The organism is Jeotgalibacillus sp. S-D1 (assembly GCF_004358665.1).
In the GTDB taxonomy this organism is placed as follows: domain Bacteria; phylum Bacillota; class Bacilli; order Bacillales; family Jeotgalibacillaceae; genus Jeotgalibacillus.
The window spans coordinates 230,686-288,356 of the sequence record NZ_SMZR01000004.1; the positions used below are offsets into that span (position 1 = coordinate 230,686).

The window sequence follows — 57,671 nt, forward strand, 5'->3', positions numbered from 1 at the left end:
TGTGGAAGATTTATTAGATGACATCAAACAGGCACTAGAAGCAGTAGAAAAACATGTACCGGCCGTTCATGCCTGATATAAAAGCCTGCAAAAGCTGATAAAGCTTTTGCAGGCTTTTTTGCTGGATAGCCGTCGTGTTTAACCTTTTCAATTTAAAGGAAGAGAGGAAGTAATGAAAAATAACGGAGGGATTAGATGGTATATTCAGATCAGGCATTAAAAGATGAACATATCCTAGTAACCGGTGCGACGGGCGGGATAGGGTATGAAACAGCTAAAATAGCCGTTCAATGCGGAGCGGTTGTGACAGTAACAGGGCGAAACGAAGAGAAGCTTGAACGTTTAAAACAAGACGTTGAAACACTGCAGGCAACGGGAAAACTGATTGTCATACCAGCGGATTTAAACGATGCTAAAGACCGGTCCCGCCTGGTAAAAGAAGCCTGTGAAAAGGGTGGAACCCTCACAGGACTGGTTAATTCTGCGGGCATTTCAGGCGGAGATACGCTGGATAAACTAAACGAAGAGGATTTAAGAAACGTGATGGAGCTTAATTATTTCTCAACCGTGCTATTAACACAGGAAGTGTACGAACGAATGCTTTCGGAAAATAAAGGAGCTGTGGTAAATGTCTCCTCCTTATCAGGCTTGAGAGGGACTCACGGAGGCACAGCCTACAGTGCATCAAAATTTGCCATCATCGGTTTTACTCAATCGTTTGCAGTTGAAGCGATCGAACATGGCATACGGGTTAATGCAGTATGTCCGGGCTATGTCGATACCGAAATGGGACGAAGCGCGATTGAGAAAAAAGGCAAATCAGCGGGGCGGTCGTTTGAAGATCAATTGAAAGAGACAGAAAAAGGACTGCCGTCAGGGCGCATTACACAGCCAGATGAAGTAGCCAAAAGCATCATTTTTCTCTTGTCCGATGCTGCAGAAAATATAGTAGGCGAGTCAATGAAATTATCCGGTGGAAGTGTTATGAGATAATGTACAGCCCCGGCTATACCAATCTCCTTTTAGGGGGTTGGTATTTTTTTGTCTTTTTATCTGTGAAATTGGGAATTCTATGTAACAGACGCAGGGTTTAATCTTTCCATTTAATTCTTGTATTAATCATTTAGTATGCTAAAGTAAAATTGTTAAATCGAGTCTTAATACTCTTGTTCGACACCCAATGAAGAATCCGGCGATTGATCGAATCGTTGCCAATAATAAAAACAGCAGGGAGGAAGACCGAATTGAGCAGTGATACCATTATCCGGTTCGACCGCGTTTCACACCAATTTGACGATACGGTTGTATTGGATCAGGTCAGCTTTGAAATAGAAAAAGGGAAATTTTATACGTTGCTGGGACCGTCGGGCTGCGGGAAAACCACAATCCTCAGACTAATAGCAGGTTTTATGCAGCCTGCGAGCGGTTCTGTTTATTTTAATGAAAAGATAATAAATGATGTACCTGCAAATAAAAGACAGGTTAACACGGTCTTTCAGGACTATGCCTTATTTCCTCACCTGAATGTATTCGAGAACGTAGCATTCGGACTGAAAATCAAAAAGGTAAAACAAGCGCAGATTAAACAAAAGGTGAAGGACGCTTTGAAATTTGTTAATCTCGAGGGATATGAGCAGCGTGAAATAGCAGAAATGTCCGGTGGGCAGCGTCAGCGTGTGGCCATTGCCAGAGCGATTGTAAATGAGCCTGAAGTAATATTGCTTGATGAACCGCTGTCAGCACTGGACCTGAAACTGCGAACTGAAATGCAGTATGAACTTCGCGAGCTTCAGCAGCGATTAGGGATTACATTTATCTTTGTCACGCATGACCAGGAAGAGGCACTTGCTATGTCGGATGAAATTTTTGTGTTAAATAAAGGTGTGATTCAGCAAAGCGGGACACCAATGGATATTTACGATGAACCAATTAACCGCTTTGTAGCGGACTTTATTGGCGAATCGAATATTACTTCCGGAATTATGATAGAAGATTTTAAAGTCTCATTCGCCGGCAAGGAGTTCACTTGTGTGGACCGAGATCTGCAGCCAAATGAACCGGTTGAAATCGTTATTCGTCCTGAAGATCTTGCGATTACAAATGAATCAGCCGGCAAGCTGAAGGTGAGAGTGGATTCGCAGCTTTTCCGGGGCGTGCATTTTGAAATCAGCTGCTTTGATGAGTTCGATAATGAATGGCTTGTCCATTCCACGAAACAGGCGGCTGTTGGGGAACGCATTGGTTTAACCTTCGAGCCGGAGGCCATCCATGTGATGCGCTTTAATGAATCGGAGGAAGATTTCGATAAACGGCTGGAAGGTTACGCGGAGACAGATCATGTCAAATAAATCAAAAAATCTCTTTTTGATCCCTTATGTCTTTTGGATTGCCCTTTTTGTGATTGCCCCTCTTGTGCTCGTGCTTTTCTATTCTTTTAGAGGGCTGGATGGCAATTTCACATTAAGCAATTATGCGAATTTTTTTTCCTCTACGTATTTACAGCTGACAGTAAGCTCATTCTGGTACGCGTTTCTGATTACACTATTCGCATTTCTAATTTCTTATCCAACCGCTCTACTGTTAACGAAAACGAGGCATAAGCAGCTATGGCTATTGCTTATTATTGTGCCATCCTGGATTAATATTTTATTAAAGGTGTATGCTTTTTTGGGGATTTTCGGGACGTACGGTCTCGCCAATGCGCTGCTTGAAGTGGTGGGAATCGGATCAAAACAAATTCTGTTTACTGATTTCAGTTTTGTGTTTGTTTCTGTTTATATTTTTATTCCCTTCATGATTCTGCCGATTTATAATTCGCTTGATAAACTAAGTCCAACTCTCGTGGATGCTTCCAGAGACCTCGGCGCTTCTTCATGGAAAACCTTTCGCCATGTGATTTTTCCACTTACCATTGACGGTGTAAAAGCAGGCTGCCAGCTGGTGTTTATTCCTTCTCTGTCGCTCTTTATGATTACGCGACTGATCGCAGGGAATCAGGTCATTACACTGGGTACCGCAATTGAACAGCACTTTTTAGTGACACAGGACTGGGGCATGGGCGCAACAATTGCCGTGTTCTTAATTATCGCGATGATCTTGATTATGTTTTTAACCGGAAACAGAAAGCGGGGGCTGATGAATGGGAAAAAAGCGTAAATGGCCCGCCGTTTATTTGGCAATTGTGTTTGCTGTTTTGTATGCCCCAATTTTTTATTTGATGTTTTATTCATTTAACAGCGGAGGCACAATGTACAGCTTTGAGGGCTTCACACTGGATTGGTACCGCGAAGTATTCCAGGATACAAGATTGCTTATTATTGTATTGAATACTGTCATCATTGCCTTGCTGTCAGCCCTGATCTCAACGATTATCGGCGTATTTGGGGCACTGGCAATTATGTATGTGCGAACGCAGCGGACCAAAAACACACTGCTTTCTTTAAATAATGTATTGATTGTCAGCCCGGACGTTATTATTGGGGCATCCTTTTTAATATTGTTTACGTTTATCGGGATTAAGTTAGGCTTCGTTTCAGTATTGCTGGCTCATATCGCCTTTAGCGTTCCAATTGTTGTCATTATGGTGCTGCCGAAGCTTCAGGAAATGAGTCCGACTTTAATTGACGCTGCAAGAGACCTTGGAGCAAGCCGCCTGGATGTGTTGACAAAAGTTGTTCTTCCTTATATCACACCGGGCATTTTTGCAGGATTTTTTATGGCGTTAACTTATTCATTAGACGATTTTGCTGTTACGTTTTTTGTGACAGGAAATGGTTTCACAACGCTGTCTGTTGAAATTTATTCTTTAGCAAGACAGGGAATTTCCCTTCAAATTAATGCGCTGTCCACTCTGATCTTTCTGGTCACACTTGGTCTGGTGACGGGCTATTACTTTATCAGCAAGCGAAGCGGCGGACTCGCTGGAATGGGGGTTCGAAAATGAAACAGCTGGTGCGCATGTTTATAATTATCCTGTTTGCCGCAGGTGTCCTCTTAGTTCTGGTCAATCGTTTAAACACCTCACAGGGTTTATCAGGAAAAAACACTCTTACTGTTTTTAACTGGGGAGATTATATTGACGAAGAGCTGATCCGGGAGTTTGAAGAAGAGACGGGCATTCGTGTAATTTATGAAACCTTTGATTCAAATGAAGCCATGCTGACAAAAATCGAGCAGGGGGGAACTTCTTATGATGTAGCGGTGCCCTCAGAGTACACGATTGCCAAAATGGTCGAGGAAGAACTGCTGATACCCCTTGATCATCAACAGCTCCCTAATATGAAGCACTTAATCCCTGACTTTATGGATTTGTCATTCGATCCAGGAAATCATTACTCGATTCCTTATTTTTGGGGGACGGTAGGGATTGTCTATAATAAAGAAATGGTGGGAGGCAAAACATTTACGAGCTGGGATGATCTGTGGGACAAAGAGTTTCGAAATGATATCCTTCTGGTAGACGGTGCCCGGGAAATTATGGGAATGAGCTTAAATAGTTTAGGTTATTCGCTAAATACAAGGGATGAAACAGAACTGCAGGAAGCAAAGCATAAGCTTAACGAATTATCCCCTAATATTAAAGCGATTGTCGGTGATGAAATCAAAATGCTTATTGGAACCAACGAGGCGCCAATAGGGGTGGTATGGTCCGGCGAGGCAGCTGAAATTATGTACGAAAATGATGATCTTGATTATGTTGTGCCTGAAGAAGGATCCAATCTGTGGTTTGATAATATGGTCATTCCAAAAACAGCGGATAATGCAGAGGGAGCCCATCAATTCATCAACTTTATGCTGGAACCCGAGCATGCGGCGCAAAATGCTGAATACGTAGGCTATTCCACGCCAAATAAATCAGGCTATGAACTGCTCCCTGAGGATATTTCGGGGGATGACCGCTTTTACCCTGACCCGGAGATTACTGAAAAGCTGGAGGTTTACGATAATTTAGGCAAAGAAATGCTTGCCCGTTATAATGAACTGTTTTTGGAGTTTAAAATTGATTTGAGGTAAGATGCAGGGAAAAGGTGTAAATTTTTTAGAAAGAAGCTGGAAACCCACCATTCACTGAAAATCTAAGGAGTTAATTCAGCAACGGCGGTTTAAACAGCTTTCAAATTATCCGATTATTATATTAAGGAAAATGAACCTGTTTTTTTGCAGAGTCATTTTCCTTATTTTAATAACACCGTAAAATACTAAAACTTAGGTTAATTGTAGCGGAAGGCGGGACTCCTGCGGGATGAAGCGTGACAGGTGAGACCCCGCAGAGCTGGAAGCTCGAGGAGGCTCACCGCACGCCCCGCGGAAAGCCTCGCCTGCAGCGGAAATTAACCGGTCCCTTTTTAAAAGTTTTTGTTCCCGCTTTTTCTTTCATTCACAAATGATAAACGTTTAAGTGAGAGGCTGAATTGGTAAAGAAAACAATCAGCAGGATACCGGTGAAAGGAGTTTTTTCATGGATGCGAATCTGGTTATTTTATTGCTTTTAATCGGCTATGTCGTTTATACGATTGATCGTCATGCCAAGGCTTTCCCGCAGCCTCCAATCCTTGTTTTAATCGGTTTTGGACTTTCGTTTATTCCTTTATTCGGTGAATTGGAGCTGACGGAAAAAACATTATATGAACTGTTTCTTCCCGCATTATTATTTATCTCAGCTTACAAGTATTCACCTTCTGCCCTTAGGAAAAATGCTGGAATTATTGCTCTGTTAAGCACAATTGGCCTGGTTGTAACGATCGCCTTGCTGGGAGCGGCTATTTTTATGATTACCGGTCCGTTTGTCAGTATTTCACTGGTTGGCGCATTTATTATTGCATCTATTCTCGCACCGACCGACCCTGTATCGGTTACGGCTATTTTAAAGCAATCATCAAGTAAAGAAGGAATTGCAGATATTGTAGAAGGCGAGTCTATGATTAACGACGGGACGAGCATTGTGATTTTCACAACGCTTTTTACCATGTTATCAACGGGAAAAAGCATCACGCCTTTATCCGTGCTGGGAGAATTTTTTCTCGTTTCCCTGGGAGGCATTTTGATCGGTTTGTTTTTTGGCTGGCTTGTCAGCAAAGCTGTTCATTACACTCATCATAAAGAATTCCAGGTTATGCTGAGTATCATCATGGCCTACGGACTCTTTTATCTTGCTGAAGGAATTGGTGTCTCAGGGGTTCTTGCTACGGTAGCGGCAGGAATAATGCTTGCCTGGGAATTTAACAATACCAATAAAGAGGATCACTATCTTGAAGCGCTGGATGGCTTTTGGAATATTGTTGAACCAACTCTGCTGTCAGTGGTTTTTTTAATGATCGGGATCATATCAATCAACTATATTTCCATTGATCATTTATTTATTGGAACGATAATCTTCCTTGCATCCCTGTTAATCCGTTATATGGTAACAGCTGTTTCTATGAAATTGGTTCCTTCGACAAGAAAAAAATTCGGCTTAAAAGAGTCTGTCATCATCTCATTTTCAGGTGTAAAAGGGACAATGTCTGTCGTACTGCTGCTCATTTTGGAAAGCGCACAAACCGAACATATCGATGCTTATATCTCCATCTCCTTTATTGCTATTATGCTGTCACTTATTATTCAGAGCTTCGGCATTTTCCCGTTAACAAAAAAGCTGATGAAGGAGTAAATGTTACGATGTCACCTGCAAAATATTGTGGGTGATTTTTTTTGAATAAAAAAATCATTTGTAAATAAAATGAAATAATAGTATACTACATTACAACACTAATGTACTATGTTAGATAGGGGGTGTGGAGATGATCCTCAATACCGATGGAACAAAGCCCATCTATGTCCAAATCGCAGAATGGCTTGAAACAGAAATCTTGCAGGGAAAGTTCAAAAGCGGAGATAAAATTTATTCTCAATATCAGCTAGCCGATTTGCTGAATATTAATCCGGCCACTGCGGCAAAGGGATTGACGATTTTAGCAGACGAACAAATACTTTTTAAAAAGCGGGGGTTAGGAATGTTTGTAGCGGATTCAGCCAAAGACTTGATCAGGCACAGACGAATTAATCAAACGTTAAAAAAACTTGTGGAAGAAATTGTGGAAGAGGCAGCCCATCTGGGTGTGAAAGAAGCAGAATTATTTTCCATGATTACAGAGGCACAAAAAAATAGAAAGGAGGAAGAATAATGAATGTGATTGAAAGCAGTAATCTGGTTAAATCCTTCGGTCAAAAAGCTGTTTTAACTGATCTTTCCTTCAGCATTAAGGAAAATACAATTACAGGCATCATAGGACGGAACGGAGCAGGGAAAACGACACTTCTTAAAATTCTGGCTGGATTTATTCATAAAAATTCGGGGGAAGTGAAGGTGTTTGGCGATCAACCATTTAATAGTCTGCTCGTATCAGCGAACAGTATTTATATCGATGAATACATATTTTATCCACAGTCCATGACCCTTGAAGATATCCTCAAACAAAATAAGCGATTTTATAAAAAATGGGATGATACTTTGGCATACCGTCTATTTAATTATTTTTCCTTTGACCCGAACCAACTTCACAGCAGTCTGTCGAAAGGACAGAAAAACACATTTAATGCCATCGTCGGTCTTTCATCAAGGTGTTCCTTAACCATGTTTGATGAACCTACAACCGGAATGGATGCGTCAGTCCGTAAAGATTTCTATCGCGCTCTGCTAAAGGATTACCTTGCGTATCCCCGCACAATTCTTCTGTCCAGCCATCATCTTGATGAAATTGATGATTTACTTGAAGAAGTTCTGCTTATTAAAGACGGACAAAAACATCTTCAATTGCCGGTTGAGGAGTTAAAGGAATATGCAATGAGTGTACAGGGATTCAAGGAAGAAGTAGAACAATGGACACAGAATCAGCAGCTTATTTTCCGTAAAGAGGTCAGCGGTAATGCAGCTTTTGCTGTTATACGGAATACGTTTACTAAGGCTGACAAAGAGAATGCAAGAAAGCTTGGTTTGCAGTTTAGCAAGGTAAATGCAAGCGACTTATGTGTGTATCTGACAACCCCACAAGAAGGAGGGATTGATGATGTCTTTAAGTAATGTAAGCCTTGGGGAAACGATTAAAAATCAGTATCTATATAAAATAACTTCATATTCAGATGCAGTTAAATCATTAATGATCGTCCAGTTGATCGCGATAATGTTCACCGTTTCGATGGTAACATCTATAGGCAGCATGGGGGATGGGCTCATGCATATCACTATTAATGAATATACCATCGATGCAACGATTGTTTTCATGATCCTGTGGGTTTTTATCACCTCTATTTTGGTGACGACGAAAAGCTATCAATATGAGGATTTTTCTTTTGTCACAAATCGGTTGAGCAGCCAGCTGGCCAATCTTTTGTTTTTGCTGACAGCAGTTACTGCAGGAGTAGTCTCGACCATAATGAGCAGTTATCTGATATATTATATCGTCCTGATCATTTCAGATAAGCAGTTGCTTGGCGGTGTAAACATCTTAGCAAGCGGAAGCGAAATGTCTTTTACTGCAATAGTTATCTTTTTATATATGCTGCTCGCAAGTTCCGCTGGATATGCAGCAGGAGCCCTAACACAAATAAGCAGACTTTTTATCCCGCTCCTGTCTGCCGTTTTGGTTATGGGATCCATTTTCTTTGCTAATTCCACCTTTTTACGAACCTTTTATTCTTTTTATTTTTCAGAGTCATCTCTTTTATTATTTAGCGCAAAATGCCTGGTCACTTCAAGCATACTTTTCGCAGCAGCTGTATTCATCATGCAGAGCAGGGAGGTGCGGAGCTGATGGTAGTTATTTGGCTTTTAATCCTGCTTGTTCTGTTTCTGTTTATAAAAAGCAGACCCGGAATAAGCAAACGACGGATTTCGGGCAATAATATCCTCAAACTGTTTTTAGGGTATATGGCCGTTTTACTTATCGCAACGGTCGCCTTTTACATTTTTCCTTTTGCAGAGGTGCCTGATAACGAAATAGGTGAACAATCTCATGAACCACTTTCTAAGCAGGGTGCAGAGCTGTATAACTTAAGCACTCAAGGCGATTTCGATAAAATCGACCCTGCCTTCTTAAAAAGCACGCAAGAAATTTCGTATAATAAAAATGAAATTACAATAGTTGAAACGTTAACTGAGCAATCGGCCTTTCAAATAGTGGTAGAGAAAAAAGAAAGTGACGACGGGATGATTGAATTACGCTATTACGAATCTCCTTATCGGCTGATGAATGTAAATATATCAGACCAAATTTCTAAAATAAAAACTGAAATCATAGAAGATAATCTGCTGATAAATTCAGATGGGCGACCTGAATTATCGTACTCAACAATTTCGAAGCCGATGATACTCTCACAATTCCAAGGGGACAGAGAGGATAAAATGTTCAACGAAATTAATTATACCGAAGGCACAAGGGTGCTTCATGTAAAGGTGCCTGGAAATGTGGAAGTAACGAATGAAAAAAATGAGTTTATCCATTTCCTTGATTGAGTTTATATCATAAAAATCAAATGAGGGGCAGTATCGTATTTGATAAATGATGAATACGAAATTATCAGAAAAAGGTTGACTTAGGGTTCCGTTGTGAACTATAATCCTCAACAAGAGATTACAAAACAGACAACTTAATATACTCTTATCCAGAGTGGCGGAGGGACTAGGCCCTGCGATGCCCGGCAACCAACGAATGTATCCACGTTCGGAAAGGTGCTAATTCCTACAGATCAAAGCGTGGTCTGAAAGATAAGAGGAGGACAAAACCCTCTTCTTATGAAGGGGGTTTTTCCTGTTTCTTTTCCCTTTTCCGGCTCGCTGACCCATTACCCTTTACTATTAAAGCTAATGAAAAATGTTGGAATGGAGCGATGACAATCATGACAAATCCCGCACATCAATACGGAATTGAAACCTTACTGCTTCATGGCGCTACAAGTGCAGACCCGACAACGGGGTCAAGGGCAGTTCCTATTTATCAAACAACCTCATATGTATTTGACAGCTCGGATCACGCACAAAAGCTTTTTTCCCTTGAGGAGCCCGGGAATATCTATACCCGCCTCGGCAATCCAACCGTTGCTGCATTTGAAGATCGAATTGCTCTTTTAGAAGGAGGGGTAGGGGCTGTCGCCGTATCGTCCGGAATGGCTGCTATTACTCTTGCGATCTTAAACCTGGCAGGAGCGGGGGATGAAATTGTTGCTGCCACTGATCTTTATGGCGGAACCTATAATTTGTTTTCCTCCACGCTGCCCCGCTACGGGATCAATGTAAAATTTGTAGACCCGAAAAACCCGGAAAATTTCCGGGAAGCCATCACCCCGAAAACAAAAGCTGTTTTTGCGGAAGTGATCGGAAATCCAAGCTTGCATGTATTGGATATTGAAAAGGTAGCAGAGGCAGTTCATCAGGAAGGCGTGCCGTTAATTGTTGATAGTACCTTTGCCACGCCATATCTAAACAAGCCAATTGAGCATGGTGCGGATATTGTTGTTCACTCAGCTACTAAATGGATCGGCGGGCATGGCACTACGATTGGCGGGATAGTGGTGGATAGCGGGAAATTTGATTATGGCAATGGGCGTTTTCCAGATTTCACACAGCCGGATCCAAGCTATAATGGCCTGCGTTTTGTGGATTTGGCAGAGGCGGCTTATATTGCAAAATTCCGGGTTCAACTGCTGCGTGACATTGGTGCGTGCCTGAGCCCGCAAAATGCCTTCCTGCTGCTGCAGGGACTTGAAACATTGCATTTGCGAATCGATCGTCATATTGAAAACGCAGGGAAAGTGGCGCAGTTCCTGGAACATCATCCTCAGGTTGAGTGGGTGTCTTATCCTGGTCTTGAAAGTCACCCTTCCCATGAGCTGGCAGCAAAATACCTGCCTAAGGGACCCGGTTCAATTATTGTTTTTGGCATTAAAGGCGGAAGAGAAGCAGGAAGAAAGGTCATTGACAATACTGCTTTATGGTCCCATGTAGCAAATGTTGGCGATGCAAAATCATTGATCATCCATCCCGCCTCGACAACACATGCACAATTATCAGATCGTGACCTGGCTGTTGCAGGTGTAACAGAAGATCAGATCCGATTATCCGTTGGCATTGAATCAGCTGCTGATCTCATCGCTGATTTGGAGCAGGCAATTAACCAATCATCAGATGTAACTGCTTCTTTAAAAAATTAACAACAAAACCTATTTGAAATGAGTTGATTACCCGTGGATGACAAAGGTATAAAGGAAAAAGTCGGGCGGGTGGAAGACACGATCGATATAGGTCCGCTCAAACTGGAATCAGGAAAAGTTCTTGATCATGTTTCACTCCGATATGAAAGAGTGGGTAAAACCAATCTTCCCGTCATATTAATTTGCCACGCCTTAACCGGCAACCACTGTTCAGTAGGAACTGATCAGGATCCGGGATGGTGGAGAGGCTTTATTGGATGCGATTCTCCTGTGGATTTACAGCAGTATCAGGTGATAACTTTCAACGTTCTGGGAGGGTGCAGCGGTTCTACCGGTCCCGCTACTGTGCAATCCGGTCATGGGAAATACCGATTGGACTTTCCTTTTGTCAGCGTGCGGGATATGGTTCACGCACAGCATAAGGCATTGAGCATGCTTGGAATTACACATATACGGGCTGTCATTGGCGGCTCTCTTGGCGGCATGCAGACGCTTGAATGGAGTCTGCTTTATCCTGATTTTATGGATCAGGTTTTCATTTTAGCAGCGACACCTGCGCTCAGCGATTATGGAGTGGCCTTTAACCGCATTGGAATTCACGCGATTGAACAGGATCCACGATGGAAAAATGGCAATTACAAAGACTCAAGCGACGTAAAGGGATTTGAAGTTGCTCGGATGGTGGGGCTTGTTACGTACCGGAGTCCATCTTTATTTACCCAGCGATTTTTACGCGAAGAAAAAGACAGTGATAATGGTGAAAAACCCTATTATCAAGTTGAGTCCTACCTTCGCTATCAGGGTGAAAAAATTGCAAAAAGGTTCGATCCCAACAGCTATCTTTACTTGCTTTATGCAATGAATGGGCATGATATCGGCAGGAACCGGGGCGGAGCCGAAAAAGCTGCTAATCAGATTAAGGCCGAAGTAATCGGGGTTGGCTTTACAGGAGACTTACTGTACCCTCCTAATGAAATAAAATCCTTTATCCAATCAACCGAACGCGGTTATTTTCACGAAGTGGAAACGGCATTCGGACATGATGGATTTCTTGTAGAGTACGAAAAGTGGGGATCAATTATCCGCGGCCATCTTGCTGAAAGATCCACAAGATCAACCGGTTGAGAGTTCATCAATATCGATGCAGACAGATCGGGAGCAGCAAGCCGACAAGCTGAATATACTGCTACATGAACGACAAAACAGGATCTTGCTTAAGGGAAATCGTACCAGTAATGATGAAATCACTTTTTTACGAAAGCTGAGCAAAATAGGATATTTTCCATTTTAATATGGATATTTTCCAATTTTCTATCTTTTATGGACCACTAAATGTAAAAAATCCTTCTCTAATCCCGTTTAATGTGTCGTACAAAAAGGAATAATACCAAAAAAGGGATTATGGAGGGCCAGAGATGTTAATGGAAAGCAAAGATAGCAAGGGAAAGATATCGTGTAATAATGAATATGACCGATTAGAAAGAGTGTTGGTTTGTCCTCCTGCTTTTATGAAAATAGAAGAAGCAATCAATGAGACACAAAAGCACTTTTTAGATGAAAATATAGATCAGGAAAAAGCGATGGAGCAGCATAGGGAATTTATCCAGGCATTACATGAACATGGTTCAGATGTGATTCAGCTGCCGCCAATTAACAAATTCCCCGAACAAGTATTTACACGGGATATCGGATTTACGATTGGAGATACTGTATTTATCTCAACGATGGGAACAAAAATGCGTACAGGCGAAGAAGTCATTCTTCAGGATTGGCTGGAAGAAATGGGAATCAAACATGAAAAAATTGAATCCTTTGCTATAGAAGGCGGCGATGTTGTTGTCGACGGCTCAAAGGTTTGGGTAGGCGTCAGCTCCCGTACAACTGAAAAAGCAATTGAAGAATTGCAGAGCAAGCTTCCTGACTATCAGGTAATGGCTGTGCCGTTTGATTCTCAATTTCTTCATTTAGATTGCCTGTTTAATATCGTATCTCCGACCGAAGCATTGATTTATTCCAAGGCTTTTAGCAAGGAGATGGTGGAACGATTTGCTGCTCATTATACGCTTATTGAAGTAAATGACGGCGAACAATTTACAATGGGGCCAAATGTTTTATCACTGGGTGACCGTACGCTGTTAAGTCTTCCTGTAAACAAAGAAGTGAATAAAGAGCTGGCTCTTTCTGGATATAAGGTTATTGAGCTTGATATATCAGAGATTATTAAATCCGGCGGATCATTCCGCTGCTGCAGCCTGCCAATAAAACGCGCCTGATCCCAGGCGCGTTTTATTTATTAAGGCGAGAACCGGTTGATAAAATTTATTGACCAGTTAAATACTGAGATTAAAACAAAATAGCCGCAAAAATCATCCGATATGGATGATTTCTGCAGCTTACGGCATTCAATTAAAGCCCCAGCAGAGACAAATGTTTAGGTTGCAGGATAGTTAGGTCCGTCGGTTTTTTTGTTTCCTTTCACTGAACCGGTTTTTGATGAGGTGTCAATTTGTGCTCCTCGCTCATCCATTGAGCCCACTTCATACACTTCCTGAATCTGGCGCTGGATTACTTCTTCAGCAAATTCTTCGTCATATTCCGGTTTGTTGCGTGGTTCTTTTTCCATTGATAATCCTCTCCAATCTTCATAGTATGTGTTCTATTTTAGGATTAATCATTCGTCAGAAAATATACTGTGTATTTAAACCCAACTGATAAATAATCCGAAATTTCTGTAAATGATTTGATTAACCCATCAAAAGAAAATAAAATACATGATATATTTAAATTTTCCATTTTGTTATACATGGAAGTTAATTTTTGTATTTAAAGGGGAGGAATTCATATGCATGTACCATTAGTGTTAACCGATTTTTTAGACCGGGCTGTTCAGCTTTATGGCAATAAAACGGCCGTAATAGACGGAAACCGCCAACTTACATATCTGGAGCTTCAGGAAAGGGTTAATAAACTTTCAAGAGGATTGAAAGCGCTTCACATTAATAAGGGTGATAAAGTGGCATATCTGTCTCCAAATTCATTGGAGATGCTTGAAGGGTTTTACGGTGTTTATCAAGTGGGAGCCATCATGACCCCTCTAAATACCCGTCTTCGCCCGGAGGACTATCTTTTTATATTGAACCATAGTGAAAGTGAAGTATTATTTGTGGACGAAGAATTATATCCTCTGATTGAATCAGTGAGAGACCGGTTTGAAACGGTGAAAACAGTGATTATACTTGGGTCAGCAGCTCGCAGCGGCACGTATGTCTATGAACAATGGCTGGAGGAAATTCCGGGGTATCATTTTGAACGGGAGCCGCTTGAAGAAACAGATTACGCTTCACTGCTTTATACCAGCGGAACGACAGGTGATCCCAAAGGTGTTTTGCTAACACACCGGTCAAATTATTTGCATGCATTAACGACCATGCATCATTTGAGGGTGAGTGATCAGGATACGCTGCTCCATGTCCTTCCCATGTTTCATGTTAATGGGTGGGGGTCGCCATTTTATTATACTGCAAATGGTGCGACGCAGGTCATGCAGCGAAAAGTGGACCCTGAACAAATTCTGCAAAATGTCAGAGAGCATAATGTGAGCGTGATGCACATGGCACCCACTGTATTAAATATGATCCTGGAAGAATCGAAAAAAACGAATGCCCGCTTTGATCATGATCTGAGAATTGTCATTGCCGGATCTTCTCCGCCTCCTGCTTTTATAAGAAAAGTGGAAGAAGAACTGGGGTGGGAGTTTATACAGGTATATGGCATGACTGAAATTTCACCACTTGTAACAATTTCGCAAATTCGATCAAATGTTGAAGCAGCCGATAACAGGGAGCGGGCCAGATTAAAAGCAAAAACAGGGTATGAACTGATTGGAACAAAGGTGAGAGTTGTGGATGAATTGGGCGTCGAAGTGGCGCATGATGGAAAATCCATCGGAGAAATCGCTGCACGAACCAATAATGCAATGGAGGGCTATTATAAAAATGAAGAAGCCACCTCCGCAACAATAAGAGACGGGTGGCTTTATACCGGTGATATGGCCACTGTGGATGAAAATGGATTCATTGAAATAGTGGACCGGAAAAAGGATGTCATTATTAGTGGTGGTGAGAACATCTCCTCTATTGAAGTGGAAGCGATGTTCTATGAACACCCGGCAGTATTGGAAGCAGCGGTTGTCGCTGTCCCCCATGAAAAATGGGGAGAGGTTCCACATGCGGTTGTCGTGTTGCGGGAAGGTCATACAGTGACAGAATCAGATCTTATCTCGTATGCAAATGAAAAATTAGCGCGCTTTAAAATTCCAAAAGCGATTACCTTTATTGATCAGCTGCCAAAAACAGCATCAGGAAAAATTCAAAAGGTGGTCCTGCGGAAGCAGTTCTGGAGCGGAGAGGGAAAGATGGTTAATTAACAAAACAAATGCGCATTCCAATAATAGGAATGCGCTTTTTGTTTTATGCTTGCTGTGCTTGAATTTGCAGGTTGATTTTAATGTCTTCTCCTACAAGAACGCCGCCTGTTTCCAGAGCCTGGTTCCATGTCAGGCCATAGTCTTTCCGGTTCAGTTTCCCGTTTACCGAGAACCCGATTTTTTCATTGCCCCAAGGGTCTTTGCCTGAGCCTTCATACTCAACAGTGAACGTTTCCTTTTTGGTTACGTCCTTAATTGTTACGTCACCTATCAGCTCATACTCATCGTCATCCGTTTTCTTAACATCCGTTGATGTAAATGTGATCGCTGGAAATTTCTCAACATCAAAGAAATCTGCCGAGCGAAGGTGGTTATCCCGGTCCTCATTGCGGGTATCAATGGTGTTAACATCTATTCTAAAGCTGATTGATGCGGTTGAAAGGTCCTGTACATCTGCTTCTACTTCAGCTGAAAAATCTTTAAAAGAGCCTTTTACCCGTGAAATCATCATATGCTTAACTGAAAAATCCACACTCGAATGCACTGCGTCTACTGCCCATTTTTTTGTCATAAAATAATCCTCCTCAAAAGTTACAATAAGTAACTTAGTTAGTATTTGTAATTAGTATAGTATGAATTAAAAGTGGTGTCAATCTATTTTTAATAAAAAATTCTCGAATTTGAGATATTAATTTTAGAACCATAAAAACGCATTTAAAGACAATAAAAAAGCCAGCCATCATTGGCCAGCTTTACATGTGTTTAAAAAGACAGTGCTTGATCTACGAGTTAAGCCATTCATCTGCCCATTTTTGTACTTCATCTAATATGGGAGTCAGGGAGTGCCCTTTATCAGTCAGTCGATATTCAATGCGGACAGGTGTTTCTGGATAAACTTCTCGAATGATAATTTCTTGTTCTTCCAGTTCTTTTAAACGTTCGGTCAAAATTTTATTGCTGATCTGAGGGATCGGCTCGGAAATTTCTGAAAAGCGTTTAGGACTGTTCGCAAGCACACGAATGATGACGCCGTTCCAGCGTTTGCCAAGCAATTGAAAGGCTTGTTCAAACTTCGGGCAAAGTGACATCGTGGCCATACGCATTCCCTCCTTATTTGGTGCAGCCTATTTTAATGAAATAAGTTACAAAAAGTTACTTCAATAATATTATACAAGATTCGCTTTTAAATTGCCAACGATCGAATACATCAGCTTAGAGCTGTTTTTCGTATACTTTAACGTTTGTATAAACGGCATCTAAAACAGGAACATTCAACTGATACTGCTTAGCTTTTTCAAGGAGATAGCCCTGCAGATGGTCAACCTCAGTGGAACAGGATTTTTCCATATCTCTTTGCATGGATGATTTCATTGAGTGGCCCATTTCCATCATTTTTTCCAGCTGTATTTGTGGAAGATTATCCTTTATCGGAGCCTCCATTTTTTTCATAACCATGGATATCTCTTTTAAAAGCGTATCGATTGTCCGGTATCCAGCTTCCTGCTCCCTTATTGGCCCTATTGGAGCTCTCATTAATGTAGTCACTCCTGATAAAGCAGAAATAAATGAATATTTATGCCACATATCCTGATTAATATTTTCACTTAATCTAAATGAGGCGCGGGTATCACTAAATGCAGCCTGCAATTTTAAAATGCGCTCGCTCTTATTGCCGCTGCGTTCACCAAAGAGCAGGTCATGGATAGGACTCGACTGGACAATCGTTCCCTCTGAATCCAATGTCGTTTCGATAAAGCAAAGGCCTCCGAGTACTGCTTCATCACCAAATGCCTGAATCAATTCATCAACATGGGCAATACCATTCAGCAAAGGGAGGATCATGGTATGTTCCCCAACAAAGGGCTTAATATCATTAATTGCTCCGTTTAACTGGTATGATTTAGTTGTTAGAAGGACGACATCAAACAATTCGCCAGTCTCCTCGCTGGTCATTAATTTCGGAGTGACAGAAAAATCCCCGTGGATACTTTTTATTTGCAGCCCTGTTTTCAATAGCTGGTTTTTTCTATTTTCACGTACCAAAAAGGTAACGTCTTCTCCTTTTTCTGCCAAACGTCCGCCAAAGTATCCCCCAATGGCTCCTGCACCAACGACTAAAATTTTCATTCTCCATCCCTCATTTCTCTATAGTTAATTAAATAATAAGCTATCTTGAGCGATAATCCCAAAGAAAGCCTTTCCATTAAAATAATTCATCTGTTCCATTGAACAAATCAAGGCACTGAACTGTATAAAAGAATATAGCGCAAAATGCGAATAGATGCAGCCTTAACAAATGCTCAAATTCCAAGAAAAACGAAACCTTTACGAATGCAAATACGTCTTATTAGTCGAGGTATTGATAGTGAAAAAATCCTCCTCAGTGTGTAAAAGGGTATGAAACTGCTGAGAAAAATAAAATGAGAGTTTATAAGAAAAGGAGATTCATATCATGATCAAACGGATTATCATGTTTTCTTTAGCTTTAATTCTGTCACTTAATCTTGGGATAAGCGGTGTTTCAGCCGCTGACGGTCAAAAAAATGAAGATAGCATCAATGAAAAATTCGGTTTGCCTATTGTTGTTTTAGGCGGAACATTATCTGAAAGTCAAAAAGAAGAAGTTCGAAAAATGCTTGGTGTAACCAACCCTGAAATGGTGGAAGAAGTAACGGTTACAGGAGAAGACCTGGTTCGCTACATTGATGGAGAGGACCGAAATGCACGGATGTATTCATCTGCTAAAATCACCCGGCAAGAAGAGGGTGAAGGACTGGTAATTGAACGGGTAAACCCTGAAAATATTACCGAAGTAACGGATACAATGTATGCCAACGCATTGCTTACAGCAGGAATTGAAAATGCAACAGTGGAAGTGGCTTCACCCGTGAAGGTCAGCGGACACTCAGCACTAACCGGTATTTATAAAGCGTATGAAGCAAGCGGAGAAGAGCTTGATACAGCGCGTCTTGAAGTGGCAAATGATGAGTTGAACCTTGCTACTGACCTTGCTGAGGAAGAAGGAATTGAACAGGAGAAAGTAAGTGAGCTTCTTGCTGAAATTAAACAGGCGATTGCCGATCAAAATCCTGCAACCCGTGAGGATGTAGAGAAAATCGTTGAAGAACAGCTGGCTAGTCTTAATATCAACTTGAGCGAAGAGGATCGCCAGCGCCTAATTGATTTATTTGAACAAATGAGAAACTTAAACATCAACTTTGACAATGTTTCAGAGCAGCTTGGAAAGCTTTCTGATACGATTCAGGAAAAGCTTGGCGAGGTCGTAAATAATGAAGGATTCTGGCAAGGCGTCAAAGATTTTTTCCAAAGCTTCATTGATGGCGTTTCGGGATTATTTAACGGTGGCAGTGAAGAAGAGCCAGCCAGTTAATAGCAATTAAAAGCAGGCGGACAAATGAGTCCACCTGCTTTTTTGTTTGCCGTGAAACCTTCAGCTCCGCTGGTTCGTATAGTAAATAAAGGAATAATCAAGGGGAGATGCAGGATGTATAATTCCGGAGACATAATATTTCAAATAATAATGCTGCTTATGCTGGCAGGATTTATCACTGCGGTTGTTTTAATTGTGAAAGGATTTTTTCAGCGCAGTAAACAGCTTGATCGAATAGAAAAATTGCTTGTTGAAATGAAAAATCGGGGAAAAGATTAAAAAAAGAACGGTTCATTTTCGCTCCCAAAAGCGAGCGGTGCTCTCTTCGATGGGGTATCACCGGGGGTTTTGGAGAAAAAATCAAGAGCTGGTTTGAAAAGATTATAGGTAAAAGGACACAACCCGCTGATTAAGTGCACGCAGGCTTCGATAAGAGTGGTAAACCCGCGGATAACGTCCTCGGAGACTTCGAATCAACACCAAAACCTGCGGATAACGAGGCTGAAGCCTTCGATACGGTTTATACATAAAAAAGCCCTGACGAACATGTTCGTCAGGGCAGCTTCTTTTTACAATGTAACTCCTTACAGATCGTCAAATCCATTATCATCAGAGGTTTTCGTATATTGACGTGATTTTTGCTCGAAAAAGTCGGTTTTGCCTTGATCGACCTCCTGGTAGGCGACAATCCATCGTAATGGATTTTTAACAGGTGCATCCGGAAACACATTTCGCCCGTGTCCAAGTTGATTGCAGCGTTTATTGGCCATGTATTGGATATATTGTGTAAGTTCATCCATGGTAATGCCGTCAAATTGATCGCCGATTATTTCACGGCCCCAGGCGATTTCAAGCTCAGCGCCTTCACGAAAAGCGGCAACTGTAAAGTCATGATGAGCTGCCGAGTTGATTTCAGGATGCTCATGCAGCAATTCTTTGTAGATCTTTTCAAATAACCCTACATGAATTTGTTCATCACGGTTAATATAGTTGATCATGGTGGAAGTGGACACCATTTTTTGATTTCTTGCCAGATTGTAAATGAATGCGAATCCGGAGTAAAAGAACAGTCCTTCTAAAATGACGTCATAAACGATGGACTGTGCAAAGTGCTCAACAGAGGGCTCCTCTGCAAATGCCTGATAGCCATTTGTCACAAAATCATTTCTTTTTCGAAGGGTCGGCTCCGTACGCCAGTAATCAAATACTTCCTTTTGCTGCTGCTGGGAAACAAGGCTTGATAGTACATAAGAATAAGAGTGATTATGAATGACCTCCTGCTGCGCAAGCATAATCATTAACGCATTCAGGGATGAATCAGTCAGATAGTCCGCCACTTTCCCGGCGTAATCGGATTGAATGCTGTCGAGCAGCGCTAACAGGCCGATGATTTTAAGAAAAGCGTTTTGTTCTGCCTCGGACAGCTGCTGGAACTGTTTAATATCATTTCCCATATTGATTTCAAAAGGCGTCCAGAAATTTGACAGCATGGTTTTATATTTAGGATAGGCCCATGAATAGCGTACATCATCCCAGTTCAGGACGTTCGAGCTTTTTCCGTTCACAATGCCGGTGGATCGATTGGGTGCATTTCCATCCATGATCGATCGCGGCTTTAGCTGGTTTGCAGTCATTTTATTTCCTCCTTAGCTTGAGCAGCTTTCACAGTCTTCAATTGAATCCACATCTGAAGTGGAACGCACATAATAGGTGGTTTTTAAACCCGATTCCCATGCGTGGAGATGCAAAGCAAGCAGTTCCTTAGCTTTGATGGTGTTTTTTACATATAAGTTAAACGATATAGCCTGATCGATATGGCGCTGCCGTTTTGCGTTTTGGCGAATACTCCAGTGCTGGTCAATGAGATAAACAGATTGATAATACCAGATTGTTTCCGGCCCAAGATCAGGTGCTGTTACAGGTATGCGGTAATCCTTTTTCTCCTCTGAATATTGCTTTCTGAAAATCGGATCGATGCTGGCTGTCGATCCGGCAATAATGGATGTTGACGAATTAGGAGCAACGGCCATCAGGTAGCCGTTTCGAATGCCCTCATTAGAGACATCTTCCTTTAGCTGCTGCCAGCGCGGAGAAGTGTAGTTTCGTTTGGAGAAATAATCCCCGCTGTGCCATTCAGATCCTTCAAACACAGGATACGATTCTTTTTCTCTTGAAAGCTCCATACTGGCCTTGATCGTCAGATAACTGATCTCTTCATATAAATCGTCGCAGAAACGAACCGCTTCCTCACTTTCCCATCGAATGCCCTTACGTGCGAGAAGGTGGTGCCATCCAAACGTGCCGAGTCCGATACTGCGGTACTTTTGGTTTGTAATCTTTGCTTGCGGCACTGGCAGTGTATTTTCCTCAATGACATTATCAAGCATGCGCACCTGTATGGAAACAAGTCTGGGCAGAACATCTGCCAGGTAAGCCCGTGCTAATGAAATGGAAGAAAGATTGCATACCACAAAGTCGCCCGGTGTTTTAACGGTAATAATGGATCCATCCTTAACGTACTCTTCAGTAATTGTAGTCGCACTCATGTTTTGCATAATTTCCGTACAAAGATTGCTGCAGTAGATCATTCCTTTATGCTGGTTGGGATTCAGCCGGTTCACTGTGTCCCGGTAGAACATATAAGGCGTTCCGGTTTCAAGCTGAGAAATCATAATCGATTTCATGATGTCAATTGCCGGTACACTGCGGCGTGAGAGGACAGGGTGATCCACGCATTCCCGGTATTTGTCACGAAAGCTTCCCCGGCCTTCACTTTCATCAAAATAGTCTTCAAGTGAATACCCCATTACATTTCTTACCTCATGGGGATCAAACAGATGCCACTCGCCACGTTGTTCAACAGCCTCCATAAATAAATCCGGGATGGTTACACCTGTAAACAGGTCATGAGTCCGCAATCGTTCATCACCATTATTTAAACGAACATCCAGAAAAGAAAAAATATCCTTATGCCAGACATCTAAATAAACCGCCACAGCCCCTTTACGCTGCCCCAGCTGATCGACACTGACAGCTGTGTTATTCAGCTGCTTCATCCATGGAATGACACCGGAGGAGGTACCTTTAAATCCTTTAATATCACTGCCTCTGGAACGGATTTTGCCAAGGTAGACCCCCAATCCGCCACCATTTTTACTGAGTGTAGCTACATCTGTATTAGAATCATAAATACTGCGCAAATCATCTTCCACTGTGTCAATAAAGCAGCTGGACAGCTGGCCATAGCTTTTGCCTGCGTTCGAGAGTGTAGGAGTCGCTACAGTCATATATAAATTTGAAAGTGCCCAATAGGCTTCTTTGATTAATGATAGTCGTTTTTCTTTATTCTCCTTCATCATAAGTGTCATCGCAATAATCATAAAACGCTCCTGAGGAAGCTCTGCTGTTTCCTTTTTACGTGTTCTTGCAAGATACCGGTCCGCGAGGGTAACCAGACCGATGTAGGTAAAGAGCCGGTCCTTTGTTGGATCGATAAAGGATCCGATCTCCTCAACTTCTTCTCTGCTGTATGCTTCAAGCAGCTTGGGTGAATAAAGTTTTTTATCAGTAAGCAGCCGGACCAGTTCATAAAAAGAGCCATATGGCTGATCGGGTTCATAACTTCTTGTGCGGGCTGCCTGATCATACAGGCGGTCAAGATATAAGTCAGCCGCTAAATAAGTCCAATCAGGCTCTTCAATCGAAATTTGATCAAGTGAAGCCAGAATCATTAGCTGAGTTGCCTGATGTAATGAATACGATTGCTTGTGAGTCAGCTGCTGTTTTATTTTATGAATGACAGAATCTGTTTTTAATAAAGGGAATCGTTCAAATTTTTCTTCATAGTAAGCGGCCAGCTGCTCCGTATTCCATTGATGCAGCTCGTAATAGGCAGGTGTTCTTTCGGTTGTTGTCATAATGCATCCTCCGTCCATTTTTAAGCATAAAAAAATCCACTCGGCTGGGAGCGGAAGGCAGGATGCGAGAAACGGAAGCCGGAAAGGATTCAGTTACTTCCTCATCCTACCTTCTCAATTCCCGAAGAAGATAGCACGTTACTAAATAGACAGGTCTCCTGACTCATGCTTACAGCAGCTCGCAACCCTTCCCGTGATGATTTCACAGTGGATTGTTGCAAACTTAGCATTTACAGTTGCGGGGACAGCTCTGGATTTTCACCAGATTCCCTATTAAGCCTCTAAGGCATCTATTTATATGGAATGTACTATATGTAGTGTTTAATCTAGTTTTGATTACTAAATATGGTGTTTAGTATAATGCATTTTTTGTGATGTGACAATCAAAAAGATAAAGAGAATGCGGGGAAATGATGGTTCATTCGACAAAAAGCACGTAACTGTAAGGGAAATAATGAAAAATAATTCTTAAAACGTTTGACCAAATGTATAATTCAGCATACACTATAATCAAACAATCAAATGAATGTTTGAATGAGGTGAAATTGATGGTAAAAAAAGATAAAGAGACCAGTGAATTGGAATCATGTGAAGTATATATATTTGATGACGTAAAAGTAGACAGGGTCAAACCAAGAGTTAATGAAGTAAATGGGGTGGAGCTGCTTTTTAAAGCGCTGTCGGATGCAACACGGTTAAAAATAGCCTACGCCCTGACAATTGAAGAGGAACTTTGCGTTTGTGACGTTGCAAATATAATTGGCTCCACTACAGCAACTGCGTCACATCATTTACGGCTTCTACGTAATATGGGATTAGCAAAGTATCGAAAAAAGGGGAAAATGGTATTTTATTCATTAGCAGATGAACATGTTCATCAACTGGTTTCGATCGCGCTGATCCATTCAAAAGAGGGGTGATATCGATGCGTCAGCATTATCGTTTAGATGGACTCAGCTGCGCAAATTGTGCAGCCAAGTTTGAAAAAAATGTCCGGGATCTTCCAAATGTAGAGGAAGTTCAGCTTAATTTTGGGGCGGCAAAGCTTATGGTTGTGGGAGAAACAAGTGTAGAAGAATTAGAGAAAGCAGGAGCATTTGATCATATAAAAGTGCGCCGCGAAAACGAAAAAGCGGCTCCGCCTGTGTCTTTTTGGAAAAATAAAGAAGTACAGTCCATGGCAGCTTCACTTCCTTTTCTAATGGGAGGTTGGTTTGTTTTACTGCAGTATGGTGAAGAACACCTGGGGGCTATTATTCTCTTTGCTTTATCTATTGCAATAGGCGGACACCGTCTGATAAAAACCGGTCTGCAAAACCTTGTACGTTTTGAGTTTGATATGAAGACACTTATGACCATCGCTATTATCGGTGCTGCATTTATTGGAGAATGGGGAGAAGGAGCAGTAGTCGTCTTTTTATTTGCGATAAGCGAAGTACTGGAACGCTATTCGATGGATCGGGCACGAAACTCCATTCAGTCACTAATGGAAATTGCTCCCCAGCAGGCAACAATAGTACGGAATGGAACGGAAGAAATTGTTCCTGTTGAACAGACCCGAATTGGAGAAGTAATGCTGATCCGTCCCGGACAGAAAATTCCATTGGACGGAGAAGTAAAAAGCGGATCATCTTATGTAAATCAGGCTGCGATTACCGGGGAATCAGTAGCTGTATTAAAAGCGCAGGGAGATGAAGTGTTCGCCGGAACGCTGAATGAAGAAGGCGCGCTTGAAGTTACGATTACAAAATGGGTGGAGGACACAACCCTATCAAAGATTATTCACCTGGTTGAGGAAGCACAGGCAGAAAAAGCACCGTCTCAAGCCTTTGTAGACCGATTTGCCAAATATTACACACCTGCCATTATGATCATTGCTCTTCTGGTGGCAATCATTCCGCCTCTATTTTTTGGCAGCAACTGGTCAGAGTGGATTTATCGGGGACTTGCGGTTCTTGTAGTAGGCTGTCCATGTGCACTGGTGATCTCCACTCCGGTCGCCATCGTTACGGCGATTGGCAATGCAGCAAAAAGAGGGGTGCTCATTAAAGGCGGGATTCATCTGGAAAATGCCGGACGGATTACGGCAGTAGCTTTTGACAAAACGGGTACTTTAACCAAAGGAAAACCTACTGTTACACTTGTTGAAACATTTTCTGATTTGAGTGAAGAAGAGATTTTGTCCCATGCTGCTGCAATTGAAAGATATTCACAGCATCCGCTTGCAAGGGCTATTGTTGAAGCTGCCGCCAAGCTGCCGCGCATTGAGGCTGATCAATTTCAATCTCATACCGGCAAAGGAGTTCAGGCTTCAATTGACGGCAAGGTTTATTGGGTTGGACGGGTAGAGGAAAACCAAGAACTAACCGCTGAAGTTAGAACGACCATTAATCGTCAGCGGGAAAAAGGCCAAACGGTCATGCTTTTCGGGCAGGGAGAAACCGTTTTAGGATCCATTGCAGCCGCTGATACGATTCGCCCTGAGAGTGAATCCATTGTGCAAAAGCTCTATCAGGCAGGGGTAAAAACAACTGTTATGTTAACAGGGGACCATCGCCTGTCCGCTGAATCAATCGCTGCTAAATTAGGAATTAAACGGGTAGAAGCAGAACTGCTTCCCGAGGATAAACTGAGAAAAATTCAGCTTCTTCAGTCAGAAGGAAAAGTGGCCATGATTGGCGACGGGGTAAATGATGCTCCTGCCTTAGCCATTGCAGATGTTGGAATTGCAATGGGAGGAGCTGGGACGGATGCGGCTTTGGAAACAGCGGATATCGCCCTAATGGCTGATGATCTTCATCAATTGCCTGCAACGATCAGGCTCAGCAAAAAAACACTGACAATTATTAAACAAAACGTAGCGTTTGCCCTTGGCTTAAAAGTTGCCGCGCTGCTACTGATTATTCCCGGCTGGCTGACCCTGTGGCTTGCGATATTTGCAGATATGGGTGCAACGCTGATTGTCGTGCTGAATTCATTGCGATTGTTAAAGTGGAAATAGATAATTATTTTGTTAAATGGTAATGAATGGAAATGGCGAAAATAATAACTGATTAGTTTAGAGTATGTGAACTATTATACTTAAACTAACAAATTAATGGTGAGCATTCCTTTAATAAGGAATGCTTTTTCTATGTCAATAAAAAGGAAATTAATGTTAAACTAAAGGGCGAATTAATTGAGCAATGGAGTGTGTGGGAAATTGTAGAATATATTGGTTTAGAATCCTAGTATTAAATTTGTAAGGAGTGACCAACGAGGTATTAGATGAATTTTTGACAGTCATAAGTAATTATGTGAGCTATAAATTACTGATAGTTATTAAATAAAAAACCGGGTGGGGGCGTCAGTTAAAATCTTTACTAAGATATCTTGGTTTCAAGTCTTCAAGTAAAGGGGCTTAACTTGAAGAAGGAGTGAACATTTCCTTATTTTAAAAACGGGATAGGACTGCCCTATAACAAAGGAATATCGCAGTTCACCCAATATATAGTATCAAATGATACGATTATGCAGGAATTTAGTAGGAGCTTAATTTTTTGGAGGACGAATCTTTGAAAATACTAAGACTTATTTTAGCAATTATTGTTGTTGCTATATCAAGTTATTCTTTGATAACTGACAAAACAGGAGCAATTATTCCTTATATATTGTTTTTCTTGGCGTTAATGTTATTAGTTACTGGAATTACTGAATTTCGCGAAAACAGAAAGGCAAATGCTCTTACACTTTTCATTGTAACAGGATTTAACTTTTACGTTTTATTTGAAATTTTGTTCAACTAACAGGAGCATTCCTTCAATAAGGGATGCTTATTTCTTTGTCACTGAAAAGGAATTTTTTTATTCTATAAAACGAACGTTTAACAGAAAAAACTTCAACAGACCCCTATTAGTCTATACCACAGCGCTTAAGCATGAATAAACTAGTTAGGAACAATATTTTGGAAGAGTAGTAGGTTTGAAAAAAATAAGAACGGAGAAATCTAATGTCACATCCAAACATCCCCAATATTCCCCCAAACATTGCACTCACAAGAGATGATGCTATTAATTTGCTATTGGCTTCCATTGCAATGGAAGGGTTAGGGCTGGCCCTTTTCATCAATGCAGAAGGAGAAAAAAGAACAGGGACAAATAATTAAATAATCTTTACTTGTGTTCATAAGATAATTTGAATCTTTTATATGAAAGGAAGTAAATAAGTGACCATTGTAAATAGAGTAGTAAATAGTGGATTTGAAACGGGATCATTACCACCATGGACTGGACTAAATGCCTCGGTAACCTCCCAGGCAAGCCATACAGGAACCTATAGTGCCTTATTAGCTACAACATCCGAAGCATCATCCATAACTCAAACAGTCATTCTAAATCCAGGAGAAAGATACGGGTTCGTTGCTTCATTAGCGAAACAGAATAATGACCCTAATCCTCCGATTTTTATAGTAGTAGACTATTATGATTCATCCTTTAACTTTTTAAACAGGGGTTTTACTTTAAATATTACAGCCAACCGGCTGCCGCCTGCAGGAGACTGGTTAGAGGTATACGGGGCCACCAGCATTGCCCCACCAGGAGCAGCATTTGGAGTAATCCTCATTCAAAAATTAGCTTTTGGTTCCCCAATTTTTGTAGATGATGTAGCATTTGCGACCGTAACTGAAACGATAGGACCAACCGGACCAATCGGGGTAACTGGTGCAACCGGTGCCGTAGGAGCAACGGGAGCTACAGGCGCAACTGGCGTAACCGGAGCATACGGGGTAACTGGAGCAACAGGGGTAACTGGAGCAGACGGAGCCACTGGAGCAACCGGCGCAACGGGAGCAGCAGGAGTCACGGGTGCAACCGGATCTACTGGCACAACCGGTCCAACTGGCGTAACCGGAGCAACAGGATCTGCTGGCCCTTCCACTCCGATTTCCGTTAATCGTATTTATGTAGCAAACCAAGGTAGCGATAATGTTTCTGTTATTAATGGAAATACAAATACCGTTATTGCTACGGTACCGGTGGGGAGTGAACCATATGGAGTAGGCGTAAATCCTACCACAAACCGCATTTATGTGGTTAACTCTGGCAGTAACAATGTATCCGTCATTGACGGAACTTCCAATAGCGTTATCGCTACCGTTCCCGTGGATAGTGGCCCCCAAGGAGTAGGCGTAAATCCTACTACAAACCGCATTTATGTAACAAACGAATCGAGTAACACTGTTTCCGTCATTGACGGAATTTCCAATAGTATCATCGCTACGATTATAGTGGCTAATAGACCAAGGGGAGTAGATGTGAATCCTGTCACAAACCGCATTTATGTGGCAAACAGAGGTAGTAACAATGTTTCCGTCATCGACGGAATTTCCAATAATGTCATAGCAACCATTCCATTCGTCCCTTTCTCTACTGGAATAAGTGTAAATCCTACTACGAACCGTATTTATATAGTAAACGAAAACGATGATAGTGTAGGCGTATTTGACGCACTTTCCAATAGCTTCATCGCTATCGTTCCAACGGGTGGTAGTATCCCTCAAGGAGTAGACGTAAATCCTGCCACGAACCGCATTTATGTGGCTAACACTGGCAGTGAAAATGTTTCTGTCATCAACGGACTTTCCGATAGCGTTATCGCAACTGTTCCAGTAGGTACTTACACATGGGAAGTAGGCGTGAATCCTCTAACAAATGGAATTTATGTATCAAACCTCTATAATGACACTGTGTCCGTCATTAGTGGAAATTCAAATACTGTCATTGCTACCATCCCAGTGGGTAATACTCCTATAGGGTTAGGCGTGAATCCTTAATTAAGAGTTTGTGGTTTTCCTTACCAATTTACAATTCATCCCTTATTCGTGTGACCGTTCATATAGTATACTTTGCTAAAGCCTCTTCTTAGGATTCTCTCGGAGTAGGGTAATTTAATTTTCGGTTGGAGTTTTAACAGTAAAAACTTAACACCAACACAAAACTTCTTAATCGGCTGGCAATTGATGAAAATCCGTTAGTGCAATCAAGAGAAGAATTTGAAATAGACATTGATACGATCAATCCTCAACATAGTCTATTGAAGAATTAAATGAGGCAGTTCCGACAAATGAAAAAGAACAAGAATTGGAGAGAAAAAAGCGATGAGGACTGAGTCCGTATCGCTCTTTTTTTACTGCAATTTGCCTATGAGGATAACAATAAATTATTTAAATCCCCTCTAACTTCTTCCAAGAGGTGCCGATATAAATCTCCTAAATAGCGCCTTGCGTCAGGCATCGAACCTTTGCAAGACGACTGAATCAAAGCTACGCAATGATTCAGTAAGCGATATTTCATGAGCTGAATACAGTTCAATGAAGTATCGCTTTTTTCCATTTGTTTTTTTCAAAGTGACAGATCACTGACCGCCTGAAGTGGAGTTGAAACGATCTTTATGTGATTAACAGGAGGTAATTCCGTATGACTTAATCTGTTTTTAATTTTGGATTAAAGAAAAATATTATAGTAGACCTGCAATTTTTATTATTTTTCTATTTTGATTTAGCTGAAATCATGAAGTGAAGAGCTATTTTCCTTTATCGCTTTAAACTGTCATGGTGCTAATTTGTGACAAATTTTCGAAGTATGCTATTGAAATATATTTGTAACATCGTATAATAAGAATTAGTAAATTTCAGAAAATAAAATATATTAGAAAAACATTTAATAGTTTGAATTATGAGGGGGAACAAAATGAGCACCAAAAAACCAGTCTTGCAGGTGAAAGGGCTTAGAGTATCTTTTTTTACAGATGACGGCGAAGTTCCAGCCGTAGATGACATAGATTTTTACGTAAGAGAAGGAGAAGTGCTTGGGATTGTTGGAGAATCTGGATGCGGAAAGAGTGTTACTTCGCTTTCGGTAATGGGATTGATTCCAAATCCTCCCGGTAAAATTGTCGCAGGAGAAATAAAATTAAACGGGGAAGAGTTAACCTCGGCTTCCGAAAAACGAATGAGGCAAATACGAGGAAACGACGTTGCCATGATCTTTCAGGAGCCAATGACGTCATTGAACCCGCTTTTTACCATAGGAAGTCAGCTTATGGATGCCACACTTATACATAAAAAAGGAAACAAAAAGCAAGCAAAAAAACGTGCGATTGACATGCTGAAATTAGTCGGCCTGCCCCGTGCCGAAGAATTAATGAATGAGTATCCCCATCAATTGTCAGGAGGGATGAGACAAAGGGTGATGATAGCAATGGCGATGGTGTGCGATCCCAAGCTGCTGATAGCCGATGAGCCGACAACTGCCCTTGACGTGACCATTCAGGCACAGATTCTTAAGCTGATGAAACGATTAAATATTGAATTAAATACGGCTATTATGCTAATTACTCATGATCTCGGAGTGGTGGCAGAAACATGTGAAAGAGTCGTCGTCATGTACGCTGGTAAAGTAGTGGAAAATGGTGATGCGGTGGACATTTTCAAAGATCCTCAGCATCCCTATACAAGAGGGTTAATTCAATCGGTGCCCGATATGCGCCATAAAAAACAGCGGCTCTACTCAATTCCTGGGAATGTGCCAAGACCCGGCTCCATTAAACAGGGCTGCCGATTTGCTGCGCGCTGTGAGTTTGCTTTTGACCGCTGCCTTCAGGAAGATCCGCCGCTATATAAAACAGCGGAAGGACATTCAACCCGCTGTTTCTTATTCGATAATCAGGAGGGCAAGGTAAATGACAACAGAGCCACTGTTACGAGTTGAAAATTTAAAAAAACACTTTCCTCTTCGGGGAGGGGTGCTTGGGAAAGAGATTGGACAGGTAAAAGCAGTAGAGGGGGTTTCCTTCACCGTTCAAAAAGGAGAAACGTTGGGCATTGTAGGGGAATCGGGGTGCGGCAAGTCCACAACAGGACGGATGCTGCTTCGCCTGATCGAACCGACAGAAGGCGATGTTTATTTTGAGGGGAAAAACGTTACCGACCTGTCAAAAACTGACCTTAGAAAAATGAGACGTGATATGCAGATGGTGTTTCAGGATCCATTTGCCTCATTAAATCCCCGCCACACGGTTGAAAAAATACTGGAAGAGCCTTTAAAGGTTCACGGCATTGGCTCCCCCGCAGAGCGAAAAAAGCGTGTTCGTGAACTGCTTGAGATAGTTGGTTTGAGCAGCTATCACGCAAAGCGGTACCCCCATCAGTTCAGCGGTGGACAGCGGCAGCGGATCGGCATTGCCAGAGCTTTAATGACAAGACCTAAACTGATCATTGCAGATGAACCGGTATCTGCCCTTGATGTATCAATACAATCCCAGGTATTAAATTTAATGCAGGATCTTCAGAATGAGTTTGGACTTACCTACATTGTGATCGCGCATGACCTTGGTGTTGTGCGTCATATAAGCGACCGGGTTGGGGTGATGTATTTAGGGAAAATGGTAGAACTTACAACAAGTGAACGCCTTTATGATATGCCGCTGCATCCCTATACGCAGGCGTTGCTGTCGGCTGTGCCGATTCCGGATCCTACATTTGAAAAAGACTCTATCGTTTTACAGGGAGATATTCCGAGTCCCTCCAACCCGCCATCTGGCTGTACATTCCATACCAGATGCCCGTTTAAAATGGACGTATGTGAACAGAAGGTGCCGTTACTGCAGGAACAAGAAGAAGGACATTACGTAGCATGCCATCTATATTCCAAAGATGGACAGGCCGCGAGTCAAAATATAGATAAACCAGAGGAGGTAAAGATTTGAATAAGAAAGCTTGGTTACTATTTTTCATTCTTTTACTAACAGTTTCAACAGCGCTTTTTGGCTGCTCCAGTGATAATGGGGGAGGAGCAGGTGAAGGGGAGAACAATGAGGGCGGAGACGCTCAGGATACACTTGTCTTCGGCCGAGGCGGAGATTCTGTAGGTCTTGATCCGATTACTGTTACAGATGGCGAGTCATTTAAGGTGACAAAGAATATATTTGAAACATTAGTTGAGTTTGGCCGTGAAGATACCGAGATTAACCCGGGTCTTGCTGCTGAATGGGAAATTGCAGAGGATGGACTGACTTATACGTTCAAGCTCCAGGAAGGTGTTACATTCCATGATGGAGAACCGTTAAATGCAGAGGCAGTTGTCTACAATTTTGACCGCTGGGCACAGGGTACAGAAGATAAGTTCTACTATTATAAATCAATGTTTGGCGGATTTGGCGATGACGAAGGTCATGTGATTGAATCTGTTACTGCAACAGATGATATGACGGTTGAATTTAAACTTAAGCGCCCGCAAGCTCCGTTCTTGAAAAACCTTGCGATGAGCCCGTTTGGCATCGGAAGTCCTAAAGCAATTGATGAAATGGGAGATGAGGGCTTTAACGAAACTCCAGTGGGAACAGGTCCATTTAAATTTGTTGAGTGGAAGCGTAATGAGCGAATTGTGATTGAGAAATATGAGGACTACTGGCAGGAAGGTTTACCGAAGCTAAACCAGGTAATCTTCCGTTCAATTCCAGAGAACTCAGCACGTCTGAACGCATTAACAAGCGGTGAGATTGATCTTGCTGATGGAGTAAACCCAAGCGACTCAACACAAATTGAAGATAATGCAGAGCTTCAATTATTCGAACGTCCGTCTATGAACGTCGGATACCTTGGTTTAACAACGACAAGAGAACCTTTTGATGATCCAAAAGTACGTCAGGCAATGAATTATGCAATTGACCGCCAGGCAATTGTGGATGCTTTCTTTGAAGGGCGAGCTGAAGTAGCGAAAAACCCGATGCCGTCAGTTATCGCCGGGTATAACGATGACATTGAAGGATATGAATATGATCCTGAGAAAGCAAAAGAATTGCTGAAAGAAGCAGGACTGGAAGACGGTTTTGAAATGGACCTTTGGGCAATGCCGGTTCCTCGTCCATATATGCCGGATGGTCAGAAGGTCGCTGAAGCCATCCAAAACAATCTTTCAGCTGTAGGCATTACTGCAGAAATCGTTACGTATGAATGGGCTACTTATCTTGATAAAGCCCGTCTGGGAGAAGCAGATGCCTTCCTTCTCGGATGGACTGGCGATAATGGAGATGCTGACAACTTCCTTTATGTTCTTTTAGATCAGGACAATATTGGAAGCAACAACTACACGTATTATGAAAACCAGGAAGTGCACGATCTTTTGATTGAAGCTCAATCTGAAGTGGATGAAGAAAAACGTAACCAGATCTATATGGAAGCACAGGAAATGATCCATGAAGATGCCCCATGGGTGCCTTTGGCTCACTCAACACCATTAATGGCCGGAAGTGCAGCATTAAAAGATTTTGTTGCTCATCCAACCGGATCTGATGCGTTAGCAGAAGTGTACTTCGAATAAATCATTACCTTTTTTTGGGGAAAGGTGTTCATTCGCCTTTCCTTTTTCTCATCATAATAGAACAAAATACATAGCAGACCGAAGAGTAGGGGTGGAGAAGATGCTCCAATATATTATGAGACGGCTTTTGCAATTGATTCCTGTCCTTCTGGGAATGACCTTTATTGTCTTTTTAATTATCAGGGCAATCCCGGGCGATCCCGCGGTGGTTATACTTGGCCAGCAGGCAACTGAAGAAGCCGTTGCAGCATTAAGAGAATCTCTGGGCCTGAACAATCCCTGGTATATTCAATACTTTGAGTATTTAAAGAACTTATTCACAGGTGATTTAGGGCAGTCGATTCGTACACGGACAGCAGTAAATGAAGAAATCTGGCCTTATCTGGCAGCTACTTTTGAACTGTCTATCTTTGCCATTGTTATTGCGGTTGTGATAGGAGTAAATGCAGGCATTATTTCTGCATGGTTTCAAAACTCATGGTTCGATTACACAGCGATGGTGTTAGCGCTTATTGGCGTTTCCATGCCTATTTTTTGGCTGGGGCTGATGATGCAATACCAGTTTTCCCTGCAATGGGACTGGCTCCCGACTACGGGCAGAGAGAATGTTCGCGATCCTGTAAATGCCATTACGAATTTATACGTACTTGATACGATCATTCAGGGGCGATTTGATCAGACTGTGGATGTTCTTCGCCATTTGGTGATGCCCGGCCTTGCACTGGCCACGATTCCAATGGCCATTATTGCCCGTATGACCCGTTCGAGTATGCTTGAGGTAATGAAATCGGATTACATCCGCACAGCTCGTGCAAAGGGCGAGAAGATGTTTTGGGTTGTTTATAAGCATTCCCTGAAAAATGCGGTGATTCCGGTTCTTACTGTTATTGGTCTTCAGACAGGCTTGCTGCTTGGCGGCGCTATTTTAACAGAAACGATATTTGGGCTTCCGGGGATAGGAAGATATATTTATGAAGCAATTTCTTCACGGGATTATCCGGTAATTCAGTCAGGAATTTTAGTTGTAGCCTTTATATTTGTCATGATTAATTTAATTGTCGACATATTGTATTCCATTGTTGATCCAAGAATCCGATACAGCTAGTTTCGCAGTGAGAGAGGAATGAAGATATGGCAGAGCCAGCAAAACAGTTAGAGCCGGTCCAGCATCAAGATGAGACGCTCCCTCCGTGGAAAGAAGCATGGAGGAATTTTAAGAAAAATAAAATTGCCATTGTTGGATTAAGCATCGTAACGTTTTTTATTATTGTCGCTATTTTCGCACCCTGGATTGCGCCGGAAGGAATTAATGACCAGAAGCTTTCTGAGCGGCTGCAGGCGCCATCATCAGAGTACTGGTTTGGCACTGATGATTTTGGCAGGGACATTTTCTCCCGTGTCGTTCATGGCGCGAGAATTTCTTTATGGGTAGGTTTTCTGGCGGTGGTCGGATCTGCCGTGGTGGGAAGTACGCTTGGTATTATTGCCGGGTATTATGGACGCTGGGTTGATACGATTATTTCAAGATTGTTTGATATTATGCTTGCGTTTCCGAGCATTCTTCTGGCAATTGCAGTCGTGTCGATTTTGGGACCGTCACTGCGCAATGCATTAATCGCCATTGCCATTATTAACGTGCCGAACTTTGGACGTCTTATTCGATCAAAGGTGTTAAGTGTAAAAGAAGAGGAATACATTATGGCCGCACGTGCGATTGGAATGAGTGATTTTCGTATCCTCTTTTCCCATGTTCTTCCCAACTCCATGACGCCGATTATTGTGCAAGGTTCCTTAGCCATTGCCACTGCTATTATTGAAGCAGCTGCACTTGGATTTTTGGGACTTGGAGCACAGGCGCCGCAGCCGGAGTGGGGTGCCATGCTGTCGGCTTCCCGTTCATTCTTAATACAGGCACCGTGGACTATGTTTTTCCCGGGGCTTGCCATCATGCTTGTTGTGTTAGGCTTTAATTTGATGGGGGACGGCCTGCGTGACGCACTCGATCCTAAAATGAAAACATAAAAAAAACCCACCGCTGGTTCAGAGCCACGGTGGATTTTTTTGTGATGATTCATCTTCTTTTTTTAGCAAATCGCGTATCTCCTGCAATAGCTCGATTTGGGGGTCTGTAATCGCAACGGTTTCTTGTTCCTCTTCTTTACGTTTGAATCGGTTAATCAGTTTAATAAAGAGGAAAATGGCAAAAGCAATAATAATAAAATCAATAATAGCCTGAATAAACACACCATACGAAATTACAGCATCACCGGCAGTAAAAGCTAATTTTTCAAAGCTGATGCCTCCAAGCATAGCGCCAATAAGCGGCATAATAATATTTTCCACCAGTGCAGTGACGATCTTTCCAAATGCTGCGCCCATGACCACGGCAATCGCCAGATCCAGCACATTACCACGCATGGCAAATGCTTTAAATTCTTTAATCATCGTCTTACCTCCTAAAAATACAGATTATACTGTTTTCCATAAAAAAACGCCTGACTGTTAATCAGACGTATTGCAGTTTCTTACTGGCAGACTCAACTTCTTTAATATAAGCAATCGTCTTATCGTTGTATACTTGAGGCTGGTCTATATTGCAGACATGGCCCGCTTTTTCAATGGTAATCAGGCCAAGCGAAGGATCGCGCCGTACGAGCTCTTCAACAGGAGCGCGGAATAAATAATCCTCTTCCCCCATGACGAACATTGTCGGAAGTCCGTTTGTTTCAATCTGCAGGCGGTCAAGATAAGGATTGATTACTTTAGTCAGCGAAAACCAGCGGATAAATTCCTTTTGGCACATTTTCTTAGCCGAGTTTACAAAGGCAAGACGGGATTCTTCATGTGAGCGGTTGGGCATAATAATCCAGGCAAAAAGCTTATATAAAAGCATATAAGGAATAAAATGCTTGGTTGTCCGTCCGAACCACAGCAGAAATTTAGTGCGTATATCTAATTTAATAACAGCTCCGCTTAGCACTAAAGAGCTGACATATTGAGGATAATGATTTGAAATAGTTTGTACGACAATGGTTCCCAGAGAGATTCCTACAAAATGAGTTTTTTCTATAGATAGGTGATTAAGCACTTCAATGACTTCACTCGACACTTCTTTGAAGGTGTCCCCTTTTTTCCAGCGGCCTCTTGCTGATTGTCCATGGCCGCGCAAATCCATAACGAGAACATTAAAATGCTGACGAAATTCTTTTATCTGTCTAAACCAAATACTAGAACTTCCGCCTGCACCGTGGATAAAGGTAACCCAAGGTAAATCATCATTTAATCGATATGAGCGATAATGTAACAATTCTATTAACCCCTTTAATAGATTCTGTACTTATCTAACCACGAATGGCAGTAAGAATTCAAGAAGGAATGGGATTAAATCTGTTGGGTTATGTCGAAAAAACGACAGTACTGCTTAATTACCGCTGGACATGTCAAAATAAAAATGTGCATGCAGACTGCATCCAGGGTTAAATGGGGAAGAGCAGTCCGGGCAAAAAGAGCTGCAGGACAGATAGTGCTGAATGGTGAGTTCCGTGCCGCAATTGCCGCACAAAACAGCTTTTTCATTGAACTGGCTGTGAGGCCATACCGCGTGATTTCCACAGCCTTTTTCATCATGACAGCTTTTACAGGGATAATATTGCCCGCAGCAGTAAAACTTAATCGCAATAATATCTTTTTCGGAATGGTAATGGATACAGCGTGTATTGTGATCCAGAACGTTTCCAAATACATTGATACCATGAGTAACCATAAAATTCCTACTTTCGTTCAATCATTTATCTCCATTATAACAAATGAAAAAATGTCGAATGCATTGAATTAGTTGCCTTTGCGACAATCCAAAAAAGAGATGGTATGATAACGTTACCAATGAATTAGTAAGAGGTGAGTGGTGTGCTGGTTTTAGCCATGATTGAACGGCTCGGGATAATCGTAACCGTAGCATTTATCTTGACCCGCCTGCCTTTTTTCAGGCGGTTATTTGATCCTCATTCCTCTATCAACACTGGCCAGCGCTTGCTGCTAGTTGTCATATTTGGATGCTTTGGGATTATTGGCACGTATACTGGCATTATTATAAATCCAATAGAAGATTCCACGGACCGGTGGACAAGAGTGCTGAATGACGATGAGGCAATTGCAAACTCCCGTGTGCTGGGCGTAGTAGTCGCTGGTCTTCTGGGCGGCTGGAGAATTGGCGTCGGAGCAGGCATTATTGCCGGTGTCCATCGTTTTTTTCTTGGCGGTTTCACAGGCCTGGCCTGCGGGGCGGCAACAATTGTGGCAGGCGTTTTTGCAGGAATCGTATCGTCCAAACAAACAAAAAGCCGAATTGTGACGCCTCAGGCAGCACTTATCGTGGGAGGTATTGCAGAAGCTATGCAGATGCTCATCATTCTGGGGGTGGCAAGGCCATTTGATCGGGCTTTGGCGCTTGTTCAGGACATCGGCATTCCGATGATTGTGGCAAATGCGATCGGCACCGCTATTTTTGTCCTGATCATCCGGAGCGTCATTCAGGAGGAAGAACGAATGGGGGCAGTCCAGTCTCAAAAAGCCCTGCGCATCGCTAATCTGACGCTCATTCATATGAGAAAAGGACTGACGCCTGTGTCAGCAGCAGAGGTATGCTCCATTTTATTTAAAGAAGTTCCTTCTCTCGCGGTTGCAATGACCGACCGGCACCGGATTTTATGCCATATTGGCAACGGCCATGATCATCACAGCAGCGGGCATGAAATCCGCACGGAAGCCACCAGGCAGGTTATCGAAACAGGGATAGGAGTTACGGTAAGCAGAGACGAGATTCAGTGCAATGATCCAAATTGTCCTCTGCAGGCGGCTGTCATTGCCCCTTTGAAGCAGCAGGATAAAACGATCGGTACATTAAAAGTTTATTTTTCAACGGAACGAATGATTTCACCTATCATGCTTGAGCTTATCCAGGGTCTGTCCACACTGTTGAGCCATCAGCTGGAAATAGCGGAAGGGGAAAAGCATCGGGCGTTAGCGCAGGAATCAGAAATTAAAGCGCTGCAAGCCCAGGTGAGCCCTCATTTTTTATTTAATGCAATGAATACAATTGTGTCATTAATACGGACGGATCCTGACCGGGCAAGAAAGCTTCTGCTTTCCCTTTCTTCATTTTTCCGTCAGAATCTGGCTGGCACTACGAAACATTATTCTACATTGCTCGAGGAAGTGGAGCATGTAAAAGCTTACCTTGCTATAGAAGAAGCACGTTTTTACGACCGTTTGGATGTGTCTTATTTTCTTGAGGAGGAGGCATTAAGAGCACGAGTGCCATCAATGACATTGCAGCCAATTGTGGAAAATGCAATTAAGCATGGCTTAAAAACAATGGATTCGAATGCACAGCTGATGATTAGAGTAACGCATGAAGCTGACAGGGCAATGGTTCAAATTGAAGACAACGGTTTAGGAATAGAAGAGGAACGCTTAAACAGCCTGCTGGCAGAGCCCGTATCCTCAGAGGGCGGAACGGGGATCGGTTTGTACAATGTGAATGCAAGGTTAATGAAAATGATCGGAGAAGATTCAGGTCTGGCTATCCAGTCGGACACAGGCAAAGGGACCAGTATTTCGTTTTCCATTTCATTAAATGAAAAAAAATCACAGCTGGAAAGGGGGATTGGAGATGGAACTGCGCACCATTATTATTGATGATGAACCTTTCAGCCGGCAGGAGTTGCAGCATCTTTTGGAGGAGCATCCCGAACTGAAGGTAATTGGAGAAGCTAATTCTGCAGAAAAAGGACTAGAATTGATTTTAAGAGAAGAGCCGGATGTTGTATTTCTTGATATTGAAATGACAGGGATGAATGGCATTGAATTAGCTGAAACACTTCATAAGATTAAAAAGCCGCCCGCAGTTATCTTTGCTACCGCTTACCCTGATTATGCCGTAAAAGCGTTTCGCTTAGATGCGGTGGATTATTTATTAAAACCATTTGATGAAGAGCAGCTTGCTCAAACGGTGAAACGCCTGCTGCAAAAGGGGCATACAGCTAAAAAACCATCCGGTCCCGGATTAGGGAAGCTTGCCGTCCAAACCGAAGACCGCATTTTATATCTTGACCCCAAAAATGTTCTTTATATATACAGAGAAGGAAGAGACACCTATATTGTGGCAGAGCAAGGTACTTATTCATCCAAAGCAGCTTTAAAGGATTTGGAATCCAAACTGAAAGACTACTCATTTTTCAGAGTACACAAGGGCTATCTGGTGAATATTGAAAAGGTTGAAGAATTAGTAACCTGGAGCGCAAGTGTCTTTCAATTAAAACTAAAAAACAGTAAGGACCATGTTCCGGTCAGCAGAAATTATATAAAAGAATTAAGAGAATCGTTAGAACTGTAGTACAGGCTGCACGTGAACCGCGCGTGCAGTTTTTTTGTGTGATCAAACGCTATAAATACCGGTTTGAAACATTTCAATCAATAAATTCGACATGTTAATACAAATTATGCTCCTGTTGCTCACGAATGTGTCAAAAGCGTGAAAGAAAGCGATAAAATGAAAGCGTATACAAAACATATAAAACTATGAGGGGGAAAATAAATGGTTACCTTTCTCGTCGCAATCGCTATATTAATCGTAGGATATTTTACGTATGGGAAATTTGTTGAGAAAGTATTTGGAGTGAAAAACGAACGGATGACTCCAGCCTATGCCAACGCAGATGGCGTGGATTATGTGCCGATGGATACAAAAAGAAACTCGATGATACAACTTTTAAACATAGCAGGGGTTGGCCCGATTTTTGGACCGATCATGGGGGCGCTTTACGGACCTGTAGCTTTTTTATGGATTGTCTTCGGCTGCATCTTTGCAGGAGCTGTTCATGATTATTTAACAGGAATGATTTCAATCAGAAACCGTGGAGCGCATCTTCCTGAGCTTGCCGGAAAGTTTCTTGGAAAAGCTTTTAAGCATGTTGTAAATGCCTTCTCAATTCTGTTGCTGCTGCTTGTTGGTACTGTTTTTGTAACCGCACCGGCTGCATTAATTGCCGATCTGACACCTGCCTGGATATCAATGGGCGTGATTATTACTCTTATTTTTATTTATTACATTGCGGCAACCCTGCTACCGGTGGATAAAATTATCGGACGTTTATATCCGATCTTTGGTGCATTGCTTGTCGTTAGTGCGATTGGAGTTGGAGGGGCGCTTGTTGTTCAAGGCCATCCTATTCCTGAAATCACACTTCAGAATATGCACCCAGGCGGACTGGCTATATTCCCGTTATTATTTTTAACTATTTCATGCGGGGCGCTTTCAGGTTTCCATGCCACGCAGTCACCGATTATCTCGAGAACGACTCAAAATGAAAGCCAGGGCCGCAAAATCTTTTACGGCATGATGATTCTTGAAGGTATTATCGCGATGATTTGGGCTGCTGCAGGAATGGCGCTATTCAGCGGTCAAGGATTAAATGAAATTCTTGCTGCTGGAGGGCCGGCTGCAATTGTCCGTGAAGTTTCGATTACAACACTTGGTGCGATTGGAGGAACGCTTGCCATCATTGGTGTAATTGTACTGCCTATTACGTCAGGTGATACTGCATTCAGAAGTGCGCGTATGATTATTGCCGACTACATTAAAGTAGGTCAAAAGAAAATAATGAGCCGCTTATGGATTGCACTTCCACTGTTTGTTATCTCGATTGCACTTACTCAAATTGACTTTAACATTCTATGGCGCTACTTCTCCTGGGCCAATCAATCAACCGCTATGATTGCTCTCTGGGTCGGCGCTATGTATCTCGCACTTCAGCGCAAGAATTACTGGATTGCAGCGGTGCCGGCAGTATTTATCACAATGGCTACCTTCACGTATATTCTGAATGCTGAAATCGGATTCAGATTGCCGATCGAAGCAGCCTATATTGGCGCTTCAATCATTACAGTTGCAGCAGTAATCGCATTCTTTATGACAGTTCGATCACGATTGGCTGCAAGCGATTCAGGCATCACTCCGATCATTGTAGATGAGGACTTAAACAAAACCGCATAATTTTTACTGAAAACCGCCATTAAGGCGGTTTTTTTGTGTTCACTTATTTTGGATGGGGGAGAGATGTAGAAGCTTTGAATTGACATGTAGAACTTTTGACGTGAGATGTAGAAGTTCTTATTTAAAATGTAGAACTTCCGTCATGAAGCGTAGAAGTTTTCCAATCTTCCAAAACGAAGACACTCAAACCCTCCCCGCCCGTAATTAGTAACTTACCTTTCTTCACAAAATTGAAGGTTTTTCACCTCTTAATAAAGGAAATAGTACTCTATGGAAATGATTAGAATTTTTCCATTTCAAAAGCATCGTAAAAATTGTTTTATTTCTGAATGTTCTATATATTTAAAGGGAGTAAAGGAAGGTGAGGGCAGGCTTAATGACGGGTGTGGAATGGATATTTGTCATCTTGAGTATGGTTTGGATAAGTGAATTTATCTTTTTTCGAAATCGCGGGGTGGGAGAAGAAGATCCGCATGAAAAGCGCACGTTTTTATTGATTCTTCTCGCTTTGCTGGGAACCATCGCCTTATCGGTTTCACTCCAGGAGATGAAGCAGCTGGAAGCTTCAGCATATCTGATTCAGGTGCCCGGTGCGGTGCTGTTTGGAGCAGGCGTTTTTCTCCGCTTATGGGGAATTATTCATTTGAAGAATCAGTTCACCCGGAATGTGACTGTTCGGGATGGGGATGAAATTGTCAGCACGGGACCTTACCGCCGTTTAAGGCATCCATTATACACTGGGCTTCTCATGATTTCCCTTGGGATGTCACTGTTTTTTATGAGTATAGTTGGTGCTGTGTTTGGGGCATTGATCGTTAGCTGGACCCTGATGAAGCGGATTCGTTATGAAGAAGATTTGCTGATTGAGAAATTCGGTTTAGATTACAAGCAATGGATGAGCAAAAGAGCTCGTTTATTTCCATTTATATATTAACTAGATTGGGAGTGGGAAAATGACAAAGAAAAAAGCGTTGGTTATTGGAGCGGGACTGGCAGGCATGTCTGCAGCGATTCGTTTGCATGCAGATGGTTATGATGTACAAATTATTGAGAAAAATGAAAATGTCGGCGGCAAATTGAACAGGAGAGAAGGAAAAGGTTTTACTTTCGATACAGGACCTTCAATTTTGACGATGCCGTGGGTTCTGGAAAAGCTTTTTTCAAGCGTTCACCGCAGATTAGAAGATTACATACCAATTGAGCGAATTGAACCGCAGTGGAGAACGTTTTTTGAAGATGGCGTTCAGCTCGATGTGACCAGCGATTTGCCTACCCTTATTGAAGAAATGAAAAAAGTGGATAATGGCTCTTCTCAAAGCATGAGCGAGCTGATCAATTACTCTGAAAAAATGTACGAGCTTTGTATGAAGAGCTTTTATAAATACAGCCTGGCAGACTTGAAGGATCTGAAACGATACCACACATTAAAGGATTTAATGGCGATGGATCCGTTAAGCACTGTTGCAGAAGGAACAAAGAAACGATTAAACAATCCTCATTTAGAACAGCTGTTTAACTTTTTTGTCATGTATGTCGGATCAAATCCATATCAGGCACCGGCCATTTTAAACCAGCTGATTTTTGTTCAGCTTGGACTTGGTATTCATTATGTAAAAGGCGGAATGTACAATATTGCAGTGGGAATGAAGCAGCTTCTTGATGAACTGCGCGTGGATGTACAGTTGAATTCTCCGGTTGATCACCTTGTACTGGAAGGCAAAACGGTGACGGGTGTTAGGACGACAGACGGTACGCTTTATGAAGCAGATATCGTGGTGTCTAATTTGGAAGCCATTCCTGCCTACCGGAATCTGGTGCCGAAAAATCAGGCGAAAAAGGAAGCCAAAAAGTTAAATAAAACGTTCATTCCAAGTGTTTCAGGTCTGGTGCTTTTGCTTGGCGTAGACCGTCAGTTTGAAAACCTGAAGCATCATAATTTCTTCTTTTCAGAGGATCCCAAAAAAGAGTTTAGTGACATTTTTGATAAAGGGATTCCATCTGATGACCCGACTGTTTACATTGGGATATCATCACGTTCAGATTCAACGCAGGCTCCTGCAGGAAAAGATAATTTATTTGTCTTAACCCATGTTCCGCCTTTAAAAGAGGGAGAACAAGGGAAGCAGGATTGGGATCAGTACAGAGAAATTGTGCTCGACAAGCTTGAGCGTATGGGTATGAAAGGTCTTCGTGAGTCCATCGAGTTTGAATATCGCTTCACGCCTGAAGATTTGGAAGAGCTTTATGGTCCAAACGGAGGGTCTATTTATGGCGTGGCATCTGACCGCAAGAAAAACAGCGGATTTAAGATTCCTGCGAAAAGTGAACTGTATGAAAACCTCTATTTCGTCGGCGGATCCACTCATCCCGGCGGAGGCGTCCCGATGGTAACGTTGTCCGGTCAATTAACAGCGGATCTGATTAAACAGCATCAGCCGGTAGAAGTATAACGAAAAAAACTCCAGCTCAAGTAATGAGCTGGAGTTTTTTTACTATTATTTATTTCTGGTCTTCCTTGGAAACTCTTTTCTTAAGAGCTTAAACAGTGTATAGATCATCAAAATTAAGATGATGGTAAACGGTAAAGCAGAAACGAGAGAAGCTGTCTGAAGCCCTTCCAGACCGCTGGCAAGCAGCAGGACAGCTGCAATTCCTGCCATTAATAAACCCCATACGATCCTGACAAACAAAGGAGGGTTTAAGCTGCCGCTTGTTGTCATGCTGCTGATAATATACGTAGCTGAATCTGCAGATGTAACTAAAAAAGTCAGGATCAGCAGAATAGACAGAGTCGATAAAATCAGGCTGAAGGGCATTTGCTCAAAAGTAACAAATAATGCGCTGGTGACATCATTGTTTACGGCGTCTGCAATGGATGTTCCATTAAATAAATCCATATGCAGCGCAGTGCCTCCAAACACAGCAATCCAAAATAAAGCAATGACCGGAGGAACAATCAGAACTCCCACAATAAATTCACGGATGGTTCTTCCTCTTGAGACCCTCGCAACAAATGCGCCTACAAATGGTGACCAGGCAATGGCCCATGCCCAGTAAAAAATGGTCCACTCCTGTACCCACTCTCCGCCGTTATAGGGCTGAAGTCGCAGGCTGTATCGTACGAAATTTGTAATATAATCACCAAGACCTAAAGTAAACGTTTCAAGAATGAAAACAGTTGGACCTGCAATAAAAACAAATAGCATTAAGATAAGTGCAGTACCAAGGTTAATATTGCTCAGCCACTTGATGCCTTTATTAATACCTGTGGTGGTAGAGGTGAGAAATAGGACGGTAAGTACAGCAATAATAATTAATTGAATCATTGCGTTGTTTGGTATGCCAAAAACACTGTTCAGTCCACCGTTAATTTGCAGAATTCCCAGACCCAGTGAAGTAGCCACCCCCATGACCGTAGCGATTACAGCGAGGATATCAATGGTTTGATTGACCGGTTTTTTAAGCGGTCCTTCCTTAATAAGTGGAGACAGACTTGTTGAGATGAGGCCGTTTTCTTTTTTACGAAATTGAAAATATGCAATGATAAGACCAACAACAGCGAAAACGGACCACTGGCTTACTCCCCAGTGAAAAAATGAATAGCCCATTGCCAGTCTGGCACCTTCTTCAGTCAGCGGCTCGGTGCTGCCGTATGGAGAGGTGAAAAAATGGCTCATTGGTTCTGCAACGCCCCAAAATACTAATCCTACGCCAAAGCCTGCCGAAAACAGCATGCCGATCCAGGTAAAAAAGGAGTATTCGGGACGTTCATCATCACCGCCCAGTCTGACACGCCCATAACGGCTGACGGCCAGAAAAAGCAGGAAGAGAACAAAAAAGAAGACGGCGAGTAAATATAACCATCCAAAAGACTGAGTGGTAAAGCTGAATGCTGCATTTGCTCCTGCAGCAAACAGCGACGGAGATACAGCTCCAATCAAAACGAGCACCCCGATGACGATAGCGGATATGAAAAATACCCGATTGAGTGATTGAAACCCTTTAAAGTTTTTCATAGCGACCCCTTTCCAAATTCTGTAGTTATGTAAAGTAAAGGACTTCATTACCCACTTCCCTATCAAAAGACCTATTAAACAGAAAATTCTTTATTTCAGGTTTAAGGTGGAGTCAAAACGTAAAAACACAGTAAAAAAATGTAATTTTCAAAGGAGCTGCCTTATGAAGATGCCTTTTTTTCAACAGTTCAGCCATCCTGAAGGTAAAATGGGGAAACTGGCTGGGTTTATTATGTCCAAAGAAAATAAAAAGCTAAACAATTGGGCTATTGGATGTATGGATCTTCAAACAGGAGACCGCGTCCTGGAAATCGGCCACGGAACGGGTTATTCCATTCATAAAATGCTGAAAGGAGATACGAAGGTTTATGTGGATGGCGTTGATGCCTCCATTGCCATGACTGAAAGTGCCAGCAGGCGTTTAAAACACCATATAAAAAATGGCCGTGCAAGATTAATGACAGGGAAAGCAGAAAGTTTAATTCTGCCTTTAAACCATTATCAAAAGATCCTGTCAGTGAATAATTTTACGCTGTGGGATGATCCTGTTCTTGCACTGGAAAACTTATTTAATTCATTAAAGCAAGGGGGTAGAATCGTTATCATGATGCAGCCCAGAGAAGAAGAGGCAAGTCCAAACCTTACCAAAATGATGGGAAATAATCTATACCGATCATTGAATGAGGCTGGATTTTCCCACGTTACGATTTCTTACCGGCGGATTTGGCCTGAGCTTTCAGTCTGTGCGGTTGGTTTTAAAAAAGTCCAGCTTACTGGAATTGATTGATTGAAGCCATTTATTTGTTTGTTTAGGTGAATGGAGTATGATGATGTTTTTAGTTAACGAGCAGGAAGCAAGTTTTTGCAAGATAAGAGGTGCTTTTTCTTTTGGGTAGTCCCAGATCCATTTCAGGAATTCCAAATCAATCTTTTCAGCACAGTCTTCTCCCATATCCGGACGTGTTTTGTTGTGATACATGACCCTTCTTTTCAGGGTTCTTTGAATGCACAAATAGCGGGAGTAATGAAGGAAGATGATGGTATCTGACGCCTGTATTCTTTCATCTATTGTCGACCCGAAATTCCCGTCTATGATCCATTCCGGCGATTTCATAATTTCCTGTGTTCTGGCGAGGAATTCTTGTTTGGGCATTGGATCCCATCCTTACCGCCAAAATAAAGCATCCAAATGAATAACGGGAAGTTCCAGTTTTTCACCAAGCTGTTTGGCAAGCGTAGATTTTCCTGCTCCACCTGAACCGATGATGATGATTTTTTTCATTTACAGCCTCCTAAGTTTTATTTATTAAACGTGGTTGTTGAGTTGATTGCAGCCTAATTTAAAGTGCTATTATTAAAAATAAGATGACAAATAGTCGGAACTTTTAGTATAATGATAAAAGAATAATATGGAAAGGGTGAGGTACTATGAGAAAACAACTTAAATCGTTCATTGCAATCTCGTGTACACAACCCGTCTGGCCTTCAGGCTGTCCATTTTCGGATTTATCCTGCTAATTTACTGACGCAGTAAATCCATGGGTTGTGTACACACTACACATACCTATGGATTTTTTTAGTGCGTAAAATTAGGAGGAAAAAAATTGAATTTAATACAAAATGAAGAGTTAGTTAAAATAGGCTGGAACGAAGATTGGCAGTCAAAAGCGGAAGACAAATCACCATTAATACCCGGAAGAATAATTGTTGAACACAAAAGACTGTACCGGATCTTCACGAGCCATGGTGTGCTTCTTGGAGAAGTTTCAGGCAAGTTCCGGCATGAAGCCGCTGTGAGGGAAGATTACCCTGCAGTTGGTGACTGGGTGATGGTAAGTCCATATATCGATGAAGAAAAAGCAATTATTCACCACATCCTTCCCCGCACTTCAAAGTTCTCCCGCAAAATGGCCGGAGAAACAGCAGGTGAGCAAATTGTAGCGGTTAATGTTGATGTTGTGTTTCTTGTTATGGCAATGAATCAGGATTTTAACCTGCGAAGACTGGAGCGGTATTTGCTGACAGCCTGGGAGAGCGGTGCCAATCCGGTAATTATTCTGTCAAAATCTGATTTATGTGAAGATGCAGCCCAAAAAATTCAGGAGACTGAATCAGTTGCAATGGGCGTGCCGATTATTGCGTGCAGTGTTGTAAGCGAGATGGGATTGGACCATTTATTAACCCATATCAACACAGGAACCACAGTGGCAGTTATGGGGTCTTCCGGGGTAGGAAAGTCTTCGATTATCAACTATTTACTTGGTGAAGAGAAGATGGTTACAAATGATATTCGTTTGGATGATGGGAAAGGAAAACATACCACTACCCATAGAGAATTATTTGTTCTTCCAGATGGAGGCGTCATTATTGATACGCCCGGAATGCGTGAATTGCAATTATGGGAATCAGACGACGGAATTGTACAGGGGTTTCAGGACATCGAAGCACTTGCCGAAGAGTGCCAATTTAGAGACTGCCTGCATGAAAATGAACCAAACTGTGCTGTTATCCGGGCAATTGAGGACGGAACGCTGCCAAAAGAACGCCTATCAAGTTATCGAAAGCTTCAAAAAGAGCTTGCTTATATTGAGCGAAAATCAAATAAACGGGAACAGCTTCTTGAAAAAAAGAAGTGGAAAAAAATAACCCAGTCTCATAAAAACACTTATAAATAAACACTATTCACAAAGCCCAGACACTTATCTTATAACCGTCTGGGCTTTTCATTTGAAATATAATCGCTATCGTGTGTTAATTTCAGTGGCATTGAAATCCGATATAGTGAATACATACATTTAAACTAACGTTGCAGATTGAATAAGAAGTACAAGATATTGTAAAAATGCAAACTGGCACTAACAGGAGGTAATAATTATGAAGAAAAATAGAAGAAATACGTTAGGATATTTATCAATAATAGCAGTAGTATCAAGTGTAGTTTTCTTCTTTTTACCAATAGATGATAAGATAGATGCAATTATAATTGGTTTAACTTCGTTATTAGGGATAGGATTTGCTATAGCATCTAAAGAAGTGTGGTATGTCCTTATAGGAACTATATTAAACATTGCCATGTTAGGAATGTCTTATCTTTTATTAATTGGAGCAGAATTTAGTAAACTATAATCGAAACTTTTTTAATGTTTGGATGTTGATATATTCTGTCCAGGACACAATATAAAACAGTGCTTCAATAAAGGAGTTGTTTAAAATGGATGGAAATAAAGGTACAGAAATTAAACGCTCTTCAAAAGCAGAAAACATTCTCGTTCAAATCAATAGTAAAACTAAACTAGGCGACTTACGTAAAATCGCGAAGGACATTAAAAAAGATCATGAACTAGCTATTGAACTTTGGTCAACCGAAAAGTTTTTGCCCAGACTATTAGCAATCTTAATTATGGACAAAAAACTTCTTTCACAAGATGTGATAAATAAGCTTGTTAAGGATATGCAGACTCACACTTTTAATGAGCGAAATAACTTAATGGATTGGTTTATGGCTAATCAGCTCACCAAAGAAAAGAAGAAAATTGCATTGATGGAGTCGTGGGAAAATAGTCCTTCTACTCTTCAAAGGCGTGCTTTCTGGTATTATCAAGCGAGATTGAGATGGACTGGACAAACACCGCCTGATAACACCCCAGACTTGCTATCTGCATTGGAAGCTAATATTACGCAGGAAGACCCGGAAGTTCAATGGGCTATGAATTTCACCGCAGGCTGGATAGGTGTTTATGATGAAAAGAATCGCGCACGTTGTATTAAACTTGGTGAGAAAACGGGTCTTTACAAAGATGAAATAGTAGCCAAAGGATGTACTCCCAACTATTTGCCGGAGTTCATTACGATTGAAGTTAACAAACGACATAATAATTAGATACCTCTGAAAAATTTATTAGGGTTTAATGTGAAAATAAAGGAATTAAAAAATGTAGGATTGTCCTATAACAAAAAAATATCGCAGTTCACCCAATAAATATTTTCGAATGATATGATTAAATTGGAATTTACGAGAGACTTAATTTATTTTTGGAGGATAAATCTTTGAAAATACTTAGACTTATTTTAGCAATTATTGTTGTTGCTATATCAAGTTATGCTTTGATAACTGGTAAAACAGGAGCAATAAGTCCTTATGTATTGTTTTCTTAGCGTTAATGCTTCTAGTTACTGGAATTACTGAATTTCGCGAAAAAAGAAAGGCAAATGCCCTTACACTTTTCTTTGTAACTGGATTTAACTTTTATGTTTTATTTGAAATTATATTCAACTAACGGGAGCATTCCTTTAATTAGGGATGCTTTTTATTTGTTAATGAAAAGGGAATTAATGTTAAACTTTAAGAAAGAAATTCACAAAATGAGGAGGTGTAAAAGGTGGACTCTTTAATTTGGTTAACTATCGGTATTATCATAATCGGTTTTGTTGTTCTCATTTCTTTGAAAAAAAGCATGGAAAGTAAGCTCGCTTTTATACTTGCAAATAGGGAAAGCGAGGAAAGTTCAATAAAAGCTAAATCCATAATATGGTGGATAGTGAGTGCAGTAACTTGGGGAATAGTGAGTATCATACTTATTGTTTGGTCATTTCATCATTACTCTGGATAACAGTTGGTTCAATATTAAAAATAGAATCAAAAATAATTGGATACATATACTCCGTTTTTTGATTCTACTTTTAATTATCCCCTGGGGCTTCTTGTAACAAATGTCTTTCCCCTTTTGTATCTTCTACAACAATAAATTTCATATCGCTTTTAACAGAATAAATAATGGAACCCTTTTCAAAAAAATTGGATTGATAATTATTTGGAAATACATCAGCAGACACTTTCTTTGTTACTTTTCCTATCTCGTCTTTTAACTCATAATCATTTATATCTTTTTCAGTACCGTTATACTCATTATCGTTCACAACAACAATCATTGCATAACTTCCTGAAGTATTAGCCTGATTACAGGCTGTTAAAAAGATAACAATGAATAAGAATAACATTTTCTTCATTTCTAATTCACTCCTCCTAATTACTAGTTTATTCTTACTATATCATGTGATTGTTCTTATTAATTTTCTGTACGAATCTAATTAAAAAAGACTCTTAGAAGGAGAAGGAATTATATTGAAAAATTTAATGTGTTAGGTCTAACTGTGGTGCAATTTCAATAGTGGTTTAATTCGCTGCGCTTTAAATACACTTTGCATCTTCAACTGAATAAGAAACTTTTGGCTCAAATAAAGATAGGGAGTTTATGTTATGAAGTCAGCCTTAAAAAAAGATAATGAAGTAAAGAAACACAGTAGATCATTTCGATTTTTTATGATTTATGTAGGAGTTAGTGTCGTTTCTCTTGTTCTCCCTTTTTTAGAGGATCCGACAAAGGCGGTATGGATAAAAATTATTGTTGTACTATTGCTATTAACTCTGTGTTATTCTGTCTCTAAATTTGTTCAAAAAATACAATACCGCTTTCATCCAAATATAATAGTGGTATCACTGTTATTTGTGTGCTACTTCATATTTTATTTTTATCTATCAGATAAGTTAGGTTATTAGGAACAGCACTAACGCAGCAGCTAGATCAAGAAAAAAATAAAAGAAAATCCAGGAGGGGAAGCATATGAAAAAATTCTCCCTATCTTTAATAGGTGGAGTAATCATTGGACTCTTTTTGTCTTTCCTGCTTATGGATTATGAAGATATAAGATATGATATTCAAGGACTTGGTGGAATCGAGTCAAGAACGATAAGAGAAATGGATTTTGATTTCGTTTTCAATGCCTCATTCATAATAGTCGGGATATCAATATTAATATTTGTTATTTGGACTGTTGTTGAGAAAAAATCAGATGAGAAATTCCTTTCGAAAAAATAGAATTTATAGGTATCTGAAGTATAGGGTGCTCAACAACACAAATGTAAAAAGTCGATTCCTAAGAATTCAGGAATTCGACTTTTTTAAGTTGAACATTTTTTTGGAATTACCGGAACATAGAGTGATTAACAAAGCCTTTTATTAAAACCGTAAGCTAGTCCCGGAAAACGGACGTATTCTCCATCCATTTATCAAAAAATCTTAACCAATACTTTTTTCTACCGGATATTTCTCTTCGGACTGGTTGGGGTTCGATTTGTACGAGGCGGCCCGGCAGTAGTTCGGGAATTGGTTGCCTGTTTTACCGAGTTTGTGATGCTATGGATTACTTCACCCACATCCTGGACAGATTCCATGAGAGGATCGACTGTCCGCATTTTATGTTTAGCATCGACAGTGACCTGATTTGCTGTGTTGATCAGCTTGCTGGATTCCTGCGACAGGCCATGAACCGCATTCCTCACCTCAACAAGGGTCCGGTTGGATTCGCCTAGTGTCACCATTCCCTTTTGAAGCAATCTTATTAAAAATGCAACCATCCAGATGAAGGCTATAGCGATAGCCGCAACACTGTATTCAATAATCATAAATAGAAACCCTCCCTTTTTACGATTTTATGTACAAGCCCTGCAGATATTCCTCTACTGTCTACTCAATGTATTTTCTTCATTTCAGCCTCAGTTTCTCCATATAAAATTTCATGCAAAAAACGAAAACTGCTTCCCATTCCATTTGGAAAGCAGTTTTCGTATGCAGCGTATTCATTTAAGTGAATGGACGATTATTTAATTCTAATCTTTAAGACCCCGTCTGGTGAGGAGCTGATTGTGTTTCCATGAGCAGTGTTATCAGGTTTATAAATATCTGCAGTTGATGGAATGTCTTCAACAGGAGCTTGCCAGGAAGCAACTTCCTGTTGATCACTTGTATTGAGGGCTTCGCCTGGAAGAATAACTTTATTTTGAATACTTGCGTTCTGTTTTACCTTATCCGTTACACTGTGAACCACTTCACCTACATCCTGAGCAGATTCTAACAATGGTTCCAAGAGTTTGATTTTACTTTGGATATCGACGGTGACTTGTTCTGCGGATTGGATCAATCTTTGTGATTCCTTTGTCAGGCTGTTGACGCTATTTTTCACTTCAACAATTGTAAGTTGGGTTTCCCCAAGTGTTTGGATTAATTTAGCGGCCAAACATACAAAGGCAGCTGACGCGCTGGCTGCGCTGATCTTCATAATCATTAAGATTCACCCTCCTTTTCTTTACTTTATGTATGGGCCGCAAGCTATATTCCACAAGCCACATGTGCTGAATTAAACCTGTGAACACTCATGATCTGCCTTTTTTGTTAATACAATGAAAGGAGGTGATGAGATGTTTCCCAAGTGGCTGTCATCCTTTATTAGACCCCAAGCAGATGAAGAGGAAGTCATGATTTTATCAAAAATTGAATTATTCCGTCTTCAGAAAAAATGGATGCATGACAGGCCAAAGGCGGATTTATCCAACGCCGAGGAAGCGGTCGTTTCCTCCATAAAAGAGAATACCGATTATTATAAAAAAAATAATGTTACCAGAACAAAAGCGTACCTTGAACTCTACCAACGGAATCCCGAACTGCACTGGGCATTTTTAGCTCATATGGTTTCCAGAAATGCCGGTTGGAATATGACCGATTTAAAAGGTCACAGTATCAATCAGCTGCTATCCTATAATCAAAAGGCTCTTTTCTTTCGTTTTCTTGAAAAAGCCAATTATCTTATTTTTGAAGATGCATTTCCTCAGCTGCTGCTGTATGAAAAAAGCAAATCAGATAGAATAAATTACGCCCATCTGCTTCCCCATTTTGGCGTGTCTCTTTTTATGCTTCCTATATGGCAGCAGTTTATTGATGACCATAACAAAAATGTTGAGATGCTTACGGTCTCCTTAATTATCAATGAGCAGCATTTTTTAGAAACTCATGTTATGCAAAATGCCTTTTTTAAAAAGAACGTACTTCAGTCATTTACGTTTCAGCTGCAGGAAAGATTGGGCTTTACGCACATTTTATTTCCTCATTTTGCAGCTGACGGCATCGAATTAGCAGGATTGACCGTCCAGCAATTCTCCAGTCTGCCATCAAGAATAGAAATAGGAAAAAATCTGTATGTACAGCTCTTTAAAGGCGTTTTAAATGGAGCTCAAACCTTTGCTTACGAAAAAAACCATACCGGATCCCGCTCAGACTACTTCCCCGATCTATTTTCCTGCAAAAAAGAACTCACTAAAATATGGAGTCCATTATTAACGAGCGTATGGGAGGATGTACAGCATCCAGAGCTGAATAGGGCAGACTGGTTTAAAAACAGTGCAGATATTGAAAAATATTATTCGCTGCCCGGCAATGTAAAGGCGGGTAATATGACAGCGAAGCATCTGCTGAATATAGTAAAACTGTCCGGATTAAATGAACTGCAGCAGCTAATGCCTTATTCAAATTGACGGCATGGGTGAAAATGTATACTTATTTTAATTGATTGTTCTATTTCAGATAAGAAGAATCATAGATCAATAATGAATTTTTAGAAAATAAGGTTGCAATCGCTTTCAATCTATTCTATAATTCAAACCATCACATCCGAAACGTTTTGGGAGGGTCTGAATTGGCCACGATTAAAGATATTGCAAAAAAAGCCGGCGTCTCCATTACAACGGTGTCAAGAGCATTAAACGGCTACTCGGATGTAAATGAAGACACCAGAAAAAAAATAATTGAAACAGCGAAATCCTTAAACTACTCGCCAAATACAATTGCACGAAGTCTTGTGATGAAAAAATCAAGAACAATCGGGCTGCTTATATCAGGGCTTATGAGAGAAAGTGCAAAAGATAATTTTATGATTGAAGTCATGACAGGCGTTAACGACTTTGCCTCTCAAACCGATTATGACATTGTCCTGTTCAATACGAACTCTTCAAAGCAAAGAGAAAAAACATACACCCAGCTTTGCAGAGAAAGAAAAGTAGATGGGGTGATTATTCAAGGCATCAGAACGGATGACCCGTATCTTGAAGAGGTAGTAGAAGGGGAAATACCCTGCGTGCTCGTGGACATTCCCAAAATTGGACGTTATGCGGGCTACGTTTCATCGGATAATGCAGCAGGTTCATTTGAAGCTGGAAACTACCTGGCAGAGGCAGGACACACAAATATTGGCATGATAAATGGACATGAATATGCTTTTGTCAGTAAGGAGAGACTTACAGGATTTCAGAAAGCAATGATGGAAAAAGGCATTTCTTTTCAGGCTGATCATATTGAAAATGGTGATTTCACAGAGGAAAGCGGTGAACGGGCAGCATTAACATTGCTTGAACGCGATCCCGCCATTACAGCCCTGTTTTGTGCAAGCGATTTAATGGCTATTGGGGCAATGAACGGGCTGAGAGCAAAAGGGTATCGAATCCCGGAGGACATATCAATTGTGGGGTACGATAACATTCTGTTGTCCAGATACGTTCAGCCAAGCCTTACAACCATTGCTCAGGATACACATGGATTAGGTTATGAGGCGGCAAAAATGCTGGTCGATATGCTTGATCATGACGGAAAACCCAGAAGGACCTTAGTAAAACATGAATTAATCGTAAGAAACTCAAGCATAATGCGATAAATGAAATCAATTCAAACTTGATTTTGCGAATAATGCTTGAGTATTTTTTTGAGAATATCCGAAACGTTTCGGACTACGGAGGTTGCGAATAATGAATTACCGCGTAATTAAAGAAAATGACTTGTTTTTATTAACAGATGAAAGGGGAGATATCGTTTCCGATCACCCGTATGAACTGGGTTTATATACCAAAGATACGCGTTATCTTAACTCCCTGAAACTGTCTGTAAATGGGGAATCACCCATTGCCCTTCATTCAGATGGAGGAGAGAATTACCGCTCGCGCATTCTTCTTACAAACCCTCACCAGGAAAGTGAAGAAGGCTTGATTCTTTGGAGAGAGTCGATTGAGTTTGAACGTACCCGTTTTATTTATGAAGGTGTCCTGTATGAAACGATTAAAGCCACCAGCTATTTCCCTAAGAATGTAACCTTCAGAATCGCACTGGAAATGGATGCTGATTTCACAGATATGTTTATCATTCGCGGGTTTCAAAATGGCAAGACAGGCAGCAGGGGGGAAACGCATTATTCATCCCGTGAAATGACGTTTACCTATAACGGCATTGACGAGATTGCCCGCAGGACAATTGTGAAATGGAATCAGCCCGAACAGGAAGTTCAAGAAGGATATGTTGGGTTTGACTGGTCATTGAATCACGGTGAATCAAACGAAGTAACCTTTACGATCGAGGCATTGCAGGATGCTGAAACAAGCAGTGTGATGGACGAGCAGTTCGCATTGAATGCCCTGCAGCAATCTTATAAGAATTGGAATGATTCTCTTCCTGTTGTTAGTACAGATGAAAAACAATTTGAAAAGTTAATTAATCGTGGAACAGATGATTTGCGGGTTCTCTTAACGGATGTCGGATTTGGTTCTTTTCCGGTTGCCGGCTTACCGTGGTTTGGGGTGCCATTCGGACGTGACAGCTTAATCGCTGCTCTTCAATTGCTTCCATTCAATACGGAAGTGGCAAAAGGGACGCTGCTTACGATGGCCCACTATCAGGGGACAAAAATAGATGCCTGGCGGGATGAACAGCCAGGAAAAATCATGCATGAAATACGGTATGGCGAGCTGGCAAATACGAATCAAATTCCATTTGCTCCTTACTACGGCAGCGTGGACTCAACTCCGCTATTTTTAATGCTGCTGGTTGAATATGTGAACTGGACGGGGGATGTGGAGCTTGTAAAAGAGCTGCGGACAAATATTGACCGCGCCATTTCATGGATCGATGAATACGGAGACCGGGATGGAGATTTGTTTATTGAGTATCATCAGGAAGCGTCAAAAGGAATAGCGAACCAGGGGTGGAAGGATTCAGGAGATTCCGTCGTCCACCGCAATGGAGACTATGCCAAATCTCCGATCGCTTTAAGTGAAGTTCAAGGGTATGTTTACCAGGCTAAAAAAGGGATTGCCTCCATTCTTCGCACACTTGGAGAAGCGGACACAGCGAATTCATTAGATAAATCTGCCGAAGAGCTGAAAAAGAAGTTTAATGAAGCGTTCTGGATGGAAGACGTCGGTTTTTACGCCATCGCTTTAGATGAGCATAAAAAACAAGTGGGCACGATCACATCCAATCCCGGCCATCTTTTGCAATCTGGCATTCTATCAGAGGACCGCGCCAAAAAGGTAGCAAGTGTATTGGCAGGGGAGAAAATGTTCTCAGGCTACGGAATCAGAACAATGGGTGAAGGGGAAGCAGGCTATAATCCAATGAGCTATCATGATGGCAGTGTGTGGCCGCATGATAACAGCATGATTTTACTTGGCATGGGTAAAAGTAATCTCCAGCAGGAAATGGATACGGTGATTCAAGGGTTAATTGAAGCATCGCATCACTTTGAATATGACAGGCTGCCGGAATTGTATTGCGGCTATGACCAGTCACTTAATAAGGTTGTTCCATATCCAGTTGCCTGTTCTCCGCAGGCGTGGGCAGCTGGAACACCGCTTACCTTTGTGCAATCGCTGCTCGGACTTTATCCGGACAGCTTAAATAAAACAATCAATCTTAATCCAATGCTGCTTTCGTCAATGAATGAATTCCATATCAGCAATATGCGCCTGGGAAATGGAATTTTGTCTGTATCGATTAAACGAATGGATGGCAAGGCCGATGTAACTGTCACGGAAAATACGACTGGCTGGAAAGTGGAACAGGGCCTTAAGACAACAGTTTAAAAACATAAAAGGGGAGATTGTGTATGGAAAAGAAATGGTTTGCTTCGGTAAGTATGTCCCTGCTTCTGGCAGGCAGTGTTTTGGCCGGCTGCAGCTCTGATAATGGAGGAGAAGGAGAATCTGGTGACAGCGATGGAAAAACTACGGTTACACTTGCGGGCTGGGGAGGAAATCCAACCGAGCAGGAGCTTCTTGAACAGACGCTTGCCGATTTTGAAGAGAAAAATCCGGATATTGATGTGAAGCTTGAGGTCATTGCTGATCAATACATGGATGTAATGAAAACACGCTTAATTGGCGGTGAAGGTCCGGATGTTTTTTATCTGGATGCATTTGAAGCACCTGCTATGATCGAATCTGGAGTCCTTGAGCCATTGGATAATTATGTGACAGAGGATTTTGATGTGGCTGACTTTGAGGAGCCTCTTCTGGATGCATTTAAACAAGATGATATAACATACGGCTTCCCTAAGGATTATTCAACTCTTGCGTTATTTTACAATAAGACCATGTTCGAAGAAGCCGGGGTGGAAGTGCCGACCACATGGGAAGAAATGATGGAAGTTTCGAAAACGCTTACGAAAGATGGAGT

Annotated in this window: 56 protein-coding genes, 1 pseudogene and 2 riboswitches (2 of these 59 only partly in view); of the genes and pseudogenes, 44 read left to right on the forward strand and 13 right to left on the reverse strand. The window is 41.5% G+C overall.

Annotated elements, in window-relative coordinates:
• From metC to E2R51_RS13995, 14 genes are all read left to right on the forward strand, one after another.
• Window positions 1-76, forward strand: partial view of a cystathionine beta-lyase gene (gene metC / locus E2R51_RS13930; protein WP_133377691.1) — the end only. 1,103 nt of this gene lie to the left of the window's left edge; the window shows 76 of its 1,179 coding nt (coding positions 1,104-1,179); its start codon lies off the left edge, out of view; it ends in the stop codon at window positions 74-76.
• A 119-nt stretch (window positions 77-195) separates the two neighbouring features.
• On the forward strand, window positions 196-993 hold the full coding sequence (locus E2R51_RS13935; RefSeq protein ID WP_133377692.1) for an SDR family NAD(P)-dependent oxidoreductase: 798 nt from the start codon (window positions 196-198) through the stop codon (window positions 991-993).
• 251 nt (window positions 994-1,244) lie between these two features.
• On the forward strand, window positions 1,245-2,348 hold the full coding sequence (locus tag E2R51_RS13940; protein WP_133377693.1) for an ABC transporter ATP-binding protein: 1,104 nt from the start codon (window positions 1,245-1,247) through the stop codon (window positions 2,346-2,348).
• On the forward strand, window positions 2,338-3,156 hold the full coding sequence (locus E2R51_RS13945) for an ABC transporter permease (RefSeq protein WP_133377694.1): 819 nt from the start codon (window positions 2,338-2,340) through the stop codon (window positions 3,154-3,156). The genes E2R51_RS13940 and E2R51_RS13945 overlap by 11 nt, the downstream gene beginning before the upstream one ends.
• Window positions 3,140-3,943 carry an ABC transporter permease gene (locus E2R51_RS13950; RefSeq protein WP_133377695.1) on the forward strand — a complete coding sequence of 268 codons (804 nt, stop codon included), beginning with the start codon at window positions 3,140-3,142 and terminating at the stop codon, window positions 3,941-3,943. The genes E2R51_RS13945 and E2R51_RS13950 overlap by 17 nt, the downstream gene beginning before the upstream one ends.
• A complete protein-coding gene (locus E2R51_RS13955) occupies window positions 3,940-5,013 on the forward strand; it encodes an ABC transporter substrate-binding protein (protein WP_133377696.1) in 1,074 nt (357 codons plus the stop codon). The genes E2R51_RS13950 and E2R51_RS13955 overlap by 4 nt, the downstream gene beginning before the upstream one ends.
• Window positions 5,014-5,458: 445 nt before the next feature.
• Entirely contained in the window at window positions 5,459-6,649 is a 1,191-nt protein-coding gene (locus E2R51_RS13960; protein WP_133377697.1) for a cation:proton antiporter, read from the forward strand.
• Between the two features lie 130 nt (window positions 6,650-6,779).
• A complete protein-coding gene (locus E2R51_RS13965) occupies window positions 6,780-7,163 on the forward strand; it encodes a GntR family transcriptional regulator (protein ID WP_133377698.1) in 384 nt (127 codons plus the stop codon).
• Entirely contained in the window at window positions 7,163-8,059 is an 897-nt protein-coding gene (locus E2R51_RS13970) for an ATP-binding cassette domain-containing protein (RefSeq protein ID WP_133377699.1), read from the forward strand. The genes E2R51_RS13965 and E2R51_RS13970 overlap by 1 nt, the downstream gene beginning before the upstream one ends.
• The gene (locus E2R51_RS13975; RefSeq protein ID WP_165967231.1) at window positions 8,046-8,789 is read left to right on the forward strand and encodes a hypothetical protein; all 744 of its coding nucleotides are present in this window, start codon (window positions 8,046-8,048) and stop codon (window positions 8,787-8,789) included. The genes E2R51_RS13970 and E2R51_RS13975 overlap by 14 nt, the downstream gene beginning before the upstream one ends.
• Window positions 8,789-9,490: a hypothetical protein gene (locus E2R51_RS13980; RefSeq protein WP_133377701.1), complete on the forward strand. Its 702-nt coding sequence runs from the start codon at window positions 8,789-8,791 to the stop codon at window positions 9,488-9,490. The genes E2R51_RS13975 and E2R51_RS13980 overlap by 1 nt, the downstream gene beginning before the upstream one ends.
• Before the next feature lie 142 nt (window positions 9,491-9,632).
• A riboswitch (SAM riboswitch) is annotated at window positions 9,633-9,749 on the forward strand.
• A gap of 124 nt (window positions 9,750-9,873) precedes the next feature.
• Window positions 9,874-11,184 (forward strand): O-acetylhomoserine aminocarboxypropyltransferase/cysteine synthase family protein, encoded by a 1,311-nt coding sequence (locus tag E2R51_RS13985; RefSeq protein ID WP_133377702.1) that lies wholly within the window; start codon window positions 9,874-9,876, stop codon window positions 11,182-11,184.
• A gap of 33 nt (window positions 11,185-11,217) precedes the next feature.
• The gene (gene metX / locus E2R51_RS13990) at window positions 11,218-12,309 is read left to right on the forward strand and encodes a homoserine O-acetyltransferase MetX (RefSeq protein ID WP_133377703.1); all 1,092 of its coding nucleotides are present in this window, start codon (window positions 11,218-11,220) and stop codon (window positions 12,307-12,309) included.
• Between the two features lie 290 nt (window positions 12,310-12,599).
• Entirely contained in the window at window positions 12,600-13,457 is an 858-nt protein-coding gene (locus E2R51_RS13995) for a dimethylarginine dimethylaminohydrolase family protein (RefSeq protein ID WP_133377704.1), read from the forward strand.
• 158 nt (window positions 13,458-13,615) lie between these two features.
• Here E2R51_RS13995 and E2R51_RS14000 read toward each other — a convergent pair whose 3' ends face one another.
• The gene (locus tag E2R51_RS14000) at window positions 13,616-13,807 is read right to left on the reverse strand and encodes a hypothetical protein (RefSeq protein WP_133377705.1); all 192 of its coding nucleotides are present in this window, start codon (window positions 13,805-13,807) and stop codon (window positions 13,616-13,618) included.
• A gap of 219 nt (window positions 13,808-14,026) precedes the next feature.
• On the opposite strand from E2R51_RS14000, the gene E2R51_RS14005 reads away from it, so the two are divergent.
• Complete coding sequence (locus E2R51_RS14005) at window positions 14,027-15,610, forward strand: long-chain-fatty-acid--CoA ligase (protein WP_133377706.1); 1,584 nt, start codon at window positions 14,027-14,029, stop codon at window positions 15,608-15,610.
• A gap of 43 nt (window positions 15,611-15,653) precedes the next feature.
• Here E2R51_RS14005 and E2R51_RS14010 read toward each other — a convergent pair whose 3' ends face one another.
• The 3 genes from E2R51_RS14010 to E2R51_RS14020 all read right to left on the reverse strand — a co-directional run bounded on the left by E2R51_RS14010 (window position 15,654) and on the right by E2R51_RS14020 (window position 17,737).
• Window positions 15,654-16,181 carry a YceI family protein gene (locus E2R51_RS14010; protein WP_133377707.1) on the reverse strand — a complete coding sequence of 176 codons (528 nt, stop codon included), beginning with the start codon at window positions 16,179-16,181 and terminating at the stop codon, window positions 15,654-15,656.
• Between the two features lie 211 nt (window positions 16,182-16,392).
• A complete protein-coding gene (locus E2R51_RS14015; protein WP_133377708.1) occupies window positions 16,393-16,707 on the reverse strand; it encodes a winged helix-turn-helix transcriptional regulator in 315 nt (104 codons plus the stop codon).
• Window positions 16,708-16,822: 115 nt separating this feature from the next.
• Window positions 16,823-17,737 carry a ketopantoate reductase family protein gene (locus E2R51_RS14020; protein WP_133377709.1) on the reverse strand — a complete coding sequence of 305 codons (915 nt, stop codon included), beginning with the start codon at window positions 17,735-17,737 and terminating at the stop codon, window positions 16,823-16,825.
• A gap of 325 nt (window positions 17,738-18,062) precedes the next feature.
• On the opposite strand from E2R51_RS14020, the gene E2R51_RS14025 reads away from it, so the two are divergent.
• Together E2R51_RS14025 and E2R51_RS14030 are read left to right on the forward strand one after the other, a co-directional pair.
• The gene (locus E2R51_RS14025; protein ID WP_133377710.1) at window positions 18,063-19,001 is read left to right on the forward strand and encodes a DUF1002 domain-containing protein; all 939 of its coding nucleotides are present in this window, start codon (window positions 18,063-18,065) and stop codon (window positions 18,999-19,001) included.
• Window positions 19,002-19,115: 114 nt separating this feature from the next.
• The gene (locus E2R51_RS14030; RefSeq protein WP_133377711.1) at window positions 19,116-19,280 is read left to right on the forward strand and encodes a DUF4083 domain-containing protein; all 165 of its coding nucleotides are present in this window, start codon (window positions 19,116-19,118) and stop codon (window positions 19,278-19,280) included.
• A 305-nt stretch (window positions 19,281-19,585) separates the two neighbouring features.
• On the opposite strand, the gene E2R51_RS14035 is transcribed toward E2R51_RS14030, so the two are convergent.
• Window positions 19,586-20,635, reverse strand: coding sequence for a ribonucleotide-diphosphate reductase subunit beta (locus E2R51_RS14035; protein ID WP_133377712.1), 1,050 nt, complete (start codon window positions 20,633-20,635; stop codon window positions 19,586-19,588).
• A gap of 12 nt (window positions 20,636-20,647) precedes the next feature.
• On the reverse strand, window positions 20,648-22,918 hold the full coding sequence (locus E2R51_RS14040) for a ribonucleoside-diphosphate reductase subunit alpha (RefSeq protein ID WP_133377713.1): 2,271 nt from the start codon (window positions 22,916-22,918) through the stop codon (window positions 20,648-20,650).
• Between the two features lie 131 nt (window positions 22,919-23,049).
• A riboswitch (cobalamin riboswitch) is annotated at window positions 23,050-23,227 on the reverse strand.
• 239 nt (window positions 23,228-23,466) lie between these two features.
• On the opposite strand from E2R51_RS14040, the gene E2R51_RS14045 reads away from it, so the two are divergent.
• From E2R51_RS14045 to nikC, 10 genes are all read left to right on the forward strand, one after another.
• Window positions 23,467-23,838: an ArsR/SmtB family transcription factor gene (locus E2R51_RS14045; RefSeq protein WP_133377714.1), complete on the forward strand. Its 372-nt coding sequence runs from the start codon at window positions 23,467-23,469 to the stop codon at window positions 23,836-23,838.
• Window positions 23,839-23,843: 5 nt separating this feature from the next.
• Window positions 23,844-25,919 carry a heavy metal translocating P-type ATPase gene (locus E2R51_RS14050; RefSeq protein ID WP_133377715.1) on the forward strand — a complete coding sequence of 692 codons (2,076 nt, stop codon included), beginning with the start codon at window positions 23,844-23,846 and terminating at the stop codon, window positions 25,917-25,919.
• Between the two features lie 553 nt (window positions 25,920-26,472).
• Entirely contained in the window at window positions 26,473-26,703 is a 231-nt protein-coding gene (locus E2R51_RS14055) for a DUF3953 domain-containing protein (RefSeq protein ID WP_133377716.1), read from the forward strand.
• 203 nt (window positions 26,704-26,906) lie between these two features.
• Window positions 26,907-27,062, forward strand: a complete 156-nt coding sequence (locus E2R51_RS19860) for an alpha-helical endospore appendage domain-containing protein (protein ID WP_165967218.1) — start codon at window positions 26,907-26,909, stop codon at window positions 27,060-27,062.
• A gap of 60 nt (window positions 27,063-27,122) precedes the next feature.
• On the forward strand, window positions 27,123-28,730 hold the full coding sequence (locus E2R51_RS14060; RefSeq protein ID WP_133377717.1) for an NTTRR-F1 domain: 1,608 nt from the start codon (window positions 27,123-27,125) through the stop codon (window positions 28,728-28,730).
• Window positions 28,731-29,646: 916 nt separating this feature from the next.
• Window positions 29,647-30,666: an ABC transporter ATP-binding protein gene (locus E2R51_RS14065; RefSeq protein WP_133377718.1), complete on the forward strand. Its 1,020-nt coding sequence runs from the start codon at window positions 29,647-29,649 to the stop codon at window positions 30,664-30,666.
• Window positions 30,638-31,663, forward strand: a complete 1,026-nt coding sequence (locus tag E2R51_RS14070) for an ABC transporter ATP-binding protein (protein WP_133377719.1) — start codon at window positions 30,638-30,640, stop codon at window positions 31,661-31,663. The genes E2R51_RS14065 and E2R51_RS14070 overlap by 29 nt, the downstream gene beginning before the upstream one ends.
• Complete coding sequence (locus E2R51_RS14075) at window positions 31,660-33,276, forward strand: ABC transporter substrate-binding protein (RefSeq protein ID WP_133377720.1); 1,617 nt, start codon at window positions 31,660-31,662, stop codon at window positions 33,274-33,276. The genes E2R51_RS14070 and E2R51_RS14075 overlap by 4 nt, the downstream gene beginning before the upstream one ends.
• 100 nt (window positions 33,277-33,376) lie before the next feature.
• Window positions 33,377-34,381, forward strand: coding sequence for an ABC transporter permease (locus E2R51_RS14080; RefSeq protein ID WP_133377721.1), 1,005 nt, complete (start codon window positions 33,377-33,379; stop codon window positions 34,379-34,381).
• A gap of 26 nt (window positions 34,382-34,407) precedes the next feature.
• The gene (nikC, locus tag E2R51_RS14085) at window positions 34,408-35,298 is read left to right on the forward strand and encodes a nickel transporter permease (protein WP_133377722.1); all 891 of its coding nucleotides are present in this window, start codon (window positions 34,408-34,410) and stop codon (window positions 35,296-35,298) included.
• 18 nt (window positions 35,299-35,316) lie between these two features.
• Here the strand turns inward: nikC and mscL are convergent, their stop codons facing one another.
• Entirely contained in the window at window positions 35,317-35,721 is a 405-nt protein-coding gene (mscL, locus tag E2R51_RS14090) for a large conductance mechanosensitive channel protein MscL (RefSeq protein ID WP_133377723.1), read from the reverse strand.
• Window positions 35,722-35,782: 61 nt separating this feature from the next.
• Window positions 35,783-36,583, reverse strand: a complete 801-nt coding sequence (locus E2R51_RS14095) for an alpha/beta fold hydrolase (protein ID WP_133377724.1) — start codon at window positions 36,581-36,583, stop codon at window positions 35,783-35,785.
• A 90-nt stretch (window positions 36,584-36,673) separates the two neighbouring features.
• Here E2R51_RS14095 and E2R51_RS20650 point away from each other — a divergent pair, with 90 nt between their 5' ends.
• The 6 genes from E2R51_RS20650 (at window position 36,674) to E2R51_RS14125 (ending at window position 43,779) form a co-directional block, all read left to right on the forward strand.
• A complete protein-coding gene (locus E2R51_RS20650; RefSeq protein ID WP_483299945.1) occupies window positions 36,674-37,111 on the forward strand; it encodes a hypothetical protein in 438 nt (145 codons plus the stop codon).
• A gap of 71 nt (window positions 37,112-37,182) precedes the next feature.
• Window positions 37,183-38,973, forward strand: coding sequence for a sensor histidine kinase (locus tag E2R51_RS14105; protein ID WP_306462124.1), 1,791 nt, complete (start codon window positions 37,183-37,185; stop codon window positions 38,971-38,973).
• Entirely contained in the window at window positions 38,948-39,670 is a 723-nt protein-coding gene (locus E2R51_RS14110; RefSeq protein ID WP_240733086.1) for a LytR/AlgR family response regulator transcription factor, read from the forward strand. Before E2R51_RS14105 ends, E2R51_RS14110 begins: the two co-directional genes overlap by 26 nt.
• 201 nt (window positions 39,671-39,871) lie before the next feature.
• A complete protein-coding gene (locus E2R51_RS14115) occupies window positions 39,872-41,329 on the forward strand; it encodes a carbon starvation CstA family protein (RefSeq protein WP_133377726.1) in 1,458 nt (485 codons plus the stop codon).
• A gap of 361 nt (window positions 41,330-41,690) precedes the next feature.
• The gene (locus tag E2R51_RS14120; protein ID WP_240733087.1) at window positions 41,691-42,263 is read left to right on the forward strand and encodes a methyltransferase family protein; all 573 of its coding nucleotides are present in this window, start codon (window positions 41,691-41,693) and stop codon (window positions 42,261-42,263) included.
• Between the two features lie 19 nt (window positions 42,264-42,282).
• On the forward strand, window positions 42,283-43,779 hold the full coding sequence (locus tag E2R51_RS14125) for a phytoene desaturase family protein (protein WP_133377727.1): 1,497 nt from the start codon (window positions 42,283-42,285) through the stop codon (window positions 43,777-43,779).
• Window positions 43,780-43,824: 45 nt separating this feature from the next.
• On the opposite strand, the gene E2R51_RS14130 is transcribed toward E2R51_RS14125, so the two are convergent.
• Window positions 43,825-45,345 (reverse strand): BCCT family transporter, encoded by a 1,521-nt coding sequence (locus tag E2R51_RS14130; RefSeq protein WP_133377728.1) that lies wholly within the window; start codon window positions 45,343-45,345, stop codon window positions 43,825-43,827.
• A gap of 163 nt (window positions 45,346-45,508) precedes the next feature.
• On the opposite strand from E2R51_RS14130, the gene E2R51_RS14135 reads away from it, so the two are divergent.
• Window positions 45,509-46,132 carry a class I SAM-dependent methyltransferase gene (locus E2R51_RS14135; RefSeq protein WP_133377729.1) on the forward strand — a complete coding sequence of 208 codons (624 nt, stop codon included), beginning with the start codon at window positions 45,509-45,511 and terminating at the stop codon, window positions 46,130-46,132.
• Here the strand turns inward: E2R51_RS14135 and E2R51_RS14140 are convergent.
• A pseudogene (locus tag E2R51_RS14140) lies at window positions 46,082-46,627 on the reverse strand (DNA topology modulation protein). The gene E2R51_RS14135 and the pseudogene E2R51_RS14140 sit on opposite strands and share 51 nt — an antisense overlap.
• 322 nt (window positions 46,628-46,949) lie before the next feature.
• Between E2R51_RS14140 and rsgA the strand changes: the two are divergent.
• From rsgA to E2R51_RS14165, 5 genes are all read left to right on the forward strand, one after another.
• Complete coding sequence (gene rsgA / locus E2R51_RS14145) at window positions 46,950-48,020, forward strand: ribosome small subunit-dependent GTPase A (RefSeq protein WP_133377730.1); 1,071 nt, start codon at window positions 46,950-46,952, stop codon at window positions 48,018-48,020.
• A gap of 199 nt (window positions 48,021-48,219) precedes the next feature.
• On the forward strand, window positions 48,220-48,471 hold the full coding sequence (locus E2R51_RS14150; RefSeq protein ID WP_133377731.1) for a hypothetical protein: 252 nt from the start codon (window positions 48,220-48,222) through the stop codon (window positions 48,469-48,471).
• A gap of 85 nt (window positions 48,472-48,556) precedes the next feature.
• The gene (locus E2R51_RS14155) at window positions 48,557-49,225 is read left to right on the forward strand and encodes a DNA alkylation repair protein (RefSeq protein WP_133377732.1); all 669 of its coding nucleotides are present in this window, start codon (window positions 48,557-48,559) and stop codon (window positions 49,223-49,225) included.
• Between the two features lie 262 nt (window positions 49,226-49,487).
• Entirely contained in the window at window positions 49,488-49,622 is a 135-nt protein-coding gene (locus E2R51_RS20140) for a DUF3953 domain-containing protein (protein WP_368773686.1), read from the forward strand.
• Between the two features lie 102 nt (window positions 49,623-49,724).
• Window positions 49,725-49,955: a hypothetical protein gene (locus E2R51_RS14165; protein ID WP_133377734.1), complete on the forward strand. Its 231-nt coding sequence runs from the start codon at window positions 49,725-49,727 to the stop codon at window positions 49,953-49,955.
• A gap of 70 nt (window positions 49,956-50,025) precedes the next feature.
• Here the strand turns inward: E2R51_RS14165 and E2R51_RS14170 are convergent, their stop codons facing one another.
• A complete protein-coding gene (locus E2R51_RS14170) occupies window positions 50,026-50,352 on the reverse strand; it encodes a hypothetical protein (protein WP_133377735.1) in 327 nt (108 codons plus the stop codon).
• A 614-nt stretch (window positions 50,353-50,966) separates the two neighbouring features.
• Between E2R51_RS14170 and E2R51_RS14175 the strand changes: the two genes are divergently transcribed.
• A complete protein-coding gene (locus tag E2R51_RS14175; RefSeq protein ID WP_133377736.1) occupies window positions 50,967-51,221 on the forward strand; it encodes a hypothetical protein in 255 nt (84 codons plus the stop codon).
• Window positions 51,222-51,439: 218 nt separating this feature from the next.
• Here the strand turns inward: E2R51_RS14175 and E2R51_RS14180 are convergent, their stop codons facing one another.
• On the reverse strand, window positions 51,440-51,808 hold the full coding sequence (locus tag E2R51_RS14180) for a DUF948 domain-containing protein (RefSeq protein WP_133377737.1): 369 nt from the start codon (window positions 51,806-51,808) through the stop codon (window positions 51,440-51,442).
• A gap of 194 nt (window positions 51,809-52,002) precedes the next feature.
• Window positions 52,003-52,467 (reverse strand): DUF948 domain-containing protein, encoded by a 465-nt coding sequence (locus E2R51_RS14185; protein WP_133377738.1) that lies wholly within the window; start codon window positions 52,465-52,467, stop codon window positions 52,003-52,005.
• A 133-nt stretch (window positions 52,468-52,600) separates the two neighbouring features.
• On the opposite strand from E2R51_RS14185, the gene E2R51_RS14190 reads away from it, so the two are divergent.
• From E2R51_RS14190 to E2R51_RS14205, 4 genes are all read left to right on the forward strand, one after another.
• Entirely contained in the window at window positions 52,601-53,710 is a 1,110-nt protein-coding gene (locus E2R51_RS14190) for a DUF2515 family protein (protein WP_165967232.1), read from the forward strand.
• A gap of 161 nt (window positions 53,711-53,871) precedes the next feature.
• The gene (locus tag E2R51_RS14195) at window positions 53,872-54,882 is read left to right on the forward strand and encodes a LacI family DNA-binding transcriptional regulator (RefSeq protein ID WP_133377740.1); all 1,011 of its coding nucleotides are present in this window, start codon (window positions 53,872-53,874) and stop codon (window positions 54,880-54,882) included.
• 91 nt (window positions 54,883-54,973) lie between these two features.
• Entirely contained in the window at window positions 54,974-57,079 is a 2,106-nt protein-coding gene (locus E2R51_RS14200) for an amylo-alpha-1,6-glucosidase (protein ID WP_133377741.1), read from the forward strand.
• A 23-nt stretch (window positions 57,080-57,102) separates the two neighbouring features.
• Window positions 57,103-57,671, forward strand: the beginning of a protein-coding gene (locus E2R51_RS14205; RefSeq protein ID WP_133377742.1) for an ABC transporter substrate-binding protein. The gene runs 685 nt beyond the window's last position; only the first 569 of its 1,254 coding nucleotides appear in the window; it begins with the start codon at window positions 57,103-57,105; the stop codon falls past the right edge of the window.

What these genes read in the sequence shown, in the direction of transcription:
- E2R51_RS14065 (WP_133377718.1), top strand. Translation starts at nt 29,647, where the DNA reads ATGAGCACCAAAAAACCAGTCTTGCAGGTGAAAGGGCTTAGAGTATCT.
- E2R51_RS14025 (WP_133377710.1), top strand. Translation starts at nt 18,063, where the DNA reads ATGATCAAACGGATTATCATGTTTTCTTTAGCTTTAATTCTGTCACTT.
- E2R51_RS14150 (WP_133377731.1), top strand. Translation starts at nt 48,220, where the DNA reads ATGAAGAAAAATAGAAGAAATACGTTAGGATATTTATCAATAATAGCA.
- E2R51_RS14135 (WP_133377729.1), top strand. Translation starts at nt 45,509, where the DNA reads ATGAAGATGCCTTTTTTTCAACAGTTCAGCCATCCTGAAGGTAAAATG.
- E2R51_RS13970 (WP_133377699.1), top strand. Translation starts at nt 7,163, where the DNA reads ATGAATGTGATTGAAAGCAGTAATCTGGTTAAATCCTTCGGTCAAAAA.
- E2R51_RS14020 (WP_133377709.1), bottom strand. Translation starts at nt 17,737, where the DNA reads ATGAAAATTTTAGTCGTTGGTGCAGGAGCCATTGGGGGATACTTTGGC.
- E2R51_RS14005 (WP_133377706.1), top strand. Translation starts at nt 14,027, where the DNA reads ATGCATGTACCATTAGTGTTAACCGATTTTTTAGACCGGGCTGTTCAG.
- E2R51_RS14185 (WP_133377738.1), bottom strand. Translation starts at nt 52,467, where the DNA reads ATGATTATGAAGATCAGCGCAGCCAGCGCGTCAGCTGCCTTTGTATGT.
- E2R51_RS14200 (WP_133377741.1), top strand. Translation starts at nt 54,974, where the DNA reads ATGAATTACCGCGTAATTAAAGAAAATGACTTGTTTTTATTAACAGAT.
- E2R51_RS14040 (WP_133377713.1), bottom strand. Translation starts at nt 22,918, where the DNA reads ATGACAACAACCGAAAGAACACCTGCCTATTACGAGCTGCATCAATGG.
- nikC (WP_133377722.1), top strand. Translation starts at nt 34,408, where the DNA reads ATGGCAGAGCCAGCAAAACAGTTAGAGCCGGTCCAGCATCAAGATGAG.
- E2R51_RS13945 (WP_133377694.1), top strand. Translation starts at nt 2,338, where the DNA reads ATGTCAAATAAATCAAAAAATCTCTTTTTGATCCCTTATGTCTTTTGG.
- E2R51_RS20650 (WP_483299945.1), top strand. Translation starts at nt 36,674, where the DNA reads ATGTCGAAAAAACGACAGTACTGCTTAATTACCGCTGGACATGTCAAA.
- E2R51_RS14080 (WP_133377721.1), top strand. Translation starts at nt 33,377, where the DNA reads ATGCTCCAATATATTATGAGACGGCTTTTGCAATTGATTCCTGTCCTT.
- E2R51_RS14175 (WP_133377736.1), top strand. Translation starts at nt 50,967, where the DNA reads ATGAAAAAATTCTCCCTATCTTTAATAGGTGGAGTAATCATTGGACTC.
- E2R51_RS14045 (WP_133377714.1), top strand. Translation starts at nt 23,467, where the DNA reads ATGGTAAAAAAAGATAAAGAGACCAGTGAATTGGAATCATGTGAAGTA.
- E2R51_RS19860 (WP_165967218.1), top strand. Translation starts at nt 26,907, where the DNA reads ATGTCACATCCAAACATCCCCAATATTCCCCCAAACATTGCACTCACA.
- E2R51_RS13995 (WP_133377704.1), top strand. Translation starts at nt 12,600, where the DNA reads ATGTTAATGGAAAGCAAAGATAGCAAGGGAAAGATATCGTGTAATAAT.
- E2R51_RS14070 (WP_133377719.1), top strand. Translation starts at nt 30,638, where the DNA reads ATGACAACAGAGCCACTGTTACGAGTTGAAAATTTAAAAAAACACTTT.
- E2R51_RS13975 (WP_165967231.1), top strand. Translation starts at nt 8,046, where the DNA reads ATGTCTTTAAGTAATGTAAGCCTTGGGGAAACGATTAAAAATCAGTAT.
- E2R51_RS14010 (WP_133377707.1), bottom strand. Translation starts at nt 16,181, where the DNA reads ATGACAAAAAAATGGGCAGTAGACGCAGTGCATTCGAGTGTGGATTTT.
- E2R51_RS14030 (WP_133377711.1), top strand. Translation starts at nt 19,116, where the DNA reads ATGTATAATTCCGGAGACATAATATTTCAAATAATAATGCTGCTTATG.
- E2R51_RS14015 (WP_133377708.1), bottom strand. Translation starts at nt 16,707, where the DNA reads ATGGCCACGATGTCACTTTGCCCGAAGTTTGAACAAGCCTTTCAATTG.
- E2R51_RS14130 (WP_133377728.1), bottom strand. Translation starts at nt 45,345, where the DNA reads ATGAAAAACTTTAAAGGGTTTCAATCACTCAATCGGGTATTTTTCATA.
- E2R51_RS14180 (WP_133377737.1), bottom strand. Translation starts at nt 51,808, where the DNA reads ATGATTATTGAATACAGTGTTGCGGCTATCGCTATAGCCTTCATCTGG.
- E2R51_RS14190 (WP_165967232.1), top strand. Translation starts at nt 52,601, where the DNA reads ATGTTTCCCAAGTGGCTGTCATCCTTTATTAGACCCCAAGCAGATGAA.
- E2R51_RS13980 (WP_133377701.1), top strand. Translation starts at nt 8,789, where the DNA reads ATGGTAGTTATTTGGCTTTTAATCCTGCTTGTTCTGTTTCTGTTTATA.
- E2R51_RS13965 (WP_133377698.1), top strand. Translation starts at nt 6,780, where the DNA reads ATGATCCTCAATACCGATGGAACAAAGCCCATCTATGTCCAAATCGCA.
- E2R51_RS14155 (WP_133377732.1), top strand. Translation starts at nt 48,557, where the DNA reads ATGGATGGAAATAAAGGTACAGAAATTAAACGCTCTTCAAAAGCAGAA.
- E2R51_RS14000 (WP_133377705.1), bottom strand. Translation starts at nt 13,807, where the DNA reads ATGGAAAAAGAACCACGCAACAAACCGGAATATGACGAAGAATTTGCT.
- E2R51_RS14035 (WP_133377712.1), bottom strand. Translation starts at nt 20,635, where the DNA reads ATGACTGCAAACCAGCTAAAGCCGCGATCGATCATGGATGGAAATGCA.
- E2R51_RS14115 (WP_133377726.1), top strand. Translation starts at nt 39,872, where the DNA reads ATGGTTACCTTTCTCGTCGCAATCGCTATATTAATCGTAGGATATTTT.
- E2R51_RS14050 (WP_133377715.1), top strand. Translation starts at nt 23,844, where the DNA reads ATGCGTCAGCATTATCGTTTAGATGGACTCAGCTGCGCAAATTGTGCA.
- E2R51_RS13955 (WP_133377696.1), top strand. Translation starts at nt 3,940, where the DNA reads ATGAAACAGCTGGTGCGCATGTTTATAATTATCCTGTTTGCCGCAGGT.
- E2R51_RS13960 (WP_133377697.1), top strand. Translation starts at nt 5,459, where the DNA reads ATGGATGCGAATCTGGTTATTTTATTGCTTTTAATCGGCTATGTCGTT.
- mscL (WP_133377723.1), bottom strand. Translation starts at nt 35,721, where the DNA reads ATGATTAAAGAATTTAAAGCATTTGCCATGCGTGGTAATGTGCTGGAT.
- E2R51_RS14125 (WP_133377727.1), top strand. Translation starts at nt 42,283, where the DNA reads ATGACAAAGAAAAAAGCGTTGGTTATTGGAGCGGGACTGGCAGGCATG.
- E2R51_RS14110 (WP_240733086.1), top strand. Translation starts at nt 38,948, where the DNA reads ATGGAACTGCGCACCATTATTATTGATGATGAACCTTTCAGCCGGCAG.
- E2R51_RS14170 (WP_133377735.1), bottom strand. Translation starts at nt 50,352, where the DNA reads ATGAAGAAAATGTTATTCTTATTCATTGTTATCTTTTTAACAGCCTGT.
- E2R51_RS13950 (WP_133377695.1), top strand. Translation starts at nt 3,140, where the DNA reads ATGGGAAAAAAGCGTAAATGGCCCGCCGTTTATTTGGCAATTGTGTTT.
- E2R51_RS13985 (WP_133377702.1), top strand. Translation starts at nt 9,874, where the DNA reads ATGACAAATCCCGCACATCAATACGGAATTGAAACCTTACTGCTTCAT.
- E2R51_RS13935 (WP_133377692.1), top strand. Translation starts at nt 196, where the DNA reads ATGGTATATTCAGATCAGGCATTAAAAGATGAACATATCCTAGTAACC.